Origin of the sequence: Bradyrhizobium genosp. L (assembly GCF_015624485.1) — a bacterium.
Classification (GTDB): domain Bacteria; phylum Pseudomonadota; class Alphaproteobacteria; order Rhizobiales; family Xanthobacteraceae; genus Bradyrhizobium.
On sequence record NZ_CP061378.1, the window covers coordinates 6,387,730 to 6,444,989 of the forward strand.

Below are 57,260 nucleotides of genomic sequence, written 5' to 3' on the forward strand. Positions count from 1 at the left end.
CTGGAGGCGCTCCGCGGACGCATGAATGGTCAGTTGGCCAGAAGCGACCAGGTCGACACACAAGAATACGAGGCAGAGAAGACAGCGGGAACGCTTCCGAAAGCGTTCAAGCGTTCTACCTCCGGAGAGTTGTTTATCGATTATGATTTTGAATAGCGCGGCTGCATCGGGTCATGAAGCTGAATAATTCTTTGAGCCTCACTGCAAGTCAGAAATCCCGAGACGGGTTTACGCGCGCCTGATTGACTGGCACAGGAGGCAGTACGCCCTGTTCGATACGGTGGACGCGGACTGGTTCGACGGCGAGAACTCTCCAGCACGCGGGCCAATGACTATTGGCCGCTCGAGTTCACTATCCACCCGTGCTCCGGGTGTACGCAATCGAGGTCAATTCGCGGCTTGGCGAAGATGTCGTTGCTCTTGAATGGCTCAGAGTCTGGTCGAAGAGGCTGCCTCTCTGGCTTGAACTTCAGGTCCTGCCCGATGAAAGTGGCCCTGCAAATCTCTATGGCAACATCAACGGACCTCCTACGCGCGTGCGGTTCTTTCAGGGCTCTATCAGGCAGAACGCTCTGAACACCCTGAAGAACGTAACTGACCTGTCACCTCACGCAAGACCGGGCGAAGAGATACGGCAAGCTCTCCCGACCGGTGGTCTCGAAGACGTCTTTGTTCTTGATGTTGGACAAGGCGCTGCAAATGCCCTGGTCAGCAAATCCAGAAAAGTACGGGCATACGTTGATCTTGGAGCGGGCGTGCTGGCGGATGCCAGCACATGGCCATCTGCTATGACGGGAATCTGCCTCAAAGATGATCCATTGGTGATACTCACGGACTGGCACTATGACCATTTTCACGCCGCCAACAAATTTACGACGGCTCTCAACAGGACATGGATCGCTCCGTTTCAAATGATTGGGGCCGGCCCGCAAATCGGCCATGGCGAACAGCATCATCCAGAACGGCACCCTGATGATCTGGAATGGGAAAGGCATTTTGAGGAACGGGGCAGTCGAGCTTGAGCGTTGCACTGGCTCGACCGGAAACTTCAACCGCTCGGGCATTGCCGTTTTGGTGAACGGACCGGACAAAAGCGATGCTCCCATACTCTTGCCGGGAGATGCGGGCTACGCTGACATTCCCTCCCTGAAGGCTTCGGCGGTACGGTCGATCACGTCACTGACTGTTTCCCATCATGGAGGACAGGCTGCAGGCCCGGCTCCCTCCAGGCCGAACCTGTCGGCTACCCGCGCAGCAATGTCTTTCGGGAACAATAATAGCTATAAGCACCCGCTTTCGCGGTCGATCAAAAAGCTGCAGAAGGCGGGATGGTGTATCGGTTTTCCGAACGCAAACCTAGACGACCGTCGAACCGAAGATCGCCAAAATGGACTTGGCACGATTGGTCTCCGCTGGAAGGGGTCGTCTCTCGGGACTTATTCCTGCAACTGCGGCTGTTCGATTGCGCCAACGCAGTAAACACCCTGTCCGCCAGACGGTGAGCAACTGCTCGCAAATCTCTTTCACATGACCAGTTGAGCAGCCTGCCTCACCTTGGCTGGCTCGTCGCCGTTGTATCGAGGGAGCACGGAGCCGGCATTGGAACCATGCAACTGAGATGAATACTTTGCAGCGGTGACCCAGGTCAGATTTTTCGTCCTGCCGCAGGAGAGAACCGATTGAGCGACCGATCCGCGGTAGGTACTCGACTCCGAAGCAAGACTCGATCGCCCCGTAAAGGCCGTGCTAGTCCGTTGTAGATTTCACTGAGCTCCGAGGCGTTTGCGTGCGTACTGTTTCCCGCGATGAACTTTACCAGCAGGTCTGGTCAAAACCGATGACCAAGGTCGCCGCCGAGTACGGCTTGACCAGTACGGCTCTCAAGAAGACCTGTAACCGCCACAAGATCCCCACTCCCGACCGAGGATACTGGGCGAAGCTCGAGCATGACAAACCCGTTCGCCGGGTGTCCCTGCCGAAGCTAACCGATGCAAGGTTTGACCAAGTGCGCATCTCCGGCGCGAGCGCATCAAACCTGCCAGGACAGGTGAGCAAGGCAGGGATGGAAGCCCACGAGAGGCTGACGAAGGTGTCTGAACCTCCCGCAGCAGGCGCGACCGACTTTCTGGTGGAGGAGCTCCCTATCCTGGCAGCAACGCTGCGCGCCATTTCGAAAGCGCGCCCCGACGCGGAGGGTTTCACGAGCGCCCAAGGGCGCGGCATAGTGTCCCTGAAGATCGCGCCCGGCTCAGCCGGTCGGGCTCTTCAACTTCTGGCCCGGCTCTTTGTCCTTGCCGAAACCGAAGGATACCGCCCCACAGCCACCGAGACCGCACTCGAGCTAACGAATGAAGACGTCTCGATCGCCTTTGGAATTGAAGAGCGGCCGCGCAAGACTCCACACGAGCCGACAGCAGCCGAATTGAAACGGAAGGAAGATAATCTCCGTTGGGGCAATTTGAGGGACCCTTGGCCGAATTACGACCGTTCGCCGTCCGGCCGGCTCTCCATCGTCATTCAAGTCAATTTGTGGGCAGGACTTCGCCGGACCTGGTCAGATGGCAAGAGGCAAAAAGTCGAAGCCATGTTGCCAGAGATCGTCGCAAGCCTTGTTGAGCACGGGGCATTGCTCAAGGAGCGCCGGCGCGCGGCCGAGGAGAGTGAGCGCAAACGTCTGGAGGGGGAAGCCCGCCGCAAGCGTGTGGAAGCCTTCAATACGCGCGAGAAGCGTCGCCTTGAGTTTGTCGATGCAGTCCATGAGCAACTCGTTGAGCGATCAAAGCTCTCTGCCGTGCTTGCGCATCTGGAGCAACTCGGGATGGATGGAGAGAACCCTGCAGAGAACATCTCGGCGTGGATTCGACGACGCATTCAGCAGATCGATGCTCTGATCAGCCCGGAGTTTCTCGATCTATCGGCCAGATCGGCAAAGCTTGGTTTCGTCGAACCACCAAAAGACTCCGACCGCGAATACGCAGGCGGTTACTACGCCTACTCGTCGGCCCTCGCCTGCAACTCTGGTCGATCGACGAGGAGAAAGAGCTCGCGACATCAATAGGCCCGCTGGAATGGGCGATCCATGCTGGACTTTTACCAGCAAGCGAAGGCCCTCCCGCGCAAGACAAAACAGCCGAGCCGGAAGCACCGCCGCAGAGCTGAGACGGACAACGGTACTCCCTCGTGTCGCCGATTTCCCCTCATGATTTTATGAGTTTGCCCCGACGATAAGGCGCACGCGCCGCCCCTCGCCCGCGCTCTTGACAAATCGCGGCGGCGAGAAAAAAACTGGAACATGAATCGGCTTGCTCGAACCGCGACGTTAGCGTCTCCGGGACTTTCAGTAGTGCCCGGACGTCATGCGGCTCGGGCGATTCTGCCGCTACACGAGCACATCCGGCGGAGCGACCGCGGATGAAGCTTCCTGTGCTGCCCGCGTACTACTATCTCGACCACTTCGTCGAGATGCTGGAATTCGTACAAAAGATCTACGGTTCGATTCTCGGCGACGAGCACCGCGCTTTCGTCGCATGCTTCGGCGGCCTTTCGCGGGACGCACAATGCCTGCTGATCCGGATGGTGAACAGGCGTGGAGCGATCTTCAACCGATCGCTCTTCAGTTATCCGGAGATCAAGGACATCGAGCTTGCGGCTGCCGAATTGACGGTTGCCGGCCACGCTCGTGCGCTGTCGGAATCCGACTACCCTGCGTTCGTCGCCTGCCTTCCCAGGAAGGTCCTTGTAACGGGAGCGCAAGCGGCCGGGCGCGGAGACGTCCGCAAGTCGTGGGCAAAGCCGAGGTTCGTCGATTACTATCTCGGGCAAATTCCCTTTTCCGTCGCTGCGCAGCACTGCGGCGGGCACAAATTCATCGCGCTCGACGGAACGCGCCCAATCGAGTTCCTTCTCTACCTTTACTTTGGCAAGACCGAGGTCGACCTCAAGAATTTTGCCCTGCGCGATCTCGGCATTCTCCGTACCAACCGGGAAACGTCATTTAACGCGCGTTTCACTGACGGCGATGAGGCCGTGGCGTCTTTCTATTACAGTCAGATCCTCGATCGTCTCGATGTCAAATCTGAGGCCGTCTATCGCCAGGCAGCCATTGATGTCCTTGGTGGCCCCGCTTGCGGGACGGACTACGCCGCCGATCTTCGCAGCCGTGCGGCACATCAGGCGGGCCTGTATTTCGAAAAGTGTGATGAGTGTGCCCTCGCCCGTCAGCTCTATCGTGCAGGCTCTTCCCCCGACTGCAACGAACGCCTGGCGCGCCTGCTCTACAGCGAGGGAGAACGGGTCGAAGCCGAGGAACTGCTGCAGCGTATGATCGATGATCCCGCGAGCGATGGCGAGCACCTGTTTGCCACGGACTTCTACGCGCACAAGTTCGGGGGACGGCGCACGGGGCTCTACACCGAACTCCTTCGGTCGGGCCGCGCCATTACGGTCGACGACACGCATCGTGGCAATCCCGAAGCGGGCGTGGCCAGCGTCCTGCGGCGCGAGGGCGCGCGTGTGTTTAACGCCGAGAACGTGCTGTGGCACAGCCTGTTCGGTCTTCTGTTCTGGGACGAGCTCTTCGAGACCACTCAACTGGCCAGCTGCTTCGACTTTGTGCCGCATTGCCTGAAGGACCGCAGCTTCCGCCGGCTGTTCGCGTCATCGATCGATGCCAAGCTGGAGGCCATTGAATCCGGTAACGGATTGTCGATCATCCTGCGCACGATCGCCGCAAGATGGGGGCGGCCCAACGGGATTTTTGCCTGGGACAACGTGCAGGTCGAAGCACTGCGCGCGCTGCTCGAAGGCACCGATCCGGCCGGCGTCGCCCGTATCGTCCGCTCGATGTGCGACGACTTCCGCGACATGAAGGATGGCTTCCCCGACCTGATGGTGGTGCGCGACGGTAAAACCTCGTTCATGGAGATCAAGGCAGAGGGCGACGTCATCCGGCGCAATCAGCTCACCCGCCTGCGCCAGCTCGGCACCGCGGGCATCGTCGCCGAAATCGGCCGGGTCGACTATCGCTTCGACCCCGAACAGGACTACGTCGTGGTCGATATCGAGACCACCGGCGCCTGGTCGAACGGCGACCGCATCACTGAAATCGGCGCCGTGAAGGTCCGCAATCACGAGGTTGTCGACGAATGGCACACTTTGCTCAATCCGCAGCGTGCGATCCCGACCAAAATCGTTCAGTTGACCGGTATCACCAACGAGATGGTGCGGGACGCGCCTGTGTTCGCGGAGGTAGCAGAGAGCTTCATGGAATTCATGGGTGACGGTATCTTTGTCGCCCACAACGTCAACTTCGATTATGGCTTCATCGCGTATGAGTACGAACGGTTGGAGCGCCGCTTCCGGTTTCCCAAGCTCTGCACCTGCGCCGGAATGCGGCGGCGCTATCCCGGTCATAAATCCTACGGGCTCGGCAAACTCTGCAAAATCTACGGCATCGAACTCGACAATCATCATCGGGCACTCTGCGATGCGCGCGCTTCCGTTCACCTGCTGAACCTGATCAACCGGAAGCGGCACGAGGAAGTGGCACAGGCTGCGGAGGCGGCCTAGGGCATCAACAAGGCATTCATCAGGGACGCCGTCTATTTGACTGAACTTGCACGTCCGATCGGAATTCAGGGCGAGTCGGATCCGCTTCTTCCGGACCTCGCGGCGGTTGGCCGATATCCCTCGGCGCCCCAAGAGACGAGATCGACGATCGCGAGACGGTCCCATTCTGTGAGAACGCTTAGCCTGCGGCTGACCGCCGATCAGAACGTGCCGGGATATGCGCCGCCGTCGATGAGGATGTTTTGCCCTGTTATGTATCCAGCTTGCGCCGAGCACAGGAAGGCGCAGGCAGCACCGAACTCGTGGGGTTGACCGAAGCGCTTGCTCGGATTGGTCATCCTGATTTCCTCGGTGACTTCCACGGCGTCACGTGAGGAGTTCTTTGCCAGCGCAGCCAGGTTCGATTTCAGCCGGTCGGTATCGAATGTGCCGGGCAAAAGATTGTTAATGGTCACATTGTGCTCGGCCACCGAGCGAGACAAGCCGGCAATGAAGCCAGTGAGGCCCGTGCGCGCGCCGTTGGACAATGCCAGCATCGCGACCGGAGCCTTCACCGCGTGCGAAGTCACATTGACGATGCGGCCGACTCTGCGCTCGATCATGCCGTCCAGCGTCGCCTTGATCAAGGCAATCGGTGCCAGCATGTTGCCGTCGAGTGCCTTGATCCAGTCATCGCGCTCAAGCTTGCGAAAATCTCCAGGCGGCGGACCGCCAGCATTATTGATGAGAATGTCTGGAGCAGGACAGGCCGACAAGAGGGCGTCCCGTCCTTCATTCGTCGTCACGTCCGCGACAATCGTGTTCGGGCGGCTTCCCGTTAGTTTCGCAATCTCATCGGCCGTTGCTTCCAGCACCTCTCGCCGCCGGGCAGCGATGAACAGCTCGACACCCTCTCGCGCTAGCGCCATAGCACTTGCCTTGCCGAGCCCCTGGCTCGCCGCACACACGACGGCTTTTCGACCCTTGAGTCCCAGATCCATGATCCCTCGCCAGTATCCACTTCGCGTCGTTCGATGAAGTGTCGGTCTTTCAGCCTTTGGTGACGTTAGCCGGCGGGCTTTGCGCCCCACATGCAGAAGCTCGCTGGCTCGAAACCGAATTGACGCGGGCGGTGGGTCTCATCGTTCTCGATTTCGCCGACTCCGACAGAATATTCAAAGACCATGCCGTCAGGACCTTTGAAGTAGAGGAAACGAGCGCCCGAGGTCGGATGCCGGCCGGGTCCGAATACGATTGGCACGCGCTTCTCGTTCAGGAAGTAATAGGAGCGCAACACATCATCGCTGCTCCCGACCTGGTGGTTGATGTGCTGGATGCCGGCATTTGGCGCAGGAAGCAGCGCGATGGTGTGATGGATGGCGTTGACGCGCATCAGGGGAACATCACCGATGCGATCGCTAACCCGGGCGTTGCTTACCTGGGTCCAGAACCGCTCGTCACGCAAGAGATTGGTCGAGTTCAATCCGACGTGGCTGAAGCCGGTGATGCCCGCATCGCGGCTGGCGAAATAGCGCGGCCCACTGCGTTCCGGTCGCACAACCAGTTCGATGTGATTGCCGGTCGGATCGTAGAAGCCGATGAACGCCTTCACTTTGCGCTGCTCGGCCTCTTCGGCCGTGCCAGCATGGACGGAGTGGCCGAGCGCTTCGAGCGTGGACGCGGCATCCTGCAGGCTCGCATCATCCTCGACCTCGAAGCCGACGGTCTGATCGCCCGCATCGCCTTCCGAGTAACATAGCGTGTGCGCCCGATCGTCGGAGCGCAAATAAAGCGCCTTCTTGCCGCGTTCCGCAATCTGCAAGCCGAGACAGGCGGTCGCAAAGGTTTCGGCCGATTCGAGGTCCGGCGAGCCGAGGCGGACGTAGCTGACATCCTTGAGATAAATCATGCTCATTTCCTTCTTGTTGTCTAGAGAGGGGCGCACAGTTCCGGCACGTCTTTGCTCTCACTGCCCCAGTCGCATAACGACGTCGCTGCCAGTGGAAACTGTCGCGCCAGTCGCGGCTTGTCGCCATATTCCGCCATCCCGTTGACGTAGGAAAAGATCACGCCGTCGGGTCCCTCGACATGCGAGAAGATCTGGCGCGACGCAGCCTGGCGGCCGGGGCCCTGCACGATTCTGATCTGGCTCTCTTGCATGAAGTAGCTGTTCTGCATGATCTGATCGAACGCTTCGACCTCGAATGCGGAATAGAGCAGCCCGTTGCGCTTCGAAGGGAACAGCGCGATGCGGTGATGCATCCCGTCTGTCCGCAGATACGCGATGTCGCCGACCCAGTCGCTGACTTCGGCTCCGACAGCTTTCCAGAAGGCGAGGTCGCGGACATGGTGCGTGGTCCGAAGGCCGACGCTGTGGAATTGCACGATGCCAGCGTCGCGGGTTGGAAAATAGCGTTTGCCGCTGCGGGAGGGGCGCACCACGAGGTCAATCCGGTTCTTCGAGGCATCTTCGGCCAGAAGTCCAGATTGGACGTAGCGTCGGCGACACTCTTCCGGGTCGGCGTTTTTCACCACGAAACCGAGATCGCCCAGGCGCCTGCCAATGATCTCGAGCGCCTTGTCGTCCCACACCTCAATCCCGATGCTCGCATCGTCGCTCGAGTTGCTGGCGAGACTGACTGTCCGATAACGGTCGTCGGAGCGAAAGGCGATCTCGCCGTCCCGGTCCGCGACGCGCTGCAGGCCGAAGACGTCCGACATGAAGCGGGCGGTGGCATGCAGCTCGGTGACTGACAAGCGCACATAACAAACCGACGTGACAAGCGGTCTCTCGTTGCCGTTGTTCATCTCGTTCACGCCCTCCTGACCGCGACTGACGCACGCGGCCTTCATAGTTCACGTACGAACACAGTGCGCCCCTCAACAATTGTGCGAATGGCCACGATGTCCTTGATCGCCTCATCGGGAACGGAAAGGATGTCATCCGAAATAACGACCATATCGGCGTATTTGCCGGGCTCGATCGATCCAGTCTTTCGCTCGGAAAATGAGTAGCGCGCCGCAGCGCTTGTATAGAGGCGAATAGCCTCCTCGCGGCTGATCCTTTCCGCAGCACCGAATATCTGGCCGCTCCTGTCGCGGCGTGTCACCATCACATACATGTTGATGAACGGGTTCAGGGAATTGGTGGGATAATCGGTTCCCTGGGCCACAGCATCAAGCCCCATTACATCAATCATGGTGCGCATCGGAAAGGCACGATCAGCAGTTTCCTTCCCGAGAAACTTCGCGACCGTAGGCGCCTTGTCCCAGAGAAACGACGTTTGCGCGTCGACACGCACGTCAAGTTCGCGCGCACGCTCCATCTGGTCCCGGCGCATCAGACTGCCATGAATAATGATAAAACGCCGGCCCTTGATCGAGCGTTCTGCACTGGCTCGCTCGTACGCGTCCAGCACCGTGTCGATAGCCGCGTCTCCGACTGCATGGACTCCCACACGCCAGCCGTAACGATTCGCCGTTGCAACCAGGGCATTAAATCTGGCCGGCTCAATGACGATCGTGCCCTTGTATGCCGGATCGTCCGGATAACCGTCGCGCATCGCCGCGGTACGCAGCGTCATGCCGCCATCAATCTGAAGTTTGACACCTGAGTAGCTTAGCCAGTCATCTCCAAAATCCGAGGCGGCACCGATGCGTGCGAAGAACAGATCCCACTCGTCCGTCGTCATGCCTGGATTGAGGCCGCCGGTTGGCGCGTACATCGCGCTGATCCGCAGCGACGCTTTCCCGCTTCGCCGAACACGCTGATGCGCTCGCATCGTCCCGGGGGCGACTGCGGCACTTATCACTGACGTAAGCCCAAACTCGTTGAAGTACCGCATGGCATGCTGCAATTGTTCGTCGCGCTCATCTTCAGTCCATTGCGGCAACAGAGCGTGTACGAGACCCTCGGCAGCTTCTTCCAGGGTCCCGTTGGGCTCTCTGGTCGCCCTGTCGCGGTGGATGATCCCACCCTCGGGATCGGCCGTCTCCCGGGTGATTCCGGCCATCGCCAGCGCCTTCGAATTCACCAGGGTGAAGTGCCCGATAGGAAGACATACAGGATTACGGGGTGCAGCCCGATCCAGCTCCTCGCCTGTGAGGAAGCGCTTTTCCGTCAGCTGCGCGATCGGATGCCACTCTGCTCCCCTCACCCACCGGCCTTCCGGCAACTTGTCGGCATAATGCCGGATACGATCCAGCGCCTGGGCAACCGTAGCCACGTCGTTCAGTTGCACTGTGGATTCCAGCAGGCCAGCGCACTCGACATGGGCATGCGACAGCGGCCATGTGTCCGATGAACCAGAGCACGAGGCCCGCGATCCAAAGCCGCAGTCCAAGTCCAAGAGCAGCTGCCAAGGTGCCGTTGACGATCGCGACCGATCGCGGCGCGCCGCCCATCAGGATCGGCTCGGTCAACGCGCGGTGAACGGGCATGACAAAACCTGCGACTGGTTCATCCATCAGATCACCACGCCGCCGCCGAAAGAGAAGAACGACAGAAAGAAGCTCGAGGCGGCAAACGCGATCGAGAGACCGAATACGATCTGGATCAGCCTGCGGAAGCCGCCGGACGAATCGCCGAACGCGAGCGTCAAACCGGTGACGACGATGATGATAACGGCGATGATCTTGGCGACCGGGCCTTCGACCGATTGCAGGATCTGATTGAGCGGCTGCTCCCACGGCATGTTCGAGCCAGCCGCCCATGCCGGCGCTGTCATCAGAAGAACCGCACCCGAAGCAGCCAGAGAAGCGGCTTCTCGAAGAAAGCGAAATCGTAGACGCATGTCAGTCTCCTGCTGGTGAAAGGCTGTAGTCACCCGTTGCTCCGAGCCCGGTGACGAGGGCGAGTTCGGCGACGCGACGATCGGCGCCACGACCTGCGAGCACGGCGACGAGATTGATGGTCTCGGCGATCAGGGCGCGCGGAACCGTGATGACGGCTTCCTGGATGAGTTGCTCGAGCCGCCGCAGCGCGCCAAGCGCGGTACCCGCATGGATAGTTCCGATGCCGCCGGGATGGCCGGTACCCCAAGCTTTGAGCAAGTCGAGCGCTTCGGCGCCCCTAACCTCGCCGATCGGGATGCGGTCCGGGCGCAGTCGGAGCGAGGAACGGACCAGGTCGGAAAGCGTGGCTACGCCGTCCTTGGTACGCAGCGCGACGAGATTGGGCGCCTTGCACTGCAATTCGCGCGTATCCTCGATCAGAACGACGCGATCGGAGGTCTTCGCCACTTCAGCCAACAGCGCGTTGGTCAGTGTTGTCTTGCCGCTTGATGTGCCACCGGCGACAAGGATGTTTTTGCGAGCGGAGACGGCACCTCTCAGGGTCGCGGCCTGCCCCGAGGTCATGATCCCCTTGGCGACATAGTCGTCGAGCGTGAAGACGGCGACCGCTGGCTTGCGGATCGCAAACGCAGGCGCCGTAACGACCGGAGGCAGGAGACCTTCGAAACGCTCACCGGTCACAGGCAATTCCGCAGAGACGCGTGGCGATCCGGCATGCACCTCCGCACCGACGTGGTGCGCCACCAAGCGAACAATGCGCTCGCCGTCCGCCGCCGACAGAGTTTCGCCGGTGTCGATCAGGCCAGTCGACAGCCGGTCGATCCACAACCGCCCGTCTGGATTGAGCATCACCTCGACGATTGACTCATCTTCGAGGTAGCCCGCGATCGCCATACCAAGTGCGCTACGCAGCATTCGCGCGCCGCGTGATATGGACTCCGATTGTATGAATTGGATTGCCACCGCCGCCCCCACCGAATGAGGACGTCTAAAGAGCGTCCTCAGATGGGGATGATTAGAAGAGCCACCAATCGATCTAGCGCAACAAGCGGTTTCGGTGATCGTAGATTGGCGCAGAAAAAGAAAAGCGGGAAGGTCAATTTAATCTGGTCGCCACTCACCACTCCGCATCGTCGTCCACAAACACTTGTAGGATCGCTTGTTCGTACAAGCAGACCGGTTCGATTGCATCGGAAGCGTCAAATGAGCCAATCCACGGGCCGAAATGGTGAAGCCAGGGCAGCGCGAACCACGCCATTGCCGCGATCTGCAGTATTACGTTGAGACCAAACGCGACCTGATAGGCCAAGACGGGCTTATGGCTAACCCCGGGGGACCATTGCTCCAGGATCAGGCCCGTCGCGTACTGGGCCAAAAATGCCCATCCGAAGTGCAGCACATTCAATGCGCCATTGGCGCGACCTGCGAGCTCGGGCGGAAAGTAGTCGGCTATCACCGCAAAACTGACCACCGAGGCCGCTCCCACAACTGCTACAACGGACCAGGGCAAGAGGGACGGCAAGGGCTCGCGAAGTATCAAAGCAGATTGGGCAGCGATGAACAGAACCGCAACCGTCGTCAATATTGATTCCGCCCCGACTCCTCTTCGTCTGAAGCAGTGGACCGCCGTACCGAACAACCAGGCACCTGCGAAGACCAGGAAATAGATGGATGTAAGTAGCCCGAGGTCGGCAGCACCAATTCCGATATCGGCGATGAGATGACTCGAGATCAGGGCGTTGATCGTTCGGAACAAGTACGAAAGATAGTATCCAGCAGCAAATGGGAAAAAAACGCAGGCGATGAGACGCGACGGCCTGGAAGTGTGCATGCTGGCCCCTCTGGCTGTCAGCTCATGCGAGCCGATAGCGCGACCAGCTTCTCGTCAGTTGAGCTTAATCGCTCTAGTTGTAGGCAAGCGTAGAAAACGGAAAGGCCGATGCCATTGCATTTGGGCGTGAATCCAAAATTTCGTCAGGTCCGCTTTGCGCACAGAAGGCGACGTCAACCAGACACCGGTGCAGGCCGGCTGTGGGCCAAAAGCAGAATCATGCGGCGCAATAAAACGAACTCCTTCCGATCGCCGATTCGGCGTCGGAATCACCAAGATGACCGCAGCGCCGAAACCCGCAATCGATTTTGTGGCCGCGGCATTTGGCGTGTGTGGATGGACTACCCTTTTGACTTATTTTGAAGAGCACGAGCAAAATAGTCGCGAGCTATCGCATCCAAAGCTTCAGAGATTTGTTCGCTGGACTCTCGCGGGCTGATACGTTCCATTTCCAGTCTTTCGGCCTCGCGAATGTAATCCATCGATAATTCGCGCAAGCGCTTGGCTTCAGAGTCATCGGGTAAGGGAGCGATTTGTGCCAAAAGGTGTCGTGCACGCGCGCGTGCGTGTTCGGTTCGAGAGCCATCCATGATAGCCTCCGAGGGGTACTTAAGTTGTGGGTTTCTGATCAGTCCCCTCTGCCCGAATAATAACATCGATGCGGGAGGGAGGCCTTTGAGATCGGCTCGCGAAGATCAAGTGAACTCAACGCGTGCTGCTATGTCGTGTTCCTGACATTGCAGGATTTTTGCGTCATTCCCTCCTGATTCTTCGTTTCGGATTGAAACGTGAAATACCCAAATGTAGTTTTGACCCACGAACTGATGAAAAAAGTAGTCAAGCTGGAGAGGTGTAACGTGTCGATGACCCGAAAGCGGCTCTCGAATGAAGAGCAGACAAGCCGCCCGCTTTTAACGAGCGAGTATCCGAGGCAGCTAAAGACCTAGAGGACCCCGCGGGACGGCTGCCGCCCGGTCCGGAGCGCGACGCGCTCCTTCGCAGGGCTAGCCGCATGGATATAGCCAGACACATAAACGCGTGGCTGTCGTCGCCAGGACTTCAACCACCGAAATGAGAAACTCGTACTTCCAGAAGCACTGCGCGGTTAGATGGCCGACGGCTGAATGCGAGTTCCGCCCACGATATCACCCCCACCGAGCAAGCCCTGGTATTGGGACTTCACGGTTTCGTAGCATTCGCAGGCCGCATCCTGCAGGGCCGGAAGGTTGGTTATCCGGATCTTGCCTCTGGTGTATTTGATGATCCCGGCCTGTTGAGCGTGTGCGCCACGACCGTCACGCTTGTTCGACTGACACCTAGCATCTCCGCTAAGAACTCTTGCGTGAATAAGAGGGTATCGCTTTGCGAGAGGTCTCTCGATCTGAGCAGCCAGCGGCACAGGCGGGCGTTCACATGATGCGCCGCCATGCAGGCGGTGGATTGCTGCGCCTGAGCGTAAAGGGTTTGCTCGTGTCTGATCAGCAGTGAAAGGAAGCGGTTGGCTCTGCATGGCCGCCCCCCTGAGCTCCGCCAAGCCGCAAACCATTGCCCTACCGCTCAGCTGGATGACCGCCCGGCTTAGCGACTTCCGGCCATCGAGCGCCGCCGATGCGCCAATCACGCCGTCTCGGCCAACCATCGCAGCCTCCACGACTTGGCCACTCGACAGCCTGACCACGATAGAAATGACCGCGCTAGTCGGAAAATAAGTCGCGTCGATGCTATCGCCCGCCTCGAACAACACCTGCTCCTGTTCGAGATCCACGAGCTTTAGGGAGGGTTGAAGGGCAGCCAGATCGCCCGGCGAAAGCGATGCGAGAAGTAGGTTATCTTTGTGCGGCATATTGCGCTCCCTCGGTTACGGCGGGAGCGTAAAAAACTCTCTGTCAACGGTGCCTGTGGTCTGCCGTCGATGGGCGGACAGTATGCTCAAATGAGAATAAAGCGAGGCCCATATTGCCCGCGCCTGCCGGTCTATGTCCGGCGCCGACATCGCTCCAATCAAGCGGCGATACTTGTCAGGCTCCTTAGCGGCCGTAGGGGAAGCAGCGGTTGCGATCGAGTGTGAGACCGAAATGCGCTCCCAGTGCAGCGATGGCCGCGTCCTGCTGAGGATAGGGATCGGCATTGGATGCGGCAACGATGATGATCCGGAACCCGGCGCGGTCCTTGCCATCCGGTGGCAGCATCGCTGTAGTCAGTGCATTGCCCTCCCTGTCGCGCAGCGTGAGGAAAAGCGGCATCTCTCGCTGTACATGGGCCTCGAGGCCGATGTCGCGCTCGATCGCGTTGGGTCGCTCGGGACGCCAGGACTGGACTACCTTCTCCCGCTCCCGGCGGAAATACTTCTCAACTGTGTGGCCCATCAGGCGCGACTCATGCATCGCTTCACCTTCCGTCTCGATACGGAACCAGGTCTTGCCCTTCGGCGCGTCGCAAACATACTGCATTTCGCCCGTCCTGCGATCGACGCAATTCTAGAGCGGCGGGCCTGCAAAGCCAATATGAGATTCGCTCCCGTGTATGGGCGGACACCAAGTTGGGGTGTACCAAGCTGTACCAATCTTGGTTTGGGCACCTAATCATCGGTTTGGTTCAGGTTTAGCCTGCGCAGGATACGGCCTTTGAGAAGCAATCAAAATTCTTCTTGATAAGAGGGGCTAAGAGTTCTTGATTGGACGTTGAAGTTCTAGTCAGCCCAAACAACGAGAACGCATTCGTCCGCAGTCGTCGCGATCCGTATCAGAAGATCATGGGATGGCTATTGCCGCGTGCTCATCTCTGAACGACTGTGTCCTCTGCACATCCTTCGAAGGCGACACCGGGTTCTTCAGCTTGACCCCATGTGGCGAACGGCCCGCGCGATTTAGGGAGCAAACCACGCTCCTTGTCGCAAACCACATTGAGCGGGATTTTGTAACTCCGATCAGGCGACGCCCGATTCCCGTTTAGGGTCAAAATGCGAAGAACTCAGGGTGAGCAAATCTGGTCCGCGATGCCCAATAAGCAGACCTGGACCACACGGGGCGTCACTTCGCTGATGGGCCAATCTCGGAACTGAGATCATCCTTCGTCACACGATCTCTTCGGTCCAGACCTTGAAGCTGACCAGCGTGTTTGGCCCGAACGTCTGGGTGATCGGCACATCGGAGGCGTCGCGGCCCTGCGCGATCAGGATGCGGCCGATCCTCGGCACGTTGTTGCGCGGATCGAAGGTGCGCCAGTGGCCGCCGAGATAGGCTTCGAACCAGCCGGCGAAATCGCCCGTGGCCCAAGGCTTTGGCGTGCCGATGTCGCTGAGATAGCCCGTGCAATAGCGCGCGGGAATGTTCATGCAGCGGCAGAACGCGACGGCGAGATGGGCGTAATCGCGGCAGACGCCCTTGCCTTCCGCGTAAGCCTCCCACGCCGTCTTGCTGGCGCGCGCATGCTCGTATCCGAACGCGATGTGACGGTGCACGAAATCGCAGATCGCCTGGACCCGTGCCCGGCCCGGCGGTGTTTTCTCGAACAATTGCCAGCGGTTTCGCAATAGCGGCTGCCGAGCAAATAGACCAGGGTATCCGCGGGCAGGTCCTCGACCGCATGCTGAACTGCCGAAGCAAACACCGGATCGGGCAGGCCGCTGTCGCGAACGACGCCATCGGCCGCAAGACGCACACGACCGGCGGGCGCAACCATGCGGCTGCACCAATTGCCGAACATGTCGCGATAGGGTCCGATATCGATCGCGGGGTCGGTAGTGAGGAAGTCCGGCACGATCACATCGGACGCGCGCGTGAAGTGTGTGCCCAGCACCATGATCATCGGCGTCGGTTGCGGAAAATCGTAGGACATTTCGAATCCGACGCGAATCTTCATTCGAAATGCCTTTCGGCCTCCCTACAACTGAAATGGCTACGAAACGAACCAGTACAAGGCTTCGGCCGGGTTATTCGGTCAAATGCGGCCGGCAGCGGAAAAAACGATAGCTAATTGCCGCAAAAGCGCGCACGCTGCGACGATGTCCGCAAAACCTCATGACTTCGCGCGCAGATTCGCCGGGCTGCCGGCATGACCACGCGCACGCGACGGGAAACGGTTCATTTCAGGCATCCCTTCCGCATCAAGGGTATCGACCGGGAGCTCGCATCGGGAGCTTACGAAATCATCACCGACGAGGAGATGATCGAAGGCCTTTCGTTTCCGTGCTTCCGGCGGGTCGCCACCATGATCATGGTGCCCGGCGCGCCGCCGCAACGATCCGTGATGGAGATGATCTCGATCAGTTCGATTGATCTGTCCGACGCGCAACGCATCGATGCGAGTGCTCCGCGTGACTGAGGCCTCGATCGAGTTCGACAAACATCGCGGCATGGCGGGGCAGAAAGCCACCGATATCTGTCGCGTAATCGCCGAAGTCGAGGCCAATGCGAAGCTGTTGCGTGACAAGCAGGGCGTTGTCAAATCGAGATCCTCGCCGCACCGGCCACCTCGTGGCCCGAGGCGGTGGCCAAGGCGCGTTACGTGCTCAACCTGTATTCCGCCGGCCTGCCGGCGGCCGACACCCATCACCGCGACCTGGTGTCCGCGGTGCTTGCGGACCTTACCCGACTTTCGGAGAAGAGACCTGAACAAACCAGTGTTTGGCTCAAGTGAGCACTTCATCCTGCCCGTTCGTGCCACGATGGAACGGCCTAACCGAAAGCACCATGATGCAAAATCTCTCGCCTCGTCACGTCATGACAGAAGAATCGCTTCGTCTCGGTGTGGAATCCGGCTGGTACTCGACCAAAGTCAGCGGAACCTTCGTCTCGGGCCCGCATTCTTCCGAAGCCGACTGCTTGCGCAGGATCGCTGAAATCAATCCGCCGACAGCGAAAAAGAAGACCTAAGTCCGCTCTGTTTCGGGAGAAAGGTTTGATGCTCGCGCGCGGCAACATCCGGGGATATGAGGACGAACAGATGGGCTGCTGTTTTCTGAACGGCGCTAGGGAAGTGAAAGGCCGTTGATCGCCTCTTGCTATTGTTTAAGACGCAAGGGACGTTGCCCGAGCGCGCCAAGAAGTCCGTAAAGCGTGGTTAGCCGATACAGATGCCAATCTTCGACGAACGCTATCAGCAGCATCACCATAACCGCCGTCTCCGCTTTGGTGCCAATGATGGATATCGGTAAAGATGAGATCGAATATCGCTGCGCTACTGTCGATGCCAATCAATGTCGATCGTTCGAGTGAGAAGCCGCCAGCCGCGCAATTCTGACCCTGCGGATCGAAACCGTGTTGCGCCGATCTAAAAATGGCGGAGTGCTTGAATACCGTGTCGATTGCTCGGAATTGACTCGTTACTGGACCGTTAAAAGGCGCACGGTGATTTATCACCGTTTCGGGCTTTCGGCTGTTGTCGGTGACTGACAGTGTTGAGCTCCCGCCTTGGTGAAAGGGAGATCCTATGCCCAAGAATACCCCGCCTCCCATCTGCCCGAAGTGCAGCAGGCCTATGCGATTTGTGCTCGTGAAAACGGGAGGACGCAAATTCCGCTGCGTCGATTGCGATGTGACAGGTCTCCTTGAATTGCCGGAGGTCACACAGCTTCTTACGGTCGAATTTGCATCCCGAGCTAAATTGCCTCCGTTGGCTATGGCGATGGTCGCCTGGATTTTCCGGCGTGGCGTCCGAATTGTCTCGCTATCTGGTTACAACAAGCGCAGCTTGGTTCCGGGGCCTCTGGGAGGTCAGTCATGAGTGGCAATATTTTTAATAGCAATGGCACCCGCGTTGGGGTGGTGGATGGCGCGACCATCTTCAGCCTTAACGGCCAAGAACTTTATCATCTAAAAGGGATCAATATTTATCGACTTTCCGGCGAGTTGGTCGGCCATCTAAACGGGACGCAAGGCTCCGATAAGCGGCTCGATCGTTCCACTGACAAGCTATTCTCCGCCAGAGTCAGTCCTTAAGACCCTGCCACAATGGTGATCGCCGAGACAGCTCACTGCCTGGCCCATAATCTGGAGGCGGTCATGAACGTCGTCGGGACCAAGCCGCTGATAGCTGCAATCACGGCCTGAGAGCGCGCTCAGAGACGACGGCAATGCTACCTTTGGACTGGAACTAAGAAGGTGCTGTACAGCATCAGGCCATCAGACTATCGTTGAATGGCAAGGTGGCAGTTGTTCGCCTTGAAGCTGTCCATGAAGCGGTGACTTCCGAAGTCGCTGCTCGTCGTCGTAGCGGCAGCTAGCGTGCCATCGGAAGGCGCAATCTCACACAGCTAGATGTTTTGCCAAGCGCGGACGCAAGCGGCGTGTGCGGCTGCGAACCCGCTTGTGCGCAAAAAAAGGAGACCATCATGAGAATGCCCGACATTTTGCAAGGTGAGGCGCGGACTCGCTACCTCCAAGGAATCGCTTTCGGCGCTGTTGCGGCGATAACGATCGGATTTTCCTGGGGCGGCTGGGTCACCGGCGGTACCGCCCAAACCATGACCACAATGGCGGAGACCAACGGCCGGATGTCTGTCCTGGTCCCGATATGCGTCGCTCAGTTCACAGCGGCCGACGGCGCCGTCGCCAAGTTCAAGGCGGCGAGCTCCTATTCAAGGGACAGCGTCATCGGCGAATTTGTGAAGACCGTTGCCTCCACGAGTATGGACTATTCATTCGCCAGGGCGTGCGCAGTCGGCGTAGAAGCTGAACTCTCAAAGACGGCCACAAAGAGCTGAGCCCTCGCTTCGCCAAGAATGGGTCCAGCGAAATGAGCGCTCTCGGGTCCGGACGGCCTTCCTACCTTGTATATGCTTGTTGTCCGTCATCCTATTCGGCGGTTATGTGCTGTTTAATGGCTTTCAAAACGACAATTCCGCAACCATGGCTACGTCCCTGACACTCAATCGTTGACGCCTCGCGCGGTTTGTCATTGGGAGCCACACGGGCACGTCCACGCCGGCAATTGAATCCGCCGCCTCGTTTGTCTGGAAGGCTACGCAGGCGGCGACCCATCGGCTGGCTTCCGATAGCGTACATCGGTGCCCGCTCCGAGAATGTTCGCTTTGCGGTCACAAGCGGCAGTCCGGCCGTTCTGTTTGTCAGGTCCGGTTCTCCTCTGAGAGCGGCCTATGCGGCCCTCGTAGTCAGTTCGGCTGAGGGCCAATGAGCCGACAATGACCGCAATGGACGCGCTTCACTTCCGATCGCGAACCAATTCCCATCATTGGGGCGAGCCGGAAGATCTCGCCGCGCTTGCGATGTGTCTGGCGTCACCGGTGGCGCGGTACATAACCAGCACGGTGATCCGATGAATGGCGGTTTGCGGCGGTATCAGTTCTAGGGCGGACGAGTCGAACGCCCGCGACGAGACCTGGGCGTGGCTTAACTTCCTGACGGGCTGGACATCTCTCCGCTTATGGCGCGGTCCAAGGCGTCGATGAGCGTTTGCAGCTCGACGAATCTGTTGCGTGCACGCTCGGCTTTGTCGCGATCAAAGGGAGCGGCTAGCACGGTTGCATGCGCGTCCCTGTCCTCGATCATGCGACTACGGGCTTTCTTAAGTGTTTCAAGTCGCGCGCTCATCAATATTCGCCTTCTTGTCGCTTTGATCCGAACCGAACGCTCAATTGAAGGCCGCCGGTAGCTCACCCTTGCGAAAGATGACCGTAGGCTCATCGTCATAGTCGCCGATTTCGGGATCGCTACTCGACGAGAACGCAACGACAGCAAGCTTGCTCAACGCGAGCCGCTCCGCCGTTCGGAGCGCGGCACTCTCCGTTTTGCAGGCTATCGGAGAGTCCGGCTTCAGATGTCCGCCCTTGCCGGCGTTGAATGCCTGCACAATATAGATTGTTTCGCGGGCCACAAAGGCTCCTTTGACTGCTGACAAACGCGGGATGATGCCAACGACCGCAACTGCTCGCTTCGCCGCCCTCCCTGTCTCGCACTCCCACTACTGCGGTGTCGCAAATCTCAGCAGCCGCGACAGATATTCTTCAGCTTCGCTGCGGTTAGGGCCTCTTCCGCCGCGAACGGGTCCTTGTATGCCGCTCGCGATCCGTCGCTCTCGACCGTCACAGGCGCCTTGATTTTCGGAGGAAAAGCGGCGTCATAACAAGCGAGACGTCCGCTGGTGTTCTCGATCGTGCGGCAGTCGAGCTCGCGGGCGAGAGTGTCTTGGGCACAAGTGCAGAGCGCAAACACCACAAGAAATGTCTTCATCATATGCCTCTCCGAACAATACTCATGAGATTCGTGCGGCCTCATGCCTCGAGCTGATCGAACTCGTCGGACAGCAGGATGCGGCCACGCGGCGTGCAAATCCGCACGTCCGAATAACCCCTATCCAGGAGCTCATTCGCCTTCTTCAAGGCGGCAGCGGTTGTGTCGTGGCTAAAATTGACGCGGCCCGATTGATGGTCCCCGCTGACCAGGAATTGCAGCTGTGTGGCCCTATCCATGCAGGATGGCCGCTGCTAATACCAGGAGCAGAAGAAAGAGCGGAACGATCACCGGCGGTACGATCCAGTCGGCCAGACGAAAACGCGACATACGCGCTCCTCCTTCTCGGCGGGAGCGCTCGTCACCCTCAGTCACCGGTCGAAGCCGCGGGAAGGGCGGTGATGCCGGGACCCTACGCTTCCCCATTGGGATTAGCGAGCTTTAAAGCGCGGCCGCCGTCGGCTGGTCTCCGAAATCGATGCGCCCGCCGTGGCGCACCGGAAATTGAGAGTAGATTGTCGCTAATGAACGGAATCGGCTTCGAGCTTCGGCGCCCAAGCCGTCGGCGCCGCGCAATCCGGAGTCGGGAGCACCGTCGAGGTCCGGCCGAAATTTCTTGCTGGCTCTTCTACGCGCGATCAATGCAGGTAGAAAGACTTACCGCACCTCTGCGCGACCGTTGGCGGGAGGCAATAGTTCGCGCGCAGGAGACCGCTGTTTGCCATACTCAGCCGTTTTATTGCCGGTTGATGGACAGCAGCGCGAACAAGGCAGAATCACCCTGAGTTTGAGCAGCCTCCCGCGTAGTTTCAAAACCCGCCGCGATCTCTGTTGCACCGTCTGAAACGTTCCACTTCCAACGTCCCTGACCGGATTGCGACACGGCGACGTCAAGCAGGCGAACTGGGGATTTGGCCATAACAGCAATATGAGCCTGAGTTCCGCAGTTACAAGTTCGACGTGCGCCGAGATCGCCTAGGTCTGTCTCGGACTGCTCGTAGGCGTGGATATTGGAGCTCCTGTTGGTTGCGCTTCGAATTCAACATAAAACCATCTATCGTTTGCGTGGGTTGGTGAGCCTTGGACCACACCGCTTGATGCTTCGCCCACGCGAAAGTCGCGACCTTCGTCTCGCATCGCATGACTTGACGATAACGCCGGCAGCGGTGCTGACATGGGCACATGACGTCTTCGGTAATGCAGTCGCTGTGGCCAATTTCGCGGGCATGACCGACATGCTCGTTATCGATAGCGTGGCGAATATCTCGCTCAACACGGCTCATTGGCCCATTTTTGCCATCGCAGCTTCGGCCATCTCCTACCCATTTCGCTACTCCGCCGACGAATGCACCGACCTCGGAGCACTGACTATCGCAATACCCCGATCCGGCCGAGCGGTTGCAGAACTGGGCGACAGGTTTCGTCCGCAGCCATCCGACCGATACGCTTTCCCTGCTGAAGGACTTGAATGCAGGTGTCGCGCAACGCATCCAGTACCAGAGCCGTGAAGTCGAGGGCACCCAATCGCCCACCGAGACGCTCGACCGTGGCTGGGGCTCGTGCCGTGACTTCGCGGTGTTTTTTGCAGAAGCAGCACGCAAGCTCGGCTTCGGTACGCGCGTCGTGTCAGGTTATCTGCACGGTCCGAACCACGACCTGCAGGGCTCGGCCGAAGCGGCCGCGACCCACGCCTGGGCCGAGGTTTTTGTCCCCGGAGCGGGCTGGATCACCTTCGGCCCGACCAACCGCAGTGTCGGAGGTAGCAATCTGATCCCCGTTGCGGTCGCGCGCGATATCAGCCAGTGCACGCCGGTGTCAGGGAGCTTCTTTGGCAGCAGCGACAGCTTTCTGAGCATGGATGTCGCGGTATCGGTCACCTCATAGTCAGAACATCCCGACCGTCGATCGCGGCATGACCGAAGATAGTCATATCTATCCAGGAGGAAAGAGCGCACAGTCGTGGCGAATACGTCGCCCGGCGAACGATGACGCCAATCCGGGCGTCATCCTTCGCAGAGTTGGCTTGCGGAACTGAGCTGCCATCCGGGTCGCGGTAAAAGGATGCTGGCAGCGAACGCCTGCAACGAACGTCTTTAGCGCCACCACATCACCGAAGCCAAGCCCACGCCGCTCTCTTCACGAAGAGAAAGCGTCGATTGAATCGCGAGTGGTACGGCTTGCGCCGCAAGGGCCAGGAGGCCGAGTGTCGATCGAGCGCGCCATTGTAGAGTTCCGACGCAAGCCGTGGGGAAGCCGCAATCTGCTTCCTTGGAGCGACATCGCCGCCAGTGACGATCCCATCGGCGAACTATGGTTTCGGCGCGCGGACGCGAATTCTCCGAGGAGCGCGCTGCTGCTCAAACTGCTCTTCACGACGGAGCCGCTGTCCATTCAGGTTCATCCCGACGATACGTTCGCCCGATCGATCGGTCTGGCCAATGGCAAGACCGAGGCGTGGTACATTCTTTCGGCCGTACCCGGTGCCCGGGTTGCCATCGGATTGAAGCGGTCGCTCTCATCGACGGAGCTGCGAACCGCCATTGCTGATGGCTCGATCGATGACCTCGTGCAGTGGCGTCCGGTTCGCTGCGGTGATGCTATTTTTGTTCCCGCCGGCACCATTCATGCGATCGGCGCGGGCATCGTTCTTGCCGAAATCCAGCAGCACAGCGACGCCACGTTCCGCCTTTTCGACTACGGACGGCAGCGTGAGCTGCATCCCGAAAATGCCGTTGCCGCTGCCAAGGCGGCGCCGGCACCGCGTCAATGGCCTTCGCGAAAACTAAATGAGACGCGAACGGCCCTCGTCACCAGTGCCCATTTCTTCCTTGAACAAATCGATCTTGCCGCCGGCTCGGTCTGGACGCTCGACGCTCAAAACGAGGCGTGGATTGTCTTGATTAAAGGGCAAGGCCGGATCGCAGCAGCGACAATGTCCGCCGGTCAGGCGGTCTTTCTCGAGGCGGATCAGCTTAGGATCGAGGTCGGCCCCGACGGTCTGACGGCGCTTCTCGCCTATCCCGGCCCACATGCAGACTCAGTTGCACTCGTTGAGCATCACCCAGACATGCCCGGACATCCCCGGCCGAAAACGGAGGAGCTGCAAACGTGGTCGCGCTAAATCGGGTCGCATTCATCGGCAATTCATTGCCTCGCCGGTGTGGCATAGCCACATTCACTACCGATCTTCAGCACGCTGTCGCTGCCTCGCGGCCTGATCTGGAGACGGTCGTCGTTGCGATGACCGACCACGGCCAAGCATATGACTATCCTTCTGCGGTTGGATTTCAGATCAACGACGACCGGCCGGAGGACTATGTTCGTGCGGCAGAGTTCTTGAACCGCGGCCGGTTCGAGGTTGCATCTCTTCAGCATGAGTTTGGCATTTTCGGCGGCGACTCCGGCAGTCACATTCTGGCGCTGCTGTCGCGCCTGAATATGCCAGTCGTGACGACGCTCCATACCGTGCTTGCCGAGCCGACGAAGGTGCAACGCGAAGTCATCGTCCGGATTTCCGAGATATCGTCCAAGATCGTGGTGATGGCCGAAAAGGGCCGCGAGTTGCTGAGAACCATTTATCGGGTGGCCAACGAAAAGATCGAGGTCATCGCGCACGGAATTCCGGAATTTGCGTTCGTTGAACCGGACGAGGCCAAAGCCAGGCGAGGTTTCAGCGGCCGGGCGGTTATTCTTACTTTCGGTCTTCTGTCGCACAACAAGGGCATCGAAGTCATGATCGACGCCATGCCCGCGATCCTGAGAAGCCGTCCCGATGCTGTCTATGTCGTGCTCGGCGCGAGCCATCCGAACCTGATACGCGACCAGGGCGAGGCCTATCGCGATAGCCTCGTGGCGCGTGTTCAAAAGCTCGGGATCGACAGGCATGTCGTGTTTCTTGACCAGTTCGTCGACCAGTCGACGCTGCTCGATTTCATTTCGATGTGCGACGTCTATGTTACGCCGTATCTAAACGAAGCTCAGATGACGTCGGGCACGCTGGCTTACAGTTTTGGCCTGGGAAAGGCGGTCGTCTCCACGCCATACTGGCATGCGCGCGAGCTGCTGGCCGACGGCCGTGGCATCCTGGTTCCGTTTGGAGATACCGCGGCCACTGGCCATGAAATCGCGAAGCTACTGACCAACACGGTGTTGCGGCAAGCCATGCGCAAGCGGGCCTATTCGAGCAGTCGTCCCATGACGTGGGAGCGGACAGCCGAACGTTACGTGTCGATGTTCGACAATGCCGGTCGCAGGCATCGTTTAAAGGCAATCGTGCGCTCGGACACCAGCACGCTGTTGCGCGATAGCCGCGCTCCGCCGGAAATGCGCATCGATCATTTCCTGTCGATGTGCGACGACACCGGATTGTTCCAACACGCAGTACATTGCGTGCCGGATCGCTCCCATGGCTATTGTGTCGACGATAATGCCCGCGCGCTGCTGCTAGCGTGTGCGCTCAACATTCCCGGCGAGGAGCGATTGGCGGAAGTGTTGACGGCGCGGTTTGCCGGCTTTGTCCAGCACGCATGGAATCCCGACACAAAGCGATTTCGCAATTTCATGGGCTTTAACCGCTGCTGGCTCGAGGATAGCGGCTCGGAAGACAGCCATGGCCGGACCTTGTGGGCTCTCGGCGTGTGCGCGTTGACCGACGCGAATCTGTCACGGCGGAAATGGGCTGCGGCGCTGTTTGCCGAGGCTGCGCGGAGTGTGGAAGCCTTTCGCTCGCCGCGTGCCTGGGCTTTCGTCCTGCTCGGGCTCGACGCCTATTGTGCCGCCGTCCCCGACGACGCGGGCGCCGCCGATCTCCGGCTTCGCCTGGCGGATCGATTGATGGCGATCTTCGATGCGGTCGAGACCCAGGACTGGGTTTGGTTCGAAGAAGGCCTTGCCTACGATAACGCCCGCTTGCCGCAAGCCCTCATCCTGACCGGCATGGCGACCAAGAGTGCCGTGTATCTGGACGCCGGCTTGAGATCGCTGCGCTGGCTAGTGAACCAGCAGACTGCCGCGAGCGGTCAATTCCGGCCCGTCGGCACCGCAGGTTTTGGCGACACGCGGCGGAAGCCGAGGCCGTTCGATCAACAGCCGCTCGAGGCTACGGCCACCATCGCCGCCTGTCTCGCGGCATGGCGAGCCGAGCATGATGTCGAGTGGAAAGCCGAAGCCGCGCGTGTGTTCGCATGGTTCCTCGGCAGCAACGACCTTTCGACTTCCCTGGTCGATCTGGAAACCGGCAGTTGCCGCGACGGCCTGCATCCGGACCGTGCGAATGAGAACTGCGGCGGGGAATCAGTCGTGTCGTATCTGCTCGGCCTCTGCGAAATCAGGCAACTCGCTCGCCTGAGTGAAAGCCGCGTGCAGCCCGCGCCGCTGGTTGCCTGACGGCCATCGATGATTTTCCCTCTCCTTGAAAGCAATCCGAGGATGCTTTGTCGCAATCTCCATTCCTGAACCGTCAGGCGCTTTATTTGCGACCCGACCCGACACGGGTCATTGTGCGCCGCTTCAAGCCGGCTACCGAACCGCGCGATCTCAACCCCACGGACAAGACCCGTGCGAACCACATCGTCGATCGGGTGCTGGCACTCGGTGCCGATGCGGCAGCCCGCCAACTCGACGATGTTCTTGAGAATTTCATCGGCCGGCACCGCAATTTGCTGCGGGCCTTCGAGGCACGCGCCGACGAAATGGAAGGTGCGTTGGCCGTCCACGCCTCGTTCACGCAAACGCAACGCCAATTGGTCGGCGCCTATTTTCTCAACGAATACTCGTTCGAAGCATCTGCCTTGTTCAACCCGAGCATCGTAGCGCATCCCGATCAGTCCGGCGTGCCTCCCGGTGCGTTACGCTTCATCCTGAGCCTTCGTGCCGTCGGCGAAGGGCACATCTCATCGCTGACCTTTCGGTCCGGAATGATCGCCGCAGACGGAGCGGTCAGCGTCGATCCAACGACGCGCCTGGCCTCGAGCCCCACCATGCTCGCGCAGACGCAGGGGCCCGCCGGGGAGGATGTCGAGGTTGCTTTCCAAAGCGGCGAAGATATCAGCGAACGGGTCATCTTTCCCATTACCTCGTCTCAGTCAAACGGCATTGAGGATGCACGCTTCGTGCAGTTCAGCGATGGCGAACGGCAGATCTACTACGCGACCTTCACTGCCTATAGCGGCAGGGCAATCAGGTCGGAGCTGATTGAGACGTCCGATTTCGTGTCGTTCAGACTGTCCCCCCTGAAGGGCAGCGCCGCGCGCAACAAGGGCATGGCGCTCTTTCCGAAGAAGATCGGCGGCCGATATGCCATGATCGCCCGGCAAGACAACGAAAATCTCTATCTCATCTATTCCGACGACCTCCATACATGGGACAATGGCGGCCACGCAGTTCTGAAACCTGAATTCCCGTGGGAGTTCGTGCAGATCGGCAATTGCGGATCGCCGATCGAACTGGATGAGGGCTGGCTGCTGTTAACTCACGGTGTCGGGCCGGTTCGGAAATATTCGATCGGGGCAGCGTTGCTTGACAAGAACGATCCGTCGAAAGTACTTGCGCGCCTGCATGAACCCTTGCTTCGACCCGATCCGTCCGAACGTGAGGGATATGTCCCAAACGTCGTGTACACTTGCGGCGCGTTGCGACATCACGACAAGATCATCTTTCCCTACGCCGTCTCGGATACATTCTCTAACTTCGCGACGATCAACATCACCAGTCTGATGAACGCCATGGAATGAACGATATTTTGTTGTAAAAGCAGAGATTGCAAATGGCCAGGTGAGAACCGCGGATCAGTAAATGATCGGTGCAAGTGAACGGCGGAGCGGCTCTCATCTGGTCTCGAAATAGAAGAGTCATGCTTCCAGAAAGCGGCATCGCGTCGGCGCTACCCGGATGTCCGTGAAGGGCTCAGAAGCGGAACGGCAACAGGACGTATTGCATTGCATCACAGTACAGCCCGCGTTAGAGCAGCTGTAGGTTTAGAGGTAGACCCATGTCATACGCCTACAAGCTGAATGAAGACGTTCGCCATCAGCCACAATGGCCACAAGGACGTGCTGCTACTGAGCGTCCAATGATTTACACCATCGTTCAATGTATGCCAATCGAGGCAGATGGACGTATTAGATACCGCATCAAGTGCAAATCGGAGAAGATCGAGCGAGTCGTTACGGAAGATCAGCTTTCATATTCTCAGTGATCTGGCGCGCTTTTTGACGGTAGGATTCTAGTTATGCTGAACGATCGCGAAAATATCCTGAACGCGCTCCGCGAAAAACCACTCAAAGTCTACGAAGTCATGAGACGTGCCAACATCGTGAATGAAGAAACTTGCCAATCCCTCCTGTTGAAGATGCGAGACGAAGGGTTGGTGAAGTTCGATATTCACAAAGGGCGATGGCTCATCGGATGATATTCGAGAAATTGCGGCGACCGTCCAGCGTTGATCACTGGAGACTCGCCCCGGCGATTAAGAACACGCTCGAACTTGTGAGCAGGGTCTAATTCGGAACGCTGCGCGGGACTCAGTGGTCTTGCGGAAGACATTCCGGGCAAGTGTCGCCGATCGAGTCCAACACGTTTCGAATCTCAGCCGCCGCTTGATCGGGAGACAGGCCGGGCGGCGGATCTTGTCTCGCGATATCAGGGCTCGGTCACGGGCGTGCGGGTCGGCACGGTCCCGCTTCCATCCATGCTCCTCGCACTCGCGGATGGCGCCAGGGTCCTGCAGCGCGGAAATCGTGCAGCCGCCTAGGGTCCAGATCGCCGGCCGTCTTTCCTTCGTCGTCAGCATATAGATCGCTCCTGCCGGGACGAATCCTTCCGCCCTCATGCTCGTTCCGGGCGCTTAGCACGGAGTAGGGATTCGCAATCGGGAGGGCTGCAGCTTGTCCAGGTGTTCGGCAGCGCCTGTGCAGAACGCCAAGCCGGCGTTAGAAAGAAATGCGGAGCAGGCCGACTGCTATTCGCTCAAGAGCTGACCAAGGTGGGGCTGCCTCGAAGGTCGCCGATGGGCCAGAAGTGGAAGTCAGCGTATGGCTGAATGAAAGAGGCCGCCAACCGAGGCGGCCTTCGACCAACTGTCAAATTGTGATTTCCACATAGCGAACTAAGATCGCCATATGCGCGGGGCGATCATCATAACGGCAGGCGTCTTGGCGTTGGCTCTCGCTATATCGCGCGGGCATCAGACTGGTACGGGTATCCTCCCCACGCAGTTGCTGCCCCCCGTGATCGCGCCTGACAAATAGCGGCGCCACTCTAACAGAGGCGGCCTTACTTCGTTAGTCTATAAACGTCACCCGGCTTGAGGCGGAGTCCTTCGAGCTTCCGTCGTTGCTTCTCCGTCAATTCGATATCCACAATCTCCGCTGTCCAGCCCTCTGGCACCTCCGTGAGAACCAACGTCAGGGCCTGATCTGGCTTAGCTAGAGCAATCCAACGCTGCTTGGTTGGACCGTCCGTCGACAGTTCGTCGGCGGTGACCTCCACGACGGTAAACGAGTTTCCGAACGACTCTGCCATAGCAAGAGAATACTGTAGCAGTCGCGTTTGTTTCTAGCTCTGTGGGCCATCAGGCCTGCGCACAGGGCCGGCTAGAAACCTGTAGGTCGGCACCCAAGCTGAGTTCCAGGTTTCCAGCGTTGCCCCACAGAGGGAGCATTCAAAGCTGCTGATTTCGCGGGTTGGGGCGATCGACTCGCTTCTGTCGTAGACGGCTCCGCACTGGCAGGTTCGGTGGTGAGATTCCATGTTCTACTTATGCGCCTCAAAACCAAAACAGGCCACCTAGCAAATCAAACTAGGCCACTGAGGCCGGAAACGGGCCAGCCCCCAGCCTTGTATGGGAACAGATCGGCAATCTCGGAACTTTTCCCGAACTAAGACGCCGACCAAATGACCCAATGTCCCTAACGGGTCAAAAGTCGCCAATGCCGAGACCAAACTGAGCGACTTCGGCTCTTCGCCAATCAGCCGACGGCGATGGTCGAGCGGACTTCAGCTAAGGGTCAATCGCGTCGCTTCGGCGCGCTGCCAACCACTTCCGGTTTCTCATAAACACCGGACGCGCCGCTGCTCGCTAGGGCTCGCGAGATTCGTTTACCGAGTCTTCACGGCGGACCTCTTCTGGGATTTCACGCAGGAAGCTCTGCCCTTTTTGTAAACGGCGCCCGAGCGCCTCGACAAATCCCTCAAAGCGTTCCCGGCCTTTTGCCTGGGCAGCAGGCTGTGCGTCGTTAGGCAATGGCGGCGTAATCGTCAGCCAGAAGCGGATGAAGAGGGCCAAAGTCTCGGCCGTCAGACCGACGTCACGCTCCAGCCGTTGCATCTGACGCGATAAACGGTCCAGGCGCCGGGTAAACGCCGCCTCCCGCCTGTCCGCGCCGTCCGGCGATAGAAATGACGCCCGCTTCCACGATCGCAGATCGGGAGAGCTTTTTGCGATCGGCGAGATCAGAGATCTGCTTCAGAAGCTCCGGCGGGAAATACACGTTCATCCGGTCGCGCATGTGTCTCAGAGCTCCATGCCGTCATTTGGGTCGAGCGCGACTTGACGGACGACACCTCGCATCTGTTGTCGTATCAGCCGAGATTGACGGACCGCGTCCTCATCGTCGTCAAGAACGACGGCAAATTCCTCTACCGGCGTCGGCTCGGTCGTCTCCTTGACGATCGCAACGTGATCGGGCAGTTCGGGCTCTCGGCGAAGACCACTATTCGCCGTGTCTTCCCCTGCCTGCGCGGCTTTGTCAGTCGGCTCCGGCGCCAGCGTTCCGAGCGTTGACCATCCGTCCGTTCGCGATGATCGACCCGACAGCGCCGGATCAGGCGGTGGCAAGACCCGCTCGGTAAACCGCCGATCCTCATAGTACCGGGCTTTCTTCGCCCGGATCGGCGGCGTGCCCGCCACCATGACGATCTCATCCATCGGCGGGAGCTGCATGACCTCGCCGGGGGTCAGCAGCGGCCTTGCCGTCTCCTGACGTGAGACCATGAGGTGCCCCAGCCAGGGGTTCAACCTGTGGCCCGCATAGTTCTTCATCGCCCGCATCTCGGTCGCCGTCCCCAGCGCGTCGGACACCCGCTTGGCGGTCCGCTCGTCATTGGTCGCAAAGCTGACCCGGACGTGGCAGTTGTCGAGAATGGCGTTGTTAGGCCCATAGGCCTTCTCGATCTGATTGAGCGATTGCGCGATCAGAAAGCTTTTGATGCCATAACCTGCCATGAAGGCGAGCGCGGACTCGAAGAAATCGAGCCGCCCAAGCGCAGGGAACTCGTCAAGCAGCATCAGGACTCGATGCCGGCGGTCGCGAGCGTGCAAGTCCTCGGTCAGCCGCCGGCCGATCTGATTCAGCACCAGGCGGATCAATGGTTTGGTCCGCGAGATATCGGAGGGCGGCACCACGAGGTACAGCGTCGTCGGGCGGAGATCCGCAATCAGGTCCGCGATCCGCCAATCGCAACGGCAGGTCACCTGGGCCACTACGGGATCTCGGTACAGCCCGAGGAACGACATGGCGGTGGACAGGACACCAGAGCGCTCATTGTCCGATTTGTTCAGGAGCTCGCGGGCGGTCGAGGCGACCACGGGATGAGCACCATGCTCGCCAAGGTGCGGCGTAGTCATCATTGCCTTTAACGTCGCCTCGATCGGCCGTTTGGGGTCGGACAGGAACGCGGCCACACCGGCCAGGGTCTTGTCCGCCTCGGCATAGAGGACGTGGAGGATGGCCCCGACCAGGAGCGAATGACTGGTCTTCTCCCAATGGTTTCGTTTATCGAGCGAGCCTTCGGGGTCGACCAGGACGTCGGCCACGTTCTGGACGTCGCGAACCTCCCACTCCCCACGCCGGACCTCGAGCAGCGGGTTGTAGGCCGACGATTTCGGGTTGGTCGGGTCGAACAACAGGACCCGGCCATGCCGCGAACGGAAGCCGGCGGTCAGTTGCCAGTTCTCGCCCTTGATGTCGTGAACGATGGCCGAGCCTGGCCAGACCAGTAACGAGGGAACAACGAGACCGACGCCCTTGCCGGACCGGGTGGGCGCGAAACACAACACGTGCTCCGGCCCGTCATGGCGAAGGTAGTCGCCGTCGAGTTTGCCCAGCACCACGCCATCGGGACCGAGAAGCCCGGCGGCTTTCGCCTCCTCCGGACTGGCCCAGCGCGCAGAACCATAGGTCTCGACGTTCTTCGCCTCACGCGCCCGCCAGACCGACATGCCGATCGCCACCGCAATCGAAATGAAGGTCCCCGACGCCGCGATGAAGGCTCCCTCGACAAAGACCTGAGGCGCATACGCGTCGTAGACGAACCACCACCAGAAAAAGACCGGCGGGTAGTAGACTTTCCAACCCAGCAGTTCGAACCAGGGCCGGCCAAGCTCCGGTTGGTAGGCGAGCCGCCACGCCGTCCATTCGGTTGCTCCCCAGATCGCCAGCAGAACGATCAAGCCGACAACGATCACCTGACCCCAGAGGATCTTGGTTCCGGACATCCCGAACGCCCTTCCGCTACTGCATTGGTGAGATGGTTAGAGGCCCAGGTCGCGCTTGCGACCAAAGCCCCATTCGATGCCACCGCCGTCTTTCACAACGCCGGCGACGTGCTGGCCGAATTTCGTTTCGAGCTCGCGCGACCAGGGCACGAGTTGGAAGCCGAGCCCGTTGTCGATCATGGCGAATCGCCCGGAGGCGAGCGTCAGGCGCTGGCGATAGGTGCCCGCTACATGTTCACCGGAGGCGGACTTCACATGAGGCAGGCCCGTGTTGGCCGAGACTTTTGCCGCCACCTCGTCGAGCTCGCGCCGGCGCAAGGTATCCAGGAGGTCACGCTGCAGGATGATGCGCTGTCCCTGCCGCCGCGCCAGACCTTGCTGAACCAGATGCTCGGTGCGAGCTTCCATGGCGTGGCGGGTCTCGCGACCGAATCCGCCCATGGCGAGCGGCACCGGATCACGTTCGACCAGTCGGTGGTCCAGCCAGGTGGCGCCTTTCGCGGTGACCTGATCGGCAAGATCGAGATCGGAACGGATCGCGAGCACCAAGGTGGGGCGTGGATCGCCGGCGTGACCGAAGCGTCGGACTTCAACGATGCCGCCGACGGGCGGCGCATGTTCGAAGGCGTCGATTCCTCGGAAGCGGACGTGGTGAGCGCGTCCGTCTGTTCCATCGATCAGGGCGTAGGCCTCACCCGTCAATTCGTCATGCAATCCCCGATCGACGAGTCGTCCGATGATATGGGACGATGGCTGTCCACCCTCGATGACGTAGTCGGCAACGCCGCGCGCTTCCCCGCGCTCGGTAAAGGCGCGGTGCATGGTCTTGATGATGTCGCCGCGCATGCCGAGGTCGCGCAAGCTGCGCTCGGCCTCGAGCCCGACCATCCATTCCCCCGGCGCGGCGGATGCCGCGAAGCCCATCTTCTCCAGATGCTGAAGGCGGCCAACCATCAGGCGCCGGATCTCGGGATCGGAGCTGCCGGGATTTTCGGGGCGAAGATCGATGTAGCCCGTCTCATCTGCGGCCAGTCGGACCTCCCGATCGAGCCGTGTCCATCGCTCTGCCGTAACTTCTCTCTCCAGCGAATTGCGGATCTCGTGCTCAGGTTTCGGACCGAGCTCGATGCCAACCAGCTCCTCGGCCCGTGAGCGCAGGCCCTGGCTGATGTAGTCGCGGGAGATCACGAGATCGGCCCCTTCCTCATCGACTCCCCGAACAAGGAGATGGACGTGGGGATTGTCCGTGTTCCAGTGATCGACAGCCACCCAGTCGAGCCGCGTGCCGAGGTCCGTCTCCATCTGTTTGGCGAGATCGCGGGTGAAGGCCTTAAGGTCGCTCATGTCGCCCGCGTCCTCAGGCGAGACGATGAACCGAAAATGATGCCGGTCATCCTGGCACCGCTCGGCGAAAGCGGCGGCATCGACACGATCACTGCCGGCATCGAACATCTCGGCCCGCTCGCCGCTTCGGGTTACCCCATCGCGCTTCAGGTATGAAAGATGGGCTGTCAGCGGCGCCGAGCGAAACGAACGTCCCTTATGGCGAACGACCCGCGCCTTCACCACAACGCGCCGCGCCGAACTGAACAATCGGCCCCGACTAAAGGCGAGCCGGCCGCGGCCAAAGGTCGAGCGCCCATAGGCCGCAGAACGCTTGCCAGCCGCAGCCTGACCAGAGGTATGTCCAGCCTTCTTTGCGGCGCGTAGCACCTGGTTGATAAAACTCTTCTGCTTCGGCGCGCGAGTGCTGCGGATGCGCCCAGGCCGAATGCGCAGATCGCTGTCGCCGACGGTCATGGCCGAGCCTCGAACAGCACTAAAACAGCTACAGTGCCGAAAATGCCCTTGATTACATTGTTCAAAACGCAAGGCGCGGCACGCGCCCCGACCGACCGGCACGCCAGAAACCAAGCCATGCCAATGGCTTGCGGTTCGACCGGCGAGCCCCTTTTATCTCGCCTTCCTAATCGGGCGTGCAAAGTCAACCCACGCCTACGCTTTTCTGCGACTTTCTGCATTTCAATCATCACGCACTCCTTGCAACAACAACGCACACACCTCACCAAAGCCGCGACCGCGGTTTGCATTCTCCAGGCGGGGTCCATGCGTTCCTTCGCGTTCAGCACCATGGCCGTCGCATGCTCTTCATCGGGTTCGTAAACAGGGCTGTCCAAGCAATCAGTCGCTCTCATCACGTAGGACGGAAGCAGGCAAGAAATAGCGGACATTCCCCGTTTCGCGGCCCCGCCAGGGGACGCTCACCGCGCGCGCGGATCTCTAATTGTTGCTCCTCCTCAGCATGCCGGCTGCAACACCAGCGCTCATCCTCCGTGATCCCACAGCAGTTACTGCGCGGGCTTCAAACGCAATCGTTGCGTGACCTTGGCGCCGAAGCCGACGTGGAAGTCGGTCTCATTGACCCACATCCTGTGCAGGATGCTCGCGAGCTTGCGTGCGACCGCAACGATCGCGCACAACATGCTCGACCGTTTGGCGATCCGCAGGCCCCAGGCTCGCAGTGCCGACCATTTCCTGACCCGCAACAGAAGGCTCGCTGCCGCCTCGCAGAGCGCCTCGCGAACCGCAATGTCACCCTGTTTGGTAATCCGGCCTTCGTAGTCGATGGAGGTTCCAGATTGATGACGTCTTGGCGTCAAGCCAAAATGCGCACCAACTGTCCGGGATCGTGCAAAACGAAGGGGATCATCAACGCCGACCTTAAACGAAAGCGCCGCAACGGGACCAACGCCGGGCACGGTCATCAGCCGACGACAAATTGCATCATGCTGGACCACCTGCAGAAGCACCTTATGCAGTCTTCGCAGCCCTCGAAGAGCGATCGCCGAACATCCAACATTGTCTCGATCATCAAGGTAAATACCGGATCGCTGTGCTCGAGCAGCTCGCGGACCCGTGCTTTGTAACCGCCTCGGCCGACCGCCCCGACCAGCAAGCCGTAAGCCCTGAGCGTACCACGAACGTGATTCTCGACATCGATCAGCTTGCGCTTGAGCAACTTCCTGTTCGCCAGCAACGAACGCATCTTCTGCATCTCGATATTCTTGACATGGACCGCGCGGTACCAACCCAGTCGCATCATCTGCGCAATGCCGCGGGCATCATTGCGATCAGTTTTGTTGCGCATGGTCGACAGCGAGACACGCATGTGGCGCGCTTCGACAACAACGATCGGAACCCCAGTCGGCTGCAGTTCACGGTACAACCAGATACCAAGCGATGACGCCTCGACTCCCACTCTATCGAGGCGATCCGCGTAGCTCCCCAAAGCGGAGCGGATCGCCTCCGGCTCCGTGCTGAGCTTCACTTCGCGGACCGTGAGGCCCTCGTTATCGACGACGCAAGGGCTGGTTTCCTCAAGACCGACGTCCAATCCAACGTAGAGTTTCATCGGAGCTCTCCCTTGTGGCAACGACGTTCCAAGTCGTTGCACCTGGCTCCGGATTCGGCCACGGCCGCGCTATCCCCGTGCACCGGTATCTCGAAGCCCGATTTGAAGAGCCGTCCTGTCGTCGTGGTTTCCCGGCCGCTGACTCCGACGGCCCAACCTCCAAGCCAACTCGGTGCTCGCGGCGATTTGCGACAAAATGCAGTCGTGGTCATTGCGGTAGATCCTTCAATCGCGCCTGCCCGAACACGTCGGCTGGTGGCCAATTCATCGCGAAAGAGCCGCCGCGACTTGGCAGCTGACTTGCGAAGCCCCACTGTTTCCGAGTGTTGCGATAGCGATCGTTACCCGAAAGGCCGAGACACCCGAAGGGTGGCTCGGTGAGGAGCGAAGCGACGAGTAGAGCGTGGACCGAAGGCATCGCCCGTACGCCCTCGGCACGTGCCACTTGCTCGGTGAAGCACGCCATGGCTTGCGAACTCCCGAATCCGATCGAGGGACGAACACGCCAATCGACCGGGGAACCATGGGCGAAACATCGGGCGCGAAGATTGCGGTCGTGACACCGCCCGGCGGCATGAGCGCCAGCAATCGATCGCGCGGCTTCATGAGATCGGATCGTGTGACGAATAGCGTCGCAACTGCTGATGACTGTCCGCTTGACGTCCACCTCGGCGGCAGTTCGATGGCAATCAGATTTGCAAGTTTTGCGACGTATGCTCGCGTCTCGCCTGGCAGAGAGACGCCCGCGAGATGCTCTTTGTAGCGAGTTGGTCCCGCATTGTACGCGGCAAACACGCCAGGCGAGCCATACCGATCGAGCAGTTCGCGCAGATAGGCTGTGCCGGCCAGAATGTTGTCGTGCGGGTCGTAGGGGTCGTTCCCGAGATTGTAGCGCTCGCGAAGTTCCGCCCAAGTCGCCGGCATGATTTGCATCAGGCCCATTGCGCCTTTCGGCGATCTGGCGTGCTGGTCGCCAGCACTCTCGATACGTTGAATTGATCGGATCCAGTTCGGCGCAATCGCAAAGCGTTGTGAGGCTTCATCGATGAAACCGTCAAATGCGTGAGTGGTCTGACTGATCGCCGGCTGGGTGGCTGATCCGCTCTGGGCCAAAGCAGCGCTGTCGAACGCGGTCAGAAGAAGCATCAGGGGCACGACAGCACAAACGCGCGTGCCCAACCGACCCAAGCACGCGGTCGGGCTCACGCCAGCCCTGCAGACATCGATCGAGACAGAGGAATGATCTCGCAATCGATCGAACAAGGGAATGGCGAGGAGAACACGTCGAATGCGCACGATCACTCCTCCCACGTCCACACCGGGATCGCACGGCCGATCACGCTAGACGCCGGAAGCAATCCAAAATACCGGCCATCAAGAGAGTTGTCCGACTGCCAGTTCATCAGAAAGAGCTCGCCGTCGCCGACAACGCTGCAGCCCTGCCATTTCGGTAGCGACCTGCCTCGTCCGTCGTGATCCTTCGCCTCGCCCACCGCGACGTCATCGACCGAAATCGTGAGGCCGGTTCTGCAAACACTCTGCCCCGGAAGGGCGAGCACCCGCTTCAGCATGGGGACGCCAATGGGCAAATAGCCGTTAAGGTCGAGGAAGGTCGCGAGCGGCTCGGGCGGCTGCACGGCGACCAATTCGGTGACTTGGAATTGGTCCGCCGGTCGGAGCCGATAGAGACCGATCGGTACGCTCGCGGATGCGTTCCAGATGTAAACCGGAAGCGGCTCCAGGACGATCGTCGCGACGAGCGCAGCAGCTCCCCCGAACGTCGCGGCCAGCGTCTTCAGGCGTCCCATCATCGCATTACCCTCTGCCGGTGAAGCCAGGCCTGGTGGCGCGCTTTCGTATATGGACGCGGATTTTCGTTGACAGACAAACGGTTATGAACGTGATGCCAATGATCAGGCGCGACGTCGGCGGGATCGATGCCGAGCACCTCAACGGCATCGGTGATTTGCAGCACGCGCTCGACCTTCGGCCAGCCTGACAGGCGCAGCAGAATCTCTCCGCCGGGTGTCACATAAGGGACGGTCGAGCAGCGCTGTCCCCGAGCGACTGCGCGCAAGATGTCGATCCGCGAAATGACCGTTCCAAAGTCGTTGGACGTCCAGCGAACGAAACCAAAGATGCTGCCTGGCGCGAATGACAGGACACGTCGGTGGCGAGCAATCTTCCGTTCCTCGACGATGCAGCCGAACCGAATGCGGTTCTCGATACGCTTCTCGAGCCACAGCACTTCCACTTCGGTGAGATCGCTCATGCCGCCGCTCCCGGAGACGGGAATGGAGAGCCGTAAGCATTGGCGGCGGCGAAGCACCTATGCGGCTTCCGCCGACAAGGAGGATTGACGCCCCGCGGTTGCCAGTCGCGTGCGATGCAGTTTCCAGCTTGGTCCGTTAGAAGAAATCCGAAGGATTTCTGGTTAGTAAAGTTAGAACGGCTGGAAAGCGCGGAGATACAAGCTCTTAAGCTCGATTTCGGTCCCCGATAGCACGAGGACTGGGTCCCCGATAGCACGAGGGCTGCGGTCCCCGATAGCACGAGCTGATTCATAGGTTTTCCTCCGAATTTGGAATGAGACCGCGGCGGCGCAAGCGTGCCGTTAAGGGATCAATAGGCGGCGTAGGTGCGAAGTTCAGTCGTTCGCTGCCGTTCCGGTCGCGCGTGAGCACGAGCTGATAGCCGGGCAATGTCTGGCGCTGGACGATCTGGCGCACGTCGTATGCAAAATGTTTGAGCGGCGAGAGGCTGCCGGACTTGGCATGGAGATGCACAAGATCGAAACTCCAGCCGCCCTCCTGCCGACCGCCGTGCTTGCGCACAAGACGGTACAGCCAGCGCTCAAGTCCGCCCGTCAGATCGAAATAGGCGCGATCGATCGTGAGCACGAGCGCGTCGTCGATGACGCCGGCATAGAACCAATCAGGCAGGATCAGTTCGAGCCCGAATGGACGTCCGTTTGCATCCGCTGTCTCCTTCCACTCGTTGATCCAGGAGAAGCGATGCCGTCGTCGCTCTGTCGGCTGGCGGATCGATGTCAGCACGGTCGTTGACTGAAGTCTGTCGAGACCAGCCTTCAGCCGATCATAGTCGCGCACGCTGGTGCCGCGGCCGACAAACGTCAGAATCTCGTATGGCGTCGCAGCCATCAAGCGCGAAGTCTTCAAGCCCGCGTCTCGCGCTTCAACGATCTGCGACGCAGCCCAGATCAGGACATCTGCATCCCAGATGGTCGCCATGCCGTGTTCCGGCACCGCTTCGACACGAATGGCGATTGCGCCCGCGCGGAAATCGATCGGCACAACGCGTTTGGTCTTTGCCAGCGAAAAGAACGGATATGCCATCAAATCCTGCGCGTCGCGCGGCGCGAGATCGCCGGGCAGCGCACGAAACAGTTCCAGTTGATGACGTTCGGAAAGTGGTTTGCGTCGCATCGCCAGTGCTCTTTTCCTGACGATCAGCGACGTTCCTGGCCCGCATACGGGCGCAAGGTCGGATGCTTCTTGGCAGGCAACACGGTCCCCTTGCCGGGATCGGACGTCGACGTTTTGGCGCCGAGATCGGCCCATGCCTTCAGGTCATCGAGCGCGTAAACGACGCGACCGCCGATCTTCCGGTAGGTCGGCCCGGTGCCGTAGGTGCGGTGCTTTTCCAGCGTCCGGCCGGAAAGACCGAGGAATCGCGCGGCTTCGGGCGTGCGCAAGTATCGCGGCGGCAAGCCGGCGTTCGGATCGGGCATTTGAGAAGCTCCGTGACCATCTGGAGCGCCGGTGCGAACAGCGGCGCGTCGACGGTCACCATCGCGGAGAAGGGCCGCGAAGGGGGATGCCGATGTTTGCGGGGTACGTTTTCGATACCCCCTGACTGCAGGTGCTATTTGTCCTTGCGCTTGGGACGCAGCAATTCGCGATAGCGGCCGCGCATCAATGCGAGGCCGCCTTGAACGAGGCGAATCGTGCGATTGCGCAGGTCGTGCGTTTTCCAGGCGCGATCGGGGATACGCTTTTTGCCAAACAGATGTTCGGCAATTACACGGTAAGTGCTTCCGGCCGCGTGCGCGTCGAGCGCGCGGATGGTGGCGCTTAATCGCTCGCGTCTCTGTTTGGACAGCTCGTGAAAGGCCGGTCCCGGCCTGCGCCCATGCATCGCTCGCCACAGCCGTCGGGCTGCATAAGCGCGTGCATCGAAATCGCCATCAAACGGCAACTCCGCCACATAGTGGGCGCCGATCGCTGGCGGCTCTTTCAGCCAGACACGATGCTCCACTGCGCCGACACGAAGGATGGCGTGCCATCCATCGGCGGCGCGCCGTACCCGCCCGGCTGCAAGATCTAGCAGTGGCTGAGGTGTGCCACCGTTGAAGGGCAACGCGACCGGCGCGACTGGAACGACAGTCGGCAGGACCTCGGGCGCCCAATAGATGACCTGCTGGCCAAAGGACCCATGCGGCTCATGTGCGAAAGCAGATACCCCATCTCCTCCGGAATTCCGGCGTCACTTCAGCGTCGCTATCGTTTGCGATCATCGCCTCGTAGTCGCGTTGGTAGTCGACATTGCGGCGCAGGCATTCCCAGGCGATGTCGGTGATGTCAGCTTCTTGTAGACTCTTGTAAGACTCCGGCGACCGCCAGTCGAATTCAGGCATTGCTTCCGCCCCATTGCACAAAGCTAAGGATTGCGGCGCAATAATTCTGATCGATTGGGTTGTAGGAAGCCCCTACTTTGGCACCACGTGGTGCACTGGGATGACCACCGATCAGCCGAAGAAAATTGTGTTCTCGACAGGCATAACGCCGGTGGATTTTTTCTATTTCGAGCCAGCACCGCGCAAGAGACGTCCTTGTTCTGTAACCCACTTAGCGCGCTTAAGATGAGTCAGGTATGCGTTGCGCGCGCGATCGGGTTCCTGCTCCGGATCGATATGCAACACTATTCGTGCGATCTCCCTCCAGTCGGCCCCCTCGCTTTCGGCCTGCAAAAGACGCGTGTACGTCACGACGTGCTGCTCGTCATAGACCGTCAGCGCCGAATCGGTCGGCGCGACATCCGCGACGTCAGGGTCTAGCTCCGGCTTCGTCATGAGTATCCCAGCAAACGGCGAATGATTCTAATCTATCGAGGCCCTCGTACAATCCCGCAGGTCTCACTTTAGCCCCATTCCGACTCCTGCGGCCAGCGAAGGAGCCCTAATACATATTATAGGAGATAAACCTCATAGTATGTAAAGCCGCAACTTGCGCGTATGGACATGCGCAAGTTGGTCGGGCGGAATTTCGCAAGACTGCGGAAGCAGAAGCGCTTCACGCAGGAGAAATTCGCCGAAGCGTCCGGCTTCACGCAGCAATATATCAGTGACCTGGAGCGCGGCCGCCGTAATCCAACTGTCGTAACCCTGTTTGAACTCGCCAGCACATTGGGCGTCAGCCACGTCGATCTCGTCCTGCCTGACGAAGAGGCGCGCGCCGAACGAACAAAGTCTTCCAAACGGAAGTAATTGGATCTGAGCAGCCCATCTCAATAGTGGTAGATGCTTGCTTTCGCGAGCCGAGCAGAAGGCTCTGCGAGCGCCGGACACGGCACGCGTCATCGCCGCCGGGCCGGCTTGCCGACCGGCGGCGATGGATAGGCTAGAGGGGCAGACCGAATAGCCGATAAGGGGGCAGAGCGGCTCGATCTGCCGGAGTCTTCACTGCGAGATGCGCGCCTGAGATTGAGAAGCCCCGCCCGGCGGACCGGACGGGGCTCTGTTGGCGAGCCTCAGTCGCCGTTCTTGCGCGGCCGCGACCAGATCAGGGTGTAGCCGTCACCTTCCTCGTCGTCGAACAGGTTCGCGTAGATCGGCGCGTTGAACGAGGGATCGTCGAGCTTGAGCGAGAGGTAGTCGCGGCCCTCCTCGGAACGCTTCGACCAGGCGGCCCCGATCTCGGCCCGGCCGACGAAGATGCGGTGGCTCGGGGCATTCTCGTTGGAGCGGTTGGTCTCGGGCACGATCCGAACGCCCTTGGTCTGGAGGCTGAGGGTGACGATCTCGCCCTGGAAGTCGCTGCCGACCTTCTTGAAAGAACCGATGTTAGCCATGTTACTTCTCCTTGCTGTTTCGAGCCGCGACCACCGCGGCCTCGATGGCGATCTACAGGCCGAAGACGATCGACGACGCACCCGCCCGCGGGCCGGAGCGCAGCGAAGGACGCCAGCGGGGCGACTTTCTTGTTTCGCGAGGAATGGGCGTAGCCCAGGGGAAGAAAGTCGACACACGGCGTTGCGTTCAGGCGATCGAGGCGCAGCCGCTCTTCGGCCAGATCAAGCCATCAAGAGGCCACGGGGTCCGTGCGCTAAACAGCATCCTCGGAAGAAGTCGTGGCGAATATCGGTTGTGCTGCACAAGAAGTCGCTGCGTTCAGGCGAAGGGACGGAAACAAAAGCGAAGGAATAGGTCGGCTCGACTGCCTTGAACAATCCGCGATGAGATGCCCCTGCCGGCGTTGCCTCGTGCCGGGACGTCAGGCGTTAGCTAGCAATCGTTTCGGAACGGGCCGCACCATCGATGATTGATCACACGACCACCAACGCTTCGACCATAGAGAACCTCGCCCGACGAGATAGAGGCTTATCCCTGCCGCGTCGTGGCAGTGAGAGCCGGCTGAGATCCGTTCGGCAAAGCCTCGGCCGGTCGCAGGGGGTCGGCAAAGATTGTCATCCGCGTCCAGGCCGTGCCGCCGACCGCTATAGCGCCGATCCAGACAAACGCGTCGCGCCATGGCAATGAAGGCACTCCAATTTGCGATAAGCCATGAACGACGTTATAGCCCGCGACGGCCGCCGGAACAGCAAAAGCGGCGGCGATCACGGCACGAAGAAGCGTGGATCGAGTCAAAGCAAACGCCGTTTGCCCAATGAAGAGAGTGAGCACACCTGCAATAATGGCGACACAGAACGCTATGGCGACACCCGCGCCACCGTGTATCGCTGCCAGCCATGCAGAAAGCGCAACGAAGAATGGAAACGCATAGATAGCGAGTGTGAAAATCAGCCAGCAGAACAGGCCGATGCCAAGCATATTGAGAATGAGTCCAAGGATAAGCATGGTGGTGGCTCCACGACAAAAGATATGACGGTCGCGCCTTCCACCACTACCACGGCGCGGTTGAGACTATAACGAAGACAAGCGGCTGCGGGAACAATTATCCTCTTTGGCCGTGCACGACAAAAGAACAACCACTCTGCTTGCCTCAAATCGGCGGAGTTTAAGAGAACTGCAGTCGTGTGAGTTGCTTAGATGAGGAAGCGCCGGTGGAGCGGCGCTTACGCGCCGCCAAACTTCCAGACGGGAACACCGAGCTTCTTCGCCTTGTCGGCAAGGTTGTCCTGTATCCCGGTGCCCGGGAAGTGCATGACGCCGATCGGAAGCGCCGCGAGCATGGCGTCGTTGCGCTTGAACGGAGCTGCCTTGGCATGCTTGGTCCAGTCCGGCTTGAATGCGATCTGCGGAACCCTGCGGTTAGCGGCCCATTTGGCAACGATCAGTTCGGCGCCCTTCGGCGAGCCACCATGGAGAAGCACCATGTCCGGGTGCTTGGCGTGGACCTTGTCGAGACGGTCCCAGATCAGGGCGACGTCGTTGAAATCGAGTCCGCCGGTGAGCGCAATCTTGGGTCCCGATGGCAACATCGTCTCGGTCTCCGCGCGGCGCTTGGCTACGAGGAAATCGCGGCTGTCGATGACAGCGGATGTGAGTGCGCGATGATTGACCAGTGATCCAGTGCGGGGGCGCCAGGGTGAGCCGGTGTGAACCTCGAATTGGTCTGTTGCCAGGTCGCGGAACAGTTCCATGGCGTTGCGCCGTTCGATCATCGTGATGCCTTCAGCCGTGAGCCGTTCCAGTTCGACTGACCGCACCTCCGAGCCATTCTGCTCGCGCTGGCTCTTCTGCTGCGCCTGTTCGTTGTCGTCGAGTTCGCGCTCGATGCGACCCGTGGCGCGGTGAAAGAGGTTGACGGTCGACCAGAGCAGATTCTCGAGGTCGGGTTCGAGTCGGGTGTCGCTTAGGGTCGCCACGAAAGCGTCGAAGATATCGGCGATCGCGCCAGCGATGATTTTGGCTTCGGGTAACGGCCTCGGATCGGGCTCGTCGTGGAAGGGACGGTGGCCGTAGAGCTGAAGCTCGTTGAGCGCATGAACGGTCGGGGATGAACTGTGCTGCGGTTTGAACTCGGCATCGTCGTGCTCGGTCGTCATGGTGAGAGGTCCTTTGCCGGATTGACCGCGTCCATCGCGGCCTTCGTGGCGATCACCAGACGGCGGGCGAAACGGACCAGAACCCGAAGCGCAGCGCAGGGCCGGAGCAAAGCGGAGGATGGCAGGGAGGCGGCTATTTTGTTTCGCGATGCAAAGGCGCGTAAGCGCCGGCGGAAAATAGCCGCACCTCTGCCATTGCCGGACCGGACCGCCTGCCGTCCGATCGCCCTCTAGAAGGCCGGGGACGCGGGCTCTGTCCGGCAACGCTGACCTCGAGCTGACTGGCGGTGACGAGAGCGCGTTCAAAGCGCTTGCTGTTATCCCGCGACGGTCGTCGTCGAAGGAACGAAGCGGACAACGTCCTGTGGCACAAGCTGTAAGCGCAAGGCCGCCTCAAGTTTTTCAGCGCCCAGCGTGCGCAGATCTTCGTTGAAGTCATCGAACCTGGGCGACAATGTGAACCTGGGCGACAATGTGAACGCCTCGATGCCCGCCGCTTCTGCGCGTTTCGTCAAGGTCATCGCGGCGCCCTCTCCAGCTAGATCGGCGTCGCGTGCAATGTACAGGCGGCGCACCGTCAGTGGGAGGAGCATGGCGGCGAGATGGTTGGCAGAGAGTGCCGCGGCCATCGGCAAAGTCGGCAGCACACAGCGAAGCGAAAGCATGGTCTCGATACCCTCACCTGCTGCGAGCACATCGTCAGCAGAACCAAAACGGACGGCGTTGCCCAGGAGGTCGCCCATGGCGCGTCGCGGCGTGTCGATCGGCGCCTTGCCGCGACCGGACGGGTCAAGCCAAGTGCGGTGCACGCCCGTGATCCGGCCGTCGAGGTCGGTGACACGGGCAATCATCGCCGGCCAGACTTCAGTCGGCGAGTCGTCGTTCACCCGGTAATAGCAGCGCGGATGGAAGCGCAACGCACCTTCGTGATGCACGGATGGAATGCCTCGTCGGCGCAAATAGGCTTCGACAACAGTTCGGCTGATCGACTGCGACATGCCGAACAGTCGCCGCGCTGCCTCTCGGGATCCGGGCAGGGCCTTGGTGTGTCCGGACATCCATTCGGGGGGAGGATCGGGCCGAGGCAGCTTCAAGAATCGTCGCGCCTCGTTGGCAACATCGCGGAAATCAAGCAACCCGCAACTCTCACGGATAATATCGAGCAGGTCGCCATGCTCGCCGGTCGCCGCGTCCGTCCACTTGCCCGCAGGTCCTTTGGTCGATGCAATCAACCGCACGAACATGGAGCGCCCGGGTGTATTTCTGCTATCGCCGACCAGCCAATAACGGCCCTGGCGACGGCCGTTGGAGAGGTAGTGCCGACACACCGCCTCCGCCTCGCGTGCGAGGCGGAGCGCCAATTCGGAAGCATCGCGGGGCATTATGCTGCCTCCCGCTCGGCGATGCGCTCGATCGGATAACATTCAAGCAGCCTGGCAAGGACGCCGACGCCATCTGCGTCGACTGGCACGAACATGCGCAGCTTCCAGGAGATGATCTCACTGAACAGTCCATAAGCGCGCAAACGATCGCGCATGGTGTCGGTGAAGCCAGAGAGCTCGATACGATGCGCGCCCATGACGCGGGCGCGCCGAAGTCGCAGGCCTTCGGCTAGATCGAGAACCGTGCGGCCTTCCGACAACGCCGCTAAAGCTTCTGCGGGTGCCAGTGTCGGCTGTTCGCCGAGAAGCGCGCCGGCGACCCAGGCAGACGACACCTTTCGGCCGATGATTCGCTCGCCGGCGTCGGTCTGAAGACGATAGACACGCGTCGACTCGTCAGGGAGCCGCTTCCAGATCGGCAAGAGGAGACCCGCGACGACATGAAGCGCGTTCTCGGTGAACTCCGGTACTCTCGCAAGCTCCGCCTGCCAGACGCTACTAAATCGCTCGCGATCCGTCTCGATCCAATGGCTTTCGGCCATTGCGTTGAGCGGAACGCTCAAGCTTTCCATGGGCCGGATCAATCGCGCGCGTTGCTCGATCTCACCATCATCGAGCATGAGGCTCGGCGCAGGGACCTGAACGGCCGCACGGCCGGACCGTTCGTTGGCCAGCAGGACAGCACGGCGATCAGAGAGACGGCCGAGCGCGTCGTCGAGGGACAATGGCCGGTTGCGCTCACGCTGGGTGATCGTGAGCAGCCGGGTCTCCGCGCCGGTACCAGGATGGGTGTAGATCGTGCGCCGATCGGTGACGACGAAGCTTTCCGCCCGCAGCGTCTCGAGACCGACGTCATAAATTCCGGAAGCGATGGCGCCTTCGATCCGAGTGGTGAGCAACTGCTCGAAGGCGGTGAAGAGCACGTTTTGCAGGTTGATGGTCAGCGCCAGCAGACGGTTGAGGAAGGTCGTGATCGGCGGAAGCTCATCCTTCATGCCATTGGAGTCGGTCAGCTTCAGCCCGGTTGTATCCTCGAACATCTCGAGCGAGCAGCCCTCCACTTTGCCGCGGACCAGGAGCGTATAGAGCTGACGCAAGGCGTCGCGACCGTAGCTGCTCTCCAGATTGTCCTCGGGCCGAAACAACCCCTGCCCGCCCGTCTGCCGCTGACCGCGGGTAATGGCGCCGAGCGTGTCGAGGCGGCGTGCGATGGTGCTGAGAAAGCGCTTCTCGGCTTTCACATCGGTCGCAATGGGACGAAACAGCGGAGGCTGAGCCTGGTTGGTCCTGTTCGTCCGACCGAGACCCTGGATCGCGGCATCGGCCTTCCAGCCGGGTTCGAGCAGATAGTGCACGCGCAAGCGCCGGTTTCGAGCAGACAGCTCGGCATGGTAGCTGCGCCCAGTCCCGCCGGCGTCCGAGAAGACAAGGATGCGCTTGACGTCGTCCATGAAGGCTGCGGCCTCAGTGAGGTTCGCCGAGCCGGCGCGGTTCTCAACGGTGAGGCGGTCGCTTTTGCGGATGATGCGGCGCGAGCGTCCGGTGACTTCGGCGACCATATCGGTGCCAAACCGCTGCACGATCTGGTCGAGCGAGGCAGGCACGGGTGTGAGCGAGGCAAGCTTCTCGATCAGTCTGTCGCGCCGCGCAACGGCCTCCCGGCTCTCGACGGGCTGACCATTACGATAGACTGGTCGGGACGATAGGTTGCCCTCGGAGTCGGTGAAGGGCTCGAACAGTTGGACCGGGAAGGAATGGGCGAGATAATCGAGGACGTACTCACGCGGCGTGATATCGACCTGGACGTCGTTCCACTCCTCGGTAGGTATCTCCGCAAGCCGGCGCTCCATCAGTGCTTCGCCGGTCGATACGATCTGGATCACGGCGGCGTGGCCTTCCCCAAGATCGCGTTCGATCGAACGGATCAAGGAAGGCGTCTTCATCGACGTGAGTAAATGACTGAAGAAGCGCTGTTTTGCGGACTCGAATGCCGATCGCGCCGCGGACTTCGCCTGCGCGTTGAGCGTCCCGGTCTCGCCGGTGACGTTCGCCGCCCGCATGGCGGCGTTGAGATTGTTATGGATGACGCTAAACGCACCCGCATACGCATCGTAAATGCGGATCTGCTCGCCGGTCAGCCGATGTTCGACGAGTTCGTATGCGACACCTTCGTATGAAAGGGAGCGCGCCGCATAAAGCCCAAGTGCCTTGAGGTCGCGCGCCAAAACCTCCATTGCGGCGACGCCGCCAGCCTCGATGGCCTCGACGAACTCCGAGCGGGTCGCAAATGGAAAGTCCTTGTCGCCCCACAGTCCGAGACGCTGAGCGTAGGCCAGATTGTGCACCGTGGTAGCGCCGGTTGCCGAAACGTAAACGACGCGCGCATTCGGCAGGGCGTGCTGCAGCCGAAGCCCCGCTCTCCCCTGCTGCGAGGCAGCCCCCGGACGATTGCCAGCAATCGCCTTGGGATCGCCGCGTTCGCCCTTGCTGCCCGCGGCATTCTGCATGGCGTGGCTTTCATCGAAGACAATGACGCCGTCGAAGTCGGCACCCAACCATTCGACGATCTGCCTGACGCGGGAAACCTTGTCATCGCGGGCATCGGACCGCAGCGTGGCGTAGGTGGTGAAAAGGATGCCGTGCTCCAGCCGGATCGGCGTGCCCTGGCGGAAGCGCGACAGCGGCGTCACGAGCAGGCGTTCCATGCCAAGCGCCGACCAGTCGCGCTGGGCATCCTCGATCAGCTTGTCGGATTTCGAGACCCATACCGCGCGACGGCGGCCCTTGAGCCAGTTGTCGAGCAGGATGCCGGCGACCTGACGTCCCTTGCCCGCACCAGTGCCATCGCCAAGGAACCAGCCGCGCCGGAACTGGACCGCATTGTCCGCATCTTCGCGGGCCGCGGAAACGACATCAAAGGTTTCGTCGATCGTCCATGATCCCGCGAGAAAGCCAGCATGCGCCTCGCCGGCATAGATAATGGATTCGAGTTGCGCGTCGGCTAGCAAGCCGCAGGTCGCGACATTTCCCGGAAGGTGCGGCCGATAGGAGGGGACCGGAGGCGCCACCGACGCCATGGCGGCGGATTGCACCAGCTTGGTCGGATGTGCGTGCGATCCGGGAATCCGGATCGACTGAAGTGCGTATCCCTCATAGAGCGCATCCGTGATCCGGTCCGCCTCAGCCGGTGTCCATGCGACGGTCTCATAGGTGAGTTCGATCGCCTCAGGGACAGACATCTGGGCCGCCGCGGCGGACGGGCGCGTAGCTGAGGTGCGCACCGCCCGCGGAATGGCTGGACGCTTGACCGGCGGAGCGGTAACGCTCGCCGCGAGTGGCAGCCGTGCTGGAACGTGTTTCGTGACCCAGCCAAGCAGCGTGGCAACGTCCGGCGCCACGCCGGGAGACGACGGAAATGCCCTCGTATCGTCCGCGGGTAACCGATCGATCACGGTCAGGCGCGTCTCGACCGAGGTACCGTGCTTGGCGTAGATCGAGCCGGCGATGGCGGCCGTGAAGACGACACGCCCGCGCTCCTGCAACCGGACAAAGGCGTCAGTCCAGACCGGATTGTCGGGGGAGCAATTCGCCCCGGTGATCGCGACAAGCCGGCCGCCGTCCGGGAGCCGCGCCAACGCGGACGCAATGTGCCGCAACGCTGCGTCGGACATGCGGCGATCGACATGTGCCACCGCAGAGAATGGCGGATTCATCAGCACGACGCTCGGCCGGGCGTCGGCGTCGAGATGGTCGTCGATGTGGGCTCCGTCGAACCTGGTAACGGCGCTGCCGGCAAAGAGATGGGAAAGAAGCTCCGCTCGGACTTCGGCGAGTTCGTTGAGAACGAGCGATGCGCCCGACAGTTCGGCCCAGATGGCGAGCAGACCCGTACCGGCCGACGGCTCCAGCACAATGTCCGCCGGCGTGATCGCTGCGGCAGCGCTTGCGACAAGCGCAAGCGTGATGGGTGTGCTGAACTGCTGGAGGGCTTCACTCTCTTCCGAGCGGCGCGTGTGGGTCGGAAGCAGGCCCCCGATTTTAGCGAGCATCGGCAACAGTGCGGCCGGTGAAGCGGCACGGGCGCGCATGGCCGGACCAAACTTGCGAAGGAACAGAACGGTGACCGCCTCACAGGCGTCGTAAGCCATCTTCCAGTTCCATCCGCCGTCAGCGTCGGACGCGCCAAAGGCGTTGATCATCGCCGTCCGCAACAGCGGCGCGTCGATGCGCTGACCATGCTCAAGCTGCAGAAAAAGATCGTGGGCGGCCTTGGCGATTGCGGCGGCTTTCGTCGCCGAACCGGACGCAACAGAAAGCGGCGCGGCCGCAACGGCAGCCACGGAGACGGACGTCGATGTCATGGGAACAACCTCGAGGAGCTGGGAAGGATCGAGCCGCCGCGGCGCTCTCTCGACCACGCCGGCTCAAATCCCTCCCGGCCGCCCTCTACCTCTCAAGATCCGTTGCCCCGCAAGATATCGACCACGGGAATTGCGGGGCGGTCGAAGCCGCCCCGCAAGCGTGGATCATTCAGCAGCGATGATATGCGGCTGCTCCTCTTCGTCTGTGGTCGCTTCGTCCTCGGGAGTCGCGAGGAATTCAGGCAAGGCCTCAGCGTCACCGTCGCCATCTTGCCCCGCGGCATCTATCTCCACGAGACGAAGCGGCTCGGGTAGCCAACCCGTACCGTCGAGCAGCCGCTCGGCTTCGCGAGCCATGTCGCCCTTCTTGAGGTGGTCGATGAGCTGCACCGACGGCTCGCCCTTAGCCTCACGCACGGCTTCGAGAATGCGAGGCTTGGTAACCCGGCCGAGATAGTTGTCGACGGTCGGCTTCCAGCCCACTGCCGCCATGTCGAGTCCGACGGAGCGAGCGAGCAAATCGACCTGATCGAGCCTTCGGCGGACGCCATGTGCGGAAACCCGGCTCTCATTGTAGCGGTTAGCCGGCTCATAGAGCGCATTGACTGCGGACGATGCGCAATGTGCGAACAGCGCGGCTTGCTCCTTCCCGCCGAGCGCAGAGAGGGCGTCCCAGAGGTCGCCTTCCTCCTTGGGAAGGCGGACCTTCCATCCATCGTGCCTGGTATCGATAGCTTCTGCCGACGCGCTCTCCTTCAAGCCCGGCGCAGATGCGGGAAACGCCGGCGTCCGGATCGCAATCTCCAGGCATCCGCTCGACGAAGCGAAGCGATAGAACGTCGCCAGCACGAAGTTGTGCAATACCGCCTGGAAGGCAACGGCCGGATTGTTCGCCAATGCATTGCGCAGCGCGAGCGTACGATGCGCGGTCAGCTCGGTAACGAGCCGATCCGGCAGCGGCTTGATGCTGTCGTCCTCCTCTTCATCGACGGGCTCAGCTGGCGCACCGCCGACAGTGATGACCGCACGCGGGACTGAGCCAACGGTTGTCGATCGTTCGCCGGTTGCTCCCTCGTCCTGTTCGTCGATCGCCGGATCATCGACGACGGGTGCCTCGTCCTCGGATCGCACGTAGCCCCGGTCCACCGACAGCGAGCCCTCCGCATCGATGCTGATGAATACACCGGCGCGGGCGATCTCTGCCGGATCGTAGATCAGAGATCTGGCTTCAAATGCGGACCGTGCCGTTTCGATCTCGCCAAGGCGCTGATCGATTTCGTCGGGCAGTTCGTCAGCGTCCTGATAGTCCACCTCGATCTTGTCGTACTCGGCGTTGAGAGCATCGAGCGTCGTCCGCTCCTCCTCCGTCAAATCCGCCGGCTCGCCCTCAAGCTTCCGGAGGCCGCCGGAATGGCCGTAGGGGAACTCAACGGCGATCGATATCCACTTCCAACCCTCGGCAGCGATCGCCTCGGCGTCAGCCTTGAGTTTCTCGGTCACGAGACGATCGAGCAACGGTATGTCCTGCAACCAGCCGCCGTCGTCGTGCTCGAACAGATCTCGCATGACCGAGCCACCAGCCTGCTCGTAGGCGTCTAACCCGATGAACCGCGCGCGCCGATCGGATGCACGAACCGTATTCTCCGTCAGCATTCGGCGGATCTGGTATGGCTCATCGTAGTTGGAGCGGCTCACATTTTCCCAGACCTGCTCCTGGCGAGCATGATCACCGGTCACCGCGAAGGCCATTAACTGCTCCAACGTCATGCCGTCGTCGGCATAGACGTCGTGGAGTTTCGGCGAGACCGACGCAAGACGCAGGCGCTGCTTGACGATCGCCGGCGACACGAAATGCCGTGCGGCGATGTCCTCCTCGCTCATGCCGCCGTTTTGCAGAACCTGGAACGCGCGGAACTGATCGAGCGGATGCAGACCAATGCGCTCGTCGTTTTCCGCAAGCGAGTCGTCCTCGGCAATGCCGTCATCCCTGACAACGCAGGGCACCGGTTGCGTCTTCGCCATCCGCTTCTGCTTCACCAGCAATTCGAGCGCGCGGTAACGCCGCCCGCCGGCGGGGACCTCGAACATGCCGGTCGCCTGCCCCTCGCCGTCGACGACGGCGCGGACGCTGAGACCTTGCAGCAAAGTACGCTGCGCAATGCTCTCGGCCAATTGCTCTATCGAGACGCCAGCCTTCACGCGGCGGACGTTGGACTGGCTCAACACCAGCTTATTGAAGGGGATATCCCGGGAGGGACTGAGTTTGATCTTCGAAACGGCACTTGCCATGTCGGATTCTCCGCGACGGGCGGCCGAAAGACTCTCTCTCGACCTCCAACCCGTCGCGAACTGCCCTCCCTCCTCTCACTCTCTGACGCGCTGCGACGCCGGAAGCTGAGGTAACAGGTGAATTCTTCACGCGGCCTCCTCCTTGTCATCGGGATGAGAGTCGATCGCGAGCGGCCGAAAGGCGAGCAGGAAATCGGCAGATTTCGATGCCGCACTCGCCGCACGCACGACAGCGCGGTTGTCCTCGCGCAACACCTCTAGCCATGAACCGATATAGTCGGCGTGGCGCACGGTCGGCACGATGCCGAGCGAGGCGCAGACGAACGCGCCCGCCATTTCGGCCACCAGTTCCTCGCGCGCGTAGGATTTGGAGCCCTTCGAACCGGACAGATCCCGACCAAGCCGTGACGCGGCTCCACTCCAATGCGCGAGTTCGTGGAATGCAGTCCGGTGCCAATTGATGGGCTCGAAATACGCAGCCGGCGGCGGTACCTGCACGAAATCGCCGGTCGTGTTGTAGTAGGCATGCACACCGCCGATGCGGAAGTCGGCGCCGGTGGCGGCAATCAAGGTTTCGGCCTGCGGCTCAATCAGGCCCTGCGGTGGCGGGACAATTGAGGCGGCGACGTCCTCGGGCAACCCGTCGCACTGGTCGGTGTTGAAGACGGTAAAACGCTTGAGGAACGGGATCGCACCCGGCTCTTCGCCCATCTCAGCGGCACGCCGACGCTCGTCCTCTGGAATGAAACGATCGGCGTAGACGACGGTCGTTCCCCGCTCGCCCTTCCTGACGTGGCCGCCAAGTCCGAGCGCCTGGCGAAAGGTCAGCCAACTCTGGCCGGAGAATCCGCGTTCAATAACGGCACCCCAGAGAATCAGCACGTTGATTCCGGCATAACGGCGCTGCGTCGAGGCGTTGCGCGGCATGGCGAGTGGCGACTTGATCGTGGCGGTCCCCCATGGCTGCACCCACGGCACACGGCCGGCCTCCAGTTCGGCGATGATCTTGTCGGTGATTTCGGCGTAAAGGCTCGCCCGGTCGTCGCCGACGCGAACTCGTGTTTGTCTGGACATCGCGGTTCTCCGCGACGGGCGCCGGAAGCCTCTCTCCCGATCTCGACCCGTCACGGCAAAACCGGCCGCCACTCTTCCTCTCCCCGCAGCGCTGCATCGGCTTAACGGGAAGCCGGCGTTCATAGCGCTCGCGCCGCGGGAACGAGCGGGCATGGCGGCTGGCGCTCGCTGGCAGGACTGACTATGTTAGACAGGATGAGCCACTACGTTCGGGATGGGCACGAATCTAGGCGCACGGACCCGGTCACGTGGCACGAATGGGTCATTTCAGCCGATCGCGTCGTCGCAAGGACGCAGGTCAGCGCAGATCTCGTCGTTTCGACCGTCTTCGTGGGTCTCGACATGGGTTGCGATCCAAGCAGTCCCCTCCTCTTCGAAACCGAGCTCATGAAAGCCGGCGTCTCCTCTGTCGACGCCCGGCGAGTGCGCTACTCAACATGGGCCGAAGCTGAAGTTGGGCATGAGGAAATCGTGCGCGAGTATCGCGGCTTCTAACGCGCAGCGACTAGCCAGCAGAAAGGCAAAAAAGGCACCCGCAGGAGGGTCAGCATAGCGCCGACGCGCAGCGGCGGGACCCGGGACCGAGTGCAGTCGCGAGACCGGTTTAAGAAGGCACCCGGGCGCGGGACAGTGATAGCGACGCCGGCATGCAATGCCGGCGGGGCCCGCGAACGAGTGCCTCCGGCGAGCGACTCATGATTGCGCGAGGGATCGAAGCCGGATGGCCGTGACGCGAAGCGGCACAGTTCACGAGAGCCCGGTCCGCGACCAGCGGACGCGCCCAGCCCCAACGAAAATGGCGCCCCACGTTTCCGCTGCCCCAGGAAAGGGATGAGCCCTTGTCTTAGGCCGACTTCCGCTGCGGCTTGGCCGCCGGCTTCTTCACTGCAGCTTCCTTCGCTGGCTTCTTGCCTGCGATCGGCATCAGCATCTCCTTCTGGCCGGCCGCCGCCTTGCGCGGCTTCTTGGCCAGCTTCTTCGCTGGTCCAGCTGCCGCTGCACTGCTGCCGATGCTCTTGCGTAACGCATCCATCAGATCCACCACGTTCTCGCCGCGGGGACGCGCTTTCACGGCAATGGGCTTGCCGGCACGCTTCTGATTGATGAGATCAATCAGGGCCGTCTCATACTGGTCCTCGAATTTATCCGGCTCGAAATGCCCCGCCTTCTGATTGACGATGTGCCTGGCGAGATCGAGCATGTCCTTGGTCACTTTGACATCCTGGATTTCGTCGAAGTATTCCTCCGCGCCGCGGACCTCGTAGGGATAGCGCAGCAGCGTTCCCATCAGCCCCTTGTCCAGAGGCTCGAGCGCGATGATGTGCTCGCGATTGGTGAGCACCACACGACCGACTGCGACCTTGTTCATCTCGCGGATGGTTTCGCGGATGACTGCGAAGGCGTCGTGCCCGACCTTGCCGTCCGGACACAGATAATAGGGGCGGATCAGGTAGCGCGGGTCGATCTCACTGCGGTCGACAAACTCGTCGATCTCGATGGTCCTGGTCGATTCCAGCGCCACGTTGTCGAGCTCCTCCTTCGTCACCTCGATGAAGGTGTCGGTGTCGACCTTGTAGCCCTTGACGATGTCCTCGTTGGCGACCTCCTCACCGGTCTCGGCATCCATCTTGGCATACTTGATGCGGTGGCCGGTCTTCCGGTTGAGTTGGTTGAAGGAGACCTTTTCGGATTCCGAGGTGGCCGGATAGAGCGCGACTGGACAGGTGACGAGTGAAAGGCGAAGGAAGCCTTTCCAGTTGGCGCGGGGGGCCATGACGCGGAACTCCAACACTGATGCCGGATTCAAGACGATCCAGCCGGTCTGGTTCCGACACCCGGCTCACCTCGGCGCGGATTTTTTTTTAACAGGCTCTACCCCGATTCCCGCTTCCGTAGACTCGACATTTGTTCTTGTTATGTTCTAATTCGGGCATGACCGACCACCCCGCGAGCTGGCGCATGCCGACGCCAAAACAGATGGAAAAGCTGGCTGTCGAGGCGGTTCGGAAGCAGGCAACAACCGCGGCGGCTCCCGAGGAACCGCTCCCGCCCGAATATTGGGATTCCGTGCTCAGGGATCCGCGCGCCAGCGCGACCGGCGCCCAATTGCGCCAAAGGCAGCTCTCGGAAATTCAGCGCCACGTGCTGCGCATCAACTGCCGACGCTGTGATCGAACGGTGGAAATCCAGACCGCCGATGCGGTCCGGCTATATGGCCGGAATGCAATCTGGAAAGATGTTGCCCAGCGGCTGCTCGACGACACCTGCCAGCAGCGCACCGGGAGACACGAAGCAGACGGGTGCTGGCCGGCGTTCGAGATGCCCTGACCCGGCCCGGATTGCCGATCCGATCTCACTGCGTTTGGATGTCCGGATGGCCCCGAAATATCACGCCACGCCGCTGTCAGGCGGCGATCGCAAGGCTCTCGCGAAGGCGCTCGGCAAGTCGCGAGCGATGATCAACATCCTGGCCACTCAGTCGGCCGAGATGCGGGCCAAGGGAGAAGCGCTGATCCAGCAAGCCGACAAGCTTCTTTGCGAAAGTTGGAACGAGCGGATGTGGTCGGACGGCGAACCGATCGATCCGTCACCGACCATCGACCAGGCCGTCAACGGTGGTTTCCCGTGGCTGCAAATCCAGTGCGCGCGTTGCAAGACGCCGAGCGACGTCGATCTTGCGGCGATGAAGCATCCTCCGACCACCTTCGTGCACGATCTCGCCAGCCGGCTGCGCTGCCGGAAGTGCGCCAAGGTGGGTCGGCGTCCATCGGCGACTCTGCTCCAGCTCGCATCGCAGCCGCGCCATCCTCGAACCGAAGCCTGAACATGTGCAATCTCTACTCGATCACCACTAATCAGGCGGCGATCATCGCGCTATTTCGCGTGATCAACCGCTACGTCGGCAACCTGCCGCCGATGCCGGGCGTGTTTCCGGATTACCAGGCGCCGATCGTGCGCAACGGCGCCGAAGGCCGCGAGCTTGTCACCGCGCGGTGGGGAATGCCATCGTCGCAGCACGCCCTCATGGAGGCGACCAAGAAACGGGCAAAGAAACTCGAAGCCGAAGGTAAGCCGGTCGACTTCAAGGAGTTGCTCCGGATGGAGCCGGACGGCGGGACGACCAACATCCGCAACGTGAAAAGCAAACACTGGACGCGATGGCTGGGAGCCGAGAACCGTTGTGTGGTGCCGTTCAACTCCTTCAGCGAGTTCAACAAGGCCGAAGGCGGCGACATCTGGTTCGCCCTCGACGAGTCCCGACCCCTCGCCTGCTTCGCCGGCATCTGGACCAATTGGACGTCGGTCAGGAAGGTCAAGGAAGGCGAAACCAACAATGACATTTTCGCGTTCCTCACAACGGAGCCCAACGCCGAGGTCGGCGCCATCCACCCAAAGGCGATGCCCGTGATCCTGACCACGCCGGACGCAATCGAGAACTGGATGACCGCTACTGGGGACGAGGCCCTAAAACTCCAGCGACCGCTCCCAGATGGGACGCTCCGGATCGTCGCCCGCGGCGTCAAGGAAGATCCGGCCGGACCGTCGGCATGACGGACGAAGACGACGATCAGGGGGCAGCCCCGCCGCGCCAACGGAAGATCATCCACGTTGACATGGATGCATTCTATGCATCGGTCGAGCAGCGGGACAATCCGGATCTCCGCGGCAAGCCGCTTGCCGTCGGCGGATCGCGCGAGCGCGGCGTCGTCGCCGCCGCGAGCTACGAAGCCCGGAAGTTCGGCGTCAGATCGGCGATGCCGTCGGTGACGGCGAGCTTAAGCGCATACAATACGTTCTGTTAGCCGGTAAGGATTTTGCGGACCGAGCTAGAGAGCTAATCCAATCGATTTAGCGAATTGCCTCTATAGGGTCCGCATCTCTGACGCGGACACCGTTCACGGTTCCGCCGGTGGGATTTCCGAGAAGTAGATGCTAGTAACATCACTATGGCCATGGCGCGGCTTCGTGAACCGCGCCTCGATGTACTTTAGCCGCCCGCTCTTCAGGTCGGCTTGTAACGCCCAGTATGCGGCCTCTGGCAGGTAGGCGGAGAACAATCCTCCATTCTTGCCCAGTCGCATATTGAGTAAGAAGGGCCTTTCCGGAACGGGCTGACCTTTGCCAATGCGCGGCCAACGCTCTTCGTTAGGATCATCGACGCGGCTATATTCGCGCGAGCACATGAGCGAGCAGGTCACTTCCTTGCCGAGGTGCTTGGGTATGTTGGGCGCCATCGCAACGATGTCGCAAAGCACATCGGTGATCGCTTCGTCCGAGACACCATCGCCGTGATTCCCCACGTAGTAACTTAGCGTGACCGATTTCACGGTCGCGAGCAGCTTGTGCTCGGGCTCCGGCAACGGTTTGCGCTTGCGTGTATGTCCCTTTTTCGCCATGACCTCACTCTCTCCAACTCGTGGATGACACTGATTGTCGACGATGGCACCCGAGACTGGTCGTAGAGCGGTGCGTGGGCAAAACGACTATCACTTCCCTAGGGAAGCGCGCTTCCCCACGGTAGGCGAACTTCAAACACCAATTTGCCGACTTCTTTCGATCCTTAAGGCAGCCCTGAGGGAAAGTCCGGCAGGCTTATACTTGGCCGACGCGAGGCGAGCCAAGGATTGACGTAAGGAATC

At 60.6% G+C, this 57,260-nt stretch carries 50 protein-coding genes and 8 pseudogenes (1 of these 58 running past the window's edge); 20 read left to right on the forward strand and 38 right to left on the reverse strand.

The features are described from left to right. The 4 genes from IC762_RS35510 to IC762_RS30565 form a co-directional block, all read left to right on the forward strand. Positions 1 to 156: the 3' end of a hypothetical protein gene (locus IC762_RS35510; RefSeq protein WP_246801328.1), read on the forward strand. Its footprint begins 510 nt before the window's first position; only the last 156 of its 666 coding nucleotides appear in the window; the start codon falls outside the window, past its left edge; its stop codon occupies positions 154 to 156. A gap of 215 nt (positions 157 to 371) precedes the next feature. Next, a complete protein-coding gene (locus tag IC762_RS30555) occupies positions 372 to 1,022 on the forward strand; it encodes a hypothetical protein (protein ID WP_195785826.1) in 651 nt (216 codons plus the stop codon). Between the two features lie 764 nt (positions 1,023 to 1,786). Beyond that, complete coding sequence (locus IC762_RS30560) at positions 1,787 to 3,058, forward strand: hypothetical protein (protein ID WP_195785827.1); 1,272 nt, start codon at positions 1,787 to 1,789, stop codon at positions 3,056 to 3,058. 353 nt (positions 3,059 to 3,411) lie between these two features. Then, positions 3,412 to 5,568 carry an exonuclease domain-containing protein gene (locus IC762_RS30565; protein WP_195785828.1) on the forward strand — a complete coding sequence of 719 codons (2,157 nt, stop codon included), beginning with the start codon at positions 3,412 to 3,414 and terminating at the stop codon, positions 5,566 to 5,568. Between the two features lie 200 nt (positions 5,569 to 5,768). On the opposite strand, the gene IC762_RS30570 is transcribed toward IC762_RS30565, so the two are convergent. The 12 genes and pseudogenes from IC762_RS30570 to IC762_RS30625 all read right to left on the reverse strand — a co-directional run bounded on the left by IC762_RS30570 (position 5,769) and on the right by IC762_RS30625 (position 16,033). Beyond that, entirely contained in the window at positions 5,769 to 6,548 is a 780-nt protein-coding gene (locus tag IC762_RS30570) for an SDR family oxidoreductase (RefSeq protein ID WP_195785829.1), read from the reverse strand. 65 nt (positions 6,549 to 6,613) lie between these two features. Further along, positions 6,614 to 7,462, reverse strand: coding sequence for a VOC family protein (locus IC762_RS30575; protein WP_349629740.1), 849 nt, complete (start codon positions 7,460 to 7,462; stop codon positions 6,614 to 6,616). Between the two features lie 14 nt (positions 7,463 to 7,476). Then, positions 7,477 to 8,355, reverse strand: coding sequence for a VOC family protein (locus tag IC762_RS30580; RefSeq protein WP_195785831.1), 879 nt, complete (start codon positions 8,353 to 8,355; stop codon positions 7,477 to 7,479). A 41-nt stretch (positions 8,356 to 8,396) separates the two neighbouring features. Beyond that, complete coding sequence (locus IC762_RS30585) at positions 8,397 to 9,788, reverse strand: amidohydrolase (RefSeq protein WP_246801329.1); 1,392 nt, start codon at positions 9,786 to 9,788, stop codon at positions 8,397 to 8,399. 40 nt (positions 9,789 to 9,828) lie between these two features. Next, positions 9,829 to 10,014 (reverse strand): annotated as a pseudogene (locus IC762_RS30590) (VirB3 family type IV secretion system protein); the annotation flags it as partial. Next, entirely contained in the window at positions 10,014 to 10,340 is a 327-nt protein-coding gene (locus IC762_RS30595; RefSeq protein ID WP_195785832.1) for a TrbC/VirB2 family protein, read from the reverse strand. The pseudogene IC762_RS30590 and the gene IC762_RS30595, both read right to left, overlap by 1 nt. Before the next feature lies 1 nt (position 10,341). After that, positions 10,342 to 11,256 carry a P-type conjugative transfer ATPase TrbB gene (trbB, locus tag IC762_RS30600; RefSeq protein WP_195785833.1) on the reverse strand — a complete coding sequence of 305 codons (915 nt, stop codon included), beginning with the start codon at positions 11,254 to 11,256 and terminating at the stop codon, positions 10,342 to 10,344. A 202-nt stretch (positions 11,257 to 11,458) separates the two neighbouring features. Further along, on the reverse strand, positions 11,459 to 12,172 hold the full coding sequence (locus tag IC762_RS30605) for a hypothetical protein (protein WP_195785834.1): 714 nt from the start codon (positions 12,170 to 12,172) through the stop codon (positions 11,459 to 11,461). 341 nt (positions 12,173 to 12,513) lie between these two features. Beyond that, positions 12,514 to 12,762 (reverse strand): hypothetical protein, encoded by a 249-nt coding sequence (locus IC762_RS30610; protein ID WP_195785835.1) that lies wholly within the window; start codon positions 12,760 to 12,762, stop codon positions 12,514 to 12,516. Positions 12,763 to 13,277: 515 nt separating this feature from the next. Further along, positions 13,278 to 14,015, reverse strand: coding sequence for a Crp/Fnr family transcriptional regulator (locus IC762_RS35860; protein ID WP_433995862.1), 738 nt, complete (start codon positions 14,013 to 14,015; stop codon positions 13,278 to 13,280). Between the two features lie 184 nt (positions 14,016 to 14,199). Further along, positions 14,200 to 14,622 carry a hypothetical protein gene (locus IC762_RS30620; protein ID WP_195785836.1) on the reverse strand — a complete coding sequence of 141 codons (423 nt, stop codon included), beginning with the start codon at positions 14,620 to 14,622 and terminating at the stop codon, positions 14,200 to 14,202. 623 nt (positions 14,623 to 15,245) lie between these two features. Further along, positions 15,246 to 16,033, reverse strand: a pseudogene (locus IC762_RS30625) (transglutaminase-like domain-containing protein). Positions 16,034 to 16,225: 192 nt separating this feature from the next. On the opposite strand from IC762_RS30625, the gene IC762_RS30630 reads away from it, so the two are divergent. From IC762_RS30630 to IC762_RS30645, 5 genes and pseudogenes are all read left to right on the forward strand, one after another. Further along, positions 16,226 to 16,495 carry a hypothetical protein gene (locus IC762_RS30630; protein ID WP_195785837.1) on the forward strand — a complete coding sequence of 90 codons (270 nt, stop codon included), beginning with the start codon at positions 16,226 to 16,228 and terminating at the stop codon, positions 16,493 to 16,495. Then, a pseudogene (locus tag IC762_RS35520) lies at positions 16,488 to 16,810 on the forward strand (hypothetical protein). Before IC762_RS30630 ends, IC762_RS35520 begins: the two are co-directional and overlap by 8 nt. Before the next feature lie 56 nt (positions 16,811 to 16,866). Beyond that, positions 16,867 to 17,046: a hypothetical protein gene (locus IC762_RS30635; RefSeq protein WP_195790363.1), complete on the forward strand. Its 180-nt coding sequence runs from the start codon at positions 16,867 to 16,869 to the stop codon at positions 17,044 to 17,046. An 846-nt stretch (positions 17,047 to 17,892) separates the two neighbouring features. Next, on the forward strand, positions 17,893 to 18,111 hold the full coding sequence (locus tag IC762_RS30640; RefSeq protein ID WP_195785838.1) for a 4-fold beta flower protein: 219 nt from the start codon (positions 17,893 to 17,895) through the stop codon (positions 18,109 to 18,111). A gap of 392 nt (positions 18,112 to 18,503) precedes the next feature. Further along, the gene (locus IC762_RS30645) at positions 18,504 to 18,875 is read left to right on the forward strand and encodes a hypothetical protein (RefSeq protein ID WP_195785839.1); all 372 of its coding nucleotides are present in this window, start codon (positions 18,504 to 18,506) and stop codon (positions 18,873 to 18,875) included. Between the two features lie 646 nt (positions 18,876 to 19,521). Here IC762_RS30645 and IC762_RS35755 read toward each other — a convergent pair. The 4 genes from IC762_RS35755 to IC762_RS35185 all read right to left on the reverse strand — a co-directional run bounded on the left by IC762_RS35755 (position 19,522) and on the right by IC762_RS35185 (position 20,600). Continuing rightward, a complete protein-coding gene (locus IC762_RS35755) occupies positions 19,522 to 19,722 on the reverse strand; it encodes a hypothetical protein (RefSeq protein WP_349629741.1) in 201 nt (66 codons plus the stop codon). A 40-nt stretch (positions 19,723 to 19,762) separates the two neighbouring features. Next, entirely contained in the window at positions 19,763 to 20,005 is a 243-nt protein-coding gene (locus IC762_RS30650) for a hypothetical protein (RefSeq protein WP_195785840.1), read from the reverse strand. Between the two features lie 107 nt (positions 20,006 to 20,112). After that, complete coding sequence (locus tag IC762_RS30655; protein WP_246801331.1) at positions 20,113 to 20,364, reverse strand: type VI secretion protein; 252 nt, start codon at positions 20,362 to 20,364, stop codon at positions 20,113 to 20,115. 38 nt (positions 20,365 to 20,402) lie between these two features. Continuing rightward, positions 20,403 to 20,600: a hypothetical protein gene (locus IC762_RS35185; protein ID WP_234683551.1), complete on the reverse strand. Its 198-nt coding sequence runs from the start codon at positions 20,598 to 20,600 to the stop codon at positions 20,403 to 20,405. A gap of 783 nt (positions 20,601 to 21,383) precedes the next feature. Between IC762_RS35185 and IC762_RS30660 the strand changes: the two are divergent. The 5 genes and pseudogenes from IC762_RS30660 to IC762_RS30680 all read left to right on the forward strand — a co-directional run bounded on the left by IC762_RS30660 (position 21,384) and on the right by IC762_RS30680 (position 27,769). Next, positions 21,384 to 22,245, forward strand: a pseudogene (locus IC762_RS30660) (transglutaminase family protein). Positions 22,246 to 22,564: 319 nt separating this feature from the next. Next, entirely contained in the window at positions 22,565 to 23,482 is a 918-nt protein-coding gene (locus IC762_RS30665; protein WP_195785841.1) for a class I mannose-6-phosphate isomerase, read from the forward strand. Then, on the forward strand, positions 23,470 to 25,746 hold the full coding sequence (locus IC762_RS30670) for a glycosyltransferase family 4 protein (protein WP_195785842.1): 2,277 nt from the start codon (positions 23,470 to 23,472) through the stop codon (positions 25,744 to 25,746). The genes IC762_RS30665 and IC762_RS30670 overlap by 13 nt, the downstream gene beginning before the upstream one ends. A gap of 47 nt (positions 25,747 to 25,793) precedes the next feature. After that, positions 25,794 to 27,092, forward strand: coding sequence for a glycoside hydrolase family 130 protein (locus IC762_RS30675; protein WP_195785843.1), 1,299 nt, complete (start codon positions 25,794 to 25,796; stop codon positions 27,090 to 27,092). A gap of 497 nt (positions 27,093 to 27,589) precedes the next feature. After that, positions 27,590 to 27,769: a hypothetical protein gene (locus IC762_RS30680; RefSeq protein ID WP_195790443.1), complete on the forward strand. Its 180-nt coding sequence runs from the start codon at positions 27,590 to 27,592 to the stop codon at positions 27,767 to 27,769. A gap of 112 nt (positions 27,770 to 27,881) precedes the next feature. Here IC762_RS30680 and IC762_RS35525 read toward each other — a convergent pair. From IC762_RS35525 to IC762_RS30740, 13 genes and pseudogenes are all read right to left on the reverse strand, one after another. Next, a pseudogene (locus tag IC762_RS35525) lies at positions 27,882 to 28,150 on the reverse strand (hypothetical protein). A 1,287-nt stretch (positions 28,151 to 29,437) separates the two neighbouring features. Continuing rightward, a pseudogene (locus IC762_RS30685) lies at positions 29,438 to 29,867 on the reverse strand (CopG family transcriptional regulator). A 5-nt stretch (positions 29,868 to 29,872) separates the two neighbouring features. Next, positions 29,873 to 31,855 carry a conjugal transfer protein TraG gene (locus IC762_RS30690; RefSeq protein ID WP_195785844.1) on the reverse strand — a complete coding sequence of 661 codons (1,983 nt, stop codon included), beginning with the start codon at positions 31,853 to 31,855 and terminating at the stop codon, positions 29,873 to 29,875. 36 nt (positions 31,856 to 31,891) lie between these two features. Next, on the reverse strand, positions 31,892 to 33,655 hold the full coding sequence (locus IC762_RS30695) for a relaxase/mobilization nuclease domain-containing protein (protein WP_195785845.1): 1,764 nt from the start codon (positions 33,653 to 33,655) through the stop codon (positions 31,892 to 31,894). A gap of 548 nt (positions 33,656 to 34,203) precedes the next feature. Further along, positions 34,204 to 35,267, reverse strand: a pseudogene (locus IC762_RS30700) (IS110 family transposase). A 264-nt stretch (positions 35,268 to 35,531) separates the two neighbouring features. Further along, on the reverse strand, positions 35,532 to 36,413 hold the full coding sequence (locus tag IC762_RS30705) for a lytic transglycosylase domain-containing protein (RefSeq protein WP_246801332.1): 882 nt from the start codon (positions 36,411 to 36,413) through the stop codon (positions 35,532 to 35,534). A gap of 152 nt (positions 36,414 to 36,565) precedes the next feature. Then, positions 36,566 to 37,078, reverse strand: coding sequence for a S26 family signal peptidase (locus tag IC762_RS30710; RefSeq protein ID WP_195785846.1), 513 nt, complete (start codon positions 37,076 to 37,078; stop codon positions 36,566 to 36,568). Further along, on the reverse strand, positions 37,075 to 37,539 hold the full coding sequence (locus IC762_RS30715) for a DUF2840 domain-containing protein (RefSeq protein WP_195785847.1): 465 nt from the start codon (positions 37,537 to 37,539) through the stop codon (positions 37,075 to 37,077). The genes IC762_RS30710 and IC762_RS30715 overlap by 4 nt, the downstream gene beginning before the upstream one ends. A gap of 289 nt (positions 37,540 to 37,828) precedes the next feature. Next, complete coding sequence (locus IC762_RS30720; RefSeq protein ID WP_195785848.1) at positions 37,829 to 38,713, reverse strand: replication initiator protein A; 885 nt, start codon at positions 38,711 to 38,713, stop codon at positions 37,829 to 37,831. A 23-nt stretch (positions 38,714 to 38,736) separates the two neighbouring features. Then, positions 38,737 to 39,018 (reverse strand): helix-turn-helix transcriptional regulator, encoded by a 282-nt coding sequence (locus IC762_RS30725; RefSeq protein WP_195785849.1) that lies wholly within the window; start codon positions 39,016 to 39,018, stop codon positions 38,737 to 38,739. A 134-nt stretch (positions 39,019 to 39,152) separates the two neighbouring features. Continuing rightward, the gene (locus tag IC762_RS30730; RefSeq protein WP_246801333.1) at positions 39,153 to 39,545 is read right to left on the reverse strand and encodes a DUF2285 domain-containing protein; all 393 of its coding nucleotides are present in this window, start codon (positions 39,543 to 39,545) and stop codon (positions 39,153 to 39,155) included. A 184-nt stretch (positions 39,546 to 39,729) separates the two neighbouring features. Continuing rightward, positions 39,730 to 39,924, reverse strand: a complete 195-nt coding sequence (locus tag IC762_RS30735) for a transcriptional regulator domain-containing protein (protein WP_195785851.1) — start codon at positions 39,922 to 39,924, stop codon at positions 39,730 to 39,732. Between the two features lie 162 nt (positions 39,925 to 40,086). After that, on the reverse strand, positions 40,087 to 40,359 hold the full coding sequence (locus IC762_RS30740) for a DUF2285 domain-containing protein (RefSeq protein WP_195785852.1): 273 nt from the start codon (positions 40,357 to 40,359) through the stop codon (positions 40,087 to 40,089). Positions 40,360 to 40,527: 168 nt separating this feature from the next. On the opposite strand from IC762_RS30740, the gene IC762_RS30745 reads away from it, so the two are divergent. Continuing rightward, positions 40,528 to 40,773 carry a helix-turn-helix domain-containing protein gene (locus tag IC762_RS30745; RefSeq protein ID WP_246801334.1) on the forward strand — a complete coding sequence of 82 codons (246 nt, stop codon included), beginning with the start codon at positions 40,528 to 40,530 and terminating at the stop codon, positions 40,771 to 40,773. 263 nt (positions 40,774 to 41,036) lie between these two features. Here IC762_RS30745 and IC762_RS30750 read toward each other — a convergent pair whose 3' ends face one another. The 7 genes from IC762_RS30750 to IC762_RS30780 form a co-directional block, all read right to left on the reverse strand. Beyond that, entirely contained in the window at positions 41,037 to 41,357 is a 321-nt protein-coding gene (locus tag IC762_RS30750) for a DUF736 domain-containing protein (RefSeq protein ID WP_195785854.1), read from the reverse strand. A gap of 529 nt (positions 41,358 to 41,886) precedes the next feature. Then, entirely contained in the window at positions 41,887 to 42,363 is a 477-nt protein-coding gene (locus IC762_RS30755; RefSeq protein ID WP_195785855.1) for a hypothetical protein, read from the reverse strand. Positions 42,364 to 42,581: 218 nt separating this feature from the next. After that, positions 42,582 to 43,514, reverse strand: coding sequence for a DUF2493 domain-containing protein (locus IC762_RS30760; protein ID WP_195785856.1), 933 nt, complete (start codon positions 43,512 to 43,514; stop codon positions 42,582 to 42,584). 317 nt (positions 43,515 to 43,831) lie between these two features. After that, positions 43,832 to 44,896, reverse strand: a complete 1,065-nt coding sequence (locus tag IC762_RS30765; protein WP_195785857.1) for a DUF7146 domain-containing protein — start codon at positions 44,894 to 44,896, stop codon at positions 43,832 to 43,834. After that, positions 44,896 to 49,257, reverse strand: coding sequence for a strawberry notch-like NTP hydrolase domain-containing protein (locus IC762_RS30770; RefSeq protein ID WP_195785858.1), 4,362 nt, complete (start codon positions 49,255 to 49,257; stop codon positions 44,896 to 44,898). Before IC762_RS30770 ends, IC762_RS30765 begins: the two co-directional genes overlap by 1 nt. 165 nt (positions 49,258 to 49,422) lie before the next feature. After that, positions 49,423 to 51,546 (reverse strand): ParB/RepB/Spo0J family partition protein, encoded by a 2,124-nt coding sequence (locus IC762_RS30775; RefSeq protein ID WP_195785859.1) that lies wholly within the window; start codon positions 51,544 to 51,546, stop codon positions 49,423 to 49,425. Positions 51,547 to 51,672: 126 nt separating this feature from the next. Then, on the reverse strand, positions 51,673 to 52,620 hold the full coding sequence (locus IC762_RS30780; protein ID WP_195785860.1) for an ArdC family protein: 948 nt from the start codon (positions 52,618 to 52,620) through the stop codon (positions 51,673 to 51,675). A gap of 195 nt (positions 52,621 to 52,815) precedes the next feature. Between IC762_RS30780 and IC762_RS30785 the strand changes: the two genes are divergently transcribed. After that, positions 52,816 to 53,115: a hypothetical protein gene (locus tag IC762_RS30785; RefSeq protein WP_195785861.1), complete on the forward strand. Its 300-nt coding sequence runs from the start codon at positions 52,816 to 52,818 to the stop codon at positions 53,113 to 53,115. Positions 53,116 to 53,464: 349 nt separating this feature from the next. On the opposite strand, the gene IC762_RS30790 is transcribed toward IC762_RS30785, so the two are convergent. Next, positions 53,465 to 54,394, reverse strand: a complete 930-nt coding sequence (locus IC762_RS30790; protein WP_195785862.1) for a Ku protein — start codon at positions 54,392 to 54,394, stop codon at positions 53,465 to 53,467. Positions 54,395 to 54,552: 158 nt separating this feature from the next. On the opposite strand from IC762_RS30790, the gene IC762_RS30795 reads away from it, so the two are divergent. From IC762_RS30795 to IC762_RS30810, 4 genes and pseudogenes are all read left to right on the forward strand, one after another. Beyond that, entirely contained in the window at positions 54,553 to 54,948 is a 396-nt protein-coding gene (locus tag IC762_RS30795) for a hypothetical protein (RefSeq protein WP_195785863.1), read from the forward strand. Positions 54,949 to 54,994: 46 nt separating this feature from the next. Further along, complete coding sequence (locus IC762_RS30800; RefSeq protein WP_195790365.1) at positions 54,995 to 55,444, forward strand: hypothetical protein; 450 nt, start codon at positions 54,995 to 54,997, stop codon at positions 55,442 to 55,444. A 2-nt stretch (positions 55,445 to 55,446) separates the two neighbouring features. Then, the gene (locus tag IC762_RS30805) at positions 55,447 to 56,172 is read left to right on the forward strand and encodes an SOS response-associated peptidase (protein ID WP_195785864.1); all 726 of its coding nucleotides are present in this window, start codon (positions 55,447 to 55,449) and stop codon (positions 56,170 to 56,172) included. Beyond that, positions 56,169 to 56,393, forward strand: a pseudogene (locus tag IC762_RS30810) (DNA polymerase IV); the annotation flags it as partial. The gene IC762_RS30805 and the pseudogene IC762_RS30810, both read left to right, overlap by 4 nt. A 123-nt stretch (positions 56,394 to 56,516) precedes the next feature. On the opposite strand, the gene IC762_RS30815 reads toward IC762_RS30810, so the two are convergent. Next, positions 56,517 to 57,017, reverse strand: coding sequence for a hypothetical protein (locus tag IC762_RS30815; protein WP_195785865.1), 501 nt, complete (start codon positions 57,015 to 57,017; stop codon positions 56,517 to 56,519). Between the last annotated feature and the right edge of the window lie 243 nt (positions 57,018 to 57,260).

What these genes read in the sequence shown, in the direction of transcription:
- IC762_RS30565 (WP_195785828.1), top strand. Translation starts at nt 3,412, where the DNA reads ATGAAGCTTCCTGTGCTGCCCGCGTACTACTATCTCGACCACTTCGTC.
- IC762_RS30570 (WP_195785829.1), bottom strand. Translation starts at nt 6,548, where the DNA reads ATGGATCTGGGACTCAAGGGTCGAAAAGCCGTCGTGTGTGCGGCGAGC.
- IC762_RS30575 (WP_349629740.1), bottom strand. Translation starts at nt 7,462, where the DNA reads ATGAGCATGATTTATCTCAAGGATGTCAGCTACGTCCGCCTCGGCTCG.
- IC762_RS30580 (WP_195785831.1), bottom strand. Translation starts at nt 8,355, where the DNA reads ATGAACAACGGCAACGAGAGACCGCTTGTCACGTCGGTTTGTTATGTG.
- IC762_RS30595 (WP_195785832.1), bottom strand. Translation starts at nt 10,340, where the DNA reads ATGCGTCTACGATTTCGCTTTCTTCGAGAAGCCGCTTCTCTGGCTGCT.
- trbB (WP_195785833.1), bottom strand. Translation starts at nt 11,256, where the DNA reads ATGCTGCGTAGCGCACTTGGTATGGCGATCGCGGGCTACCTCGAAGAT.
- IC762_RS30605 (WP_195785834.1), bottom strand. Translation starts at nt 12,172, where the DNA reads ATGCACACTTCCAGGCCGTCGCGTCTCATCGCCTGCGTTTTTTTCCCA.
- IC762_RS30610 (WP_195785835.1), bottom strand. Translation starts at nt 12,762, where the DNA reads ATGGATGGCTCTCGAACCGAACACGCACGCGCGCGTGCACGACACCTT.
- IC762_RS35860 (WP_433995862.1), bottom strand. Translation starts at nt 14,015, where the DNA reads ATGCCGCACAAAGATAACCTACTTCTCGCATCGCTTTCGCCGGGCGAT.
- IC762_RS30620 (WP_195785836.1), bottom strand. Translation starts at nt 14,622, where the DNA reads ATGCAGTATGTTTGCGACGCGCCGAAGGGCAAGACCTGGTTCCGTATC.
- IC762_RS30630 (WP_195785837.1), top strand. Translation starts at nt 16,226, where the DNA reads ATGACCACGCGCACGCGACGGGAAACGGTTCATTTCAGGCATCCCTTC.
- IC762_RS30635 (WP_195790363.1), top strand. Translation starts at nt 16,867, where the DNA reads ATGCAAAATCTCTCGCCTCGTCACGTCATGACAGAAGAATCGCTTCGT.
- IC762_RS30640 (WP_195785838.1), top strand. Translation starts at nt 17,893, where the DNA reads ATGAGTGGCAATATTTTTAATAGCAATGGCACCCGCGTTGGGGTGGTG.
- IC762_RS30645 (WP_195785839.1), top strand. Translation starts at nt 18,504, where the DNA reads ATGAGAATGCCCGACATTTTGCAAGGTGAGGCGCGGACTCGCTACCTC.
- IC762_RS35755 (WP_349629741.1), bottom strand. Translation starts at nt 19,722, where the DNA reads ATGAGCGCGCGACTTGAAACACTTAAGAAAGCCCGTAGTCGCATGATC.
- IC762_RS30655 (WP_246801331.1), bottom strand. Translation starts at nt 20,364, where the DNA reads ATGATGAAGACATTTCTTGTGGTGTTTGCGCTCTGCACTTGTGCCCAA.
- IC762_RS35185 (WP_234683551.1), bottom strand. Translation starts at nt 20,600, where the DNA reads ATGGATAGGGCCACACAGCTGCAATTCCTGGTCAGCGGGGACCATCAA.
- IC762_RS30680 (WP_195790443.1), top strand. Translation starts at nt 27,590, where the DNA reads ATGCTGAACGATCGCGAAAATATCCTGAACGCGCTCCGCGAAAAACCA.
- IC762_RS30690 (WP_195785844.1), bottom strand. Translation starts at nt 31,855, where the DNA reads ATGTCCGGAACCAAGATCCTCTGGGGTCAGGTGATCGTTGTCGGCTTG.
- IC762_RS30695 (WP_195785845.1), bottom strand. Translation starts at nt 33,655, where the DNA reads ATGACCGTCGGCGACAGCGATCTGCGCATTCGGCCTGGGCGCATCCGC.
- IC762_RS30705 (WP_246801332.1), bottom strand. Translation starts at nt 36,413, where the DNA reads ATGCTTCTTCTGACCGCGTTCGACAGCGCTGCTTTGGCCCAGAGCGGA.
- IC762_RS30710 (WP_195785846.1), bottom strand. Translation starts at nt 37,078, where the DNA reads ATGATGGGACGCCTGAAGACGCTGGCCGCGACGTTCGGGGGAGCTGCT.
- IC762_RS30715 (WP_195785847.1), bottom strand. Translation starts at nt 37,539, where the DNA reads ATGAGCGATCTCACCGAAGTGGAAGTGCTGTGGCTCGAGAAGCGTATC.
- IC762_RS30720 (WP_195785848.1), bottom strand. Translation starts at nt 38,713, where the DNA reads ATGCGACGCAAACCACTTTCCGAACGTCATCAACTGGAACTGTTTCGT.
- IC762_RS30725 (WP_195785849.1), bottom strand. Translation starts at nt 39,018, where the DNA reads ATGCCCGATCCGAACGCCGGCTTGCCGCCGCGATACTTGCGCACGCCC.
- IC762_RS30735 (WP_195785851.1), bottom strand. Translation starts at nt 39,924, where the DNA reads ATGCCTGAATTCGACTGGCGGTCGCCGGAGTCTTACAAGAGTCTACAA.
- IC762_RS30740 (WP_195785852.1), bottom strand. Translation starts at nt 40,359, where the DNA reads ATGACGAAGCCGGAGCTAGACCCTGACGTCGCGGATGTCGCGCCGACC.
- IC762_RS30745 (WP_246801334.1), top strand. Translation starts at nt 40,528, where the DNA reads ATGCGCAAGTTGGTCGGGCGGAATTTCGCAAGACTGCGGAAGCAGAAG.
- IC762_RS30750 (WP_195785854.1), bottom strand. Translation starts at nt 41,357, where the DNA reads ATGGCTAACATCGGTTCTTTCAAGAAGGTCGGCAGCGACTTCCAGGGC.
- IC762_RS30755 (WP_195785855.1), bottom strand. Translation starts at nt 42,363, where the DNA reads ATGCTTATCCTTGGACTCATTCTCAATATGCTTGGCATCGGCCTGTTC.
- IC762_RS30760 (WP_195785856.1), bottom strand. Translation starts at nt 43,514, where the DNA reads ATGACGACCGAGCACGACGATGCCGAGTTCAAACCGCAGCACAGTTCA.
- IC762_RS30765 (WP_195785857.1), bottom strand. Translation starts at nt 44,896, where the DNA reads ATGCCCCGCGATGCTTCCGAATTGGCGCTCCGCCTCGCACGCGAGGCG.
- IC762_RS30770 (WP_195785858.1), bottom strand. Translation starts at nt 49,257, where the DNA reads ATGACATCGACGTCCGTCTCCGTGGCTGCCGTTGCGGCCGCGCCGCTT.
- IC762_RS30775 (WP_195785859.1), bottom strand. Translation starts at nt 51,546, where the DNA reads ATGGCAAGTGCCGTTTCGAAGATCAAACTCAGTCCCTCCCGGGATATC.
- IC762_RS30780 (WP_195785860.1), bottom strand. Translation starts at nt 52,620, where the DNA reads ATGTCCAGACAAACACGAGTTCGCGTCGGCGACGACCGGGCGAGCCTT.
- IC762_RS30785 (WP_195785861.1), top strand. Translation starts at nt 52,816, where the DNA reads ATGAGCCACTACGTTCGGGATGGGCACGAATCTAGGCGCACGGACCCG.
- IC762_RS30790 (WP_195785862.1), bottom strand. Translation starts at nt 54,394, where the DNA reads ATGGCCCCCCGCGCCAACTGGAAAGGCTTCCTTCGCCTTTCACTCGTC.
- IC762_RS30795 (WP_195785863.1), top strand. Translation starts at nt 54,553, where the DNA reads ATGACCGACCACCCCGCGAGCTGGCGCATGCCGACGCCAAAACAGATG.
- IC762_RS30800 (WP_195790365.1), top strand. Translation starts at nt 54,995, where the DNA reads ATGGCCCCGAAATATCACGCCACGCCGCTGTCAGGCGGCGATCGCAAG.
- IC762_RS30805 (WP_195785864.1), top strand. Translation starts at nt 55,447, where the DNA reads ATGTGCAATCTCTACTCGATCACCACTAATCAGGCGGCGATCATCGCG.
- IC762_RS30815 (WP_195785865.1), bottom strand. Translation starts at nt 57,017, where the DNA reads ATGGCGAAAAAGGGACATACACGCAAGCGCAAACCGTTGCCGGAGCCC.